The organism is Listeria marthii, from assembly GCF_014227425.1.
In the GTDB taxonomy this organism is placed as follows: domain Bacteria; phylum Bacillota; class Bacilli; order Lactobacillales; family Listeriaceae; genus Listeria; species Listeria marthii.
Genome location: NZ_JAASWB010000002.1, coordinates 287,989 through 345,659, shown reverse-complemented (window position 1 = coordinate 345,659; position 57,671 = coordinate 287,989). Strand labels below are relative to the sequence as shown.

At 39.2% G+C, this 57,671-nt stretch carries 63 protein-coding genes and 4 tRNA genes (2 of these 67 only partly in view); 62 read left to right on the top strand and 5 right to left on the bottom strand.

The window, feature by feature from the left end; all coding sequences use genetic code 11:
* A protein-coding gene (locus tag HCJ55_RS04550) for an amidase family protein (protein WP_185517205.1) crosses the window boundary here: on the bottom strand, positions 1-602 show its 5' portion. 1,273 nt of this gene lie to the left of the window's left edge; only the first 602 of its 1,875 coding nucleotides appear in the window; its start codon is at positions 600-602; its stop codon lies beyond the left edge, outside the window.
* Positions 603-1,147: 545 nt separating this feature from the next.
* Between HCJ55_RS04550 and HCJ55_RS04545 the strand changes: the two genes are divergently transcribed.
* From HCJ55_RS04545 to HCJ55_RS04500, 10 genes are all read left to right on the top strand, one after another.
* A complete protein-coding gene (locus HCJ55_RS04545; RefSeq protein ID WP_008947247.1) occupies positions 1,148-1,294 on the top strand; it encodes an Lmo0850 family protein in 147 nt (48 codons plus the stop codon).
* Between the two features lie 223 nt (positions 1,295-1,517).
* Positions 1,518-2,276, top strand: coding sequence for a hypothetical protein (locus tag HCJ55_RS04540; RefSeq protein WP_185390940.1), 759 nt, complete (start codon positions 1,518-1,520; stop codon positions 2,274-2,276).
* Positions 2,277-2,355: 79 nt separating this feature from the next.
* On the top strand, positions 2,356-2,910 hold the full coding sequence (locus HCJ55_RS04535) for a TetR/AcrR family transcriptional regulator (RefSeq protein ID WP_185502455.1): 555 nt from the start codon (positions 2,356-2,358) through the stop codon (positions 2,908-2,910).
* A 16-nt stretch (positions 2,911-2,926) separates the two neighbouring features.
* Positions 2,927-3,268 carry a DMT family transporter gene (locus HCJ55_RS04530; RefSeq protein WP_008947252.1) on the top strand — a complete coding sequence of 114 codons (342 nt, stop codon included), beginning with the start codon at positions 2,927-2,929 and terminating at the stop codon, positions 3,266-3,268.
* A gap of 2 nt (positions 3,269-3,270) precedes the next feature.
* Positions 3,271-3,591, top strand: coding sequence for a quaternary ammonium compound efflux SMR transporter SugE2 (sugE2, locus tag HCJ55_RS04525; RefSeq protein ID WP_008947253.1), 321 nt, complete (start codon positions 3,271-3,273; stop codon positions 3,589-3,591).
* Between the two features lie 149 nt (positions 3,592-3,740).
* Positions 3,741-4,853, top strand: a complete 1,113-nt coding sequence (locus tag HCJ55_RS04520; RefSeq protein WP_185502456.1) for a D-alanine--D-alanine ligase — start codon at positions 3,741-3,743, stop codon at positions 4,851-4,853.
* A 63-nt stretch (positions 4,854-4,916) separates the two neighbouring features.
* Complete coding sequence (locus tag HCJ55_RS04515) at positions 4,917-6,290, top strand: UDP-N-acetylmuramoyl-tripeptide--D-alanyl-D-alanine ligase (RefSeq protein WP_185502457.1); 1,374 nt, start codon at positions 4,917-4,919, stop codon at positions 6,288-6,290.
* A gap of 67 nt (positions 6,291-6,357) precedes the next feature.
* A complete protein-coding gene (locus HCJ55_RS04510; RefSeq protein WP_185517203.1) occupies positions 6,358-7,071 on the top strand; it encodes an alpha/beta hydrolase in 714 nt (237 codons plus the stop codon).
* A 461-nt stretch (positions 7,072-7,532) separates the two neighbouring features.
* Entirely contained in the window at positions 7,533-9,077 is a 1,545-nt protein-coding gene (cshA, locus tag HCJ55_RS04505) for a degradosome RNA helicase CshA (RefSeq protein WP_185517201.1), read from the top strand.
* Positions 9,078-9,236: 159 nt separating this feature from the next.
* Complete coding sequence (locus HCJ55_RS04500) at positions 9,237-9,725, top strand: QueT transporter family protein (RefSeq protein WP_003721433.1); 489 nt, start codon at positions 9,237-9,239, stop codon at positions 9,723-9,725.
* A gap of 32 nt (positions 9,726-9,757) precedes the next feature.
* On the opposite strand, the gene HCJ55_RS04495 is transcribed toward HCJ55_RS04500, so the two are convergent.
* Positions 9,758-10,315, bottom strand: a complete 558-nt coding sequence (locus tag HCJ55_RS04495) for a TetR/AcrR family transcriptional regulator (RefSeq protein ID WP_185517366.1) — start codon at positions 10,313-10,315, stop codon at positions 9,758-9,760.
* 103 nt (positions 10,316-10,418) lie between these two features.
* On the opposite strand from HCJ55_RS04495, the gene HCJ55_RS04490 reads away from it, so the two are divergent.
* Together HCJ55_RS04490 and HCJ55_RS04485 are read left to right on the top strand one after the other, a co-directional pair.
* Positions 10,419-11,417 (top strand): amidohydrolase family protein, encoded by a 999-nt coding sequence (locus tag HCJ55_RS04490; RefSeq protein WP_185517199.1) that lies wholly within the window; start codon positions 10,419-10,421, stop codon positions 11,415-11,417.
* Between the two features lie 14 nt (positions 11,418-11,431).
* Entirely contained in the window at positions 11,432-11,743 is a 312-nt protein-coding gene (locus HCJ55_RS04485; RefSeq protein ID WP_185517197.1) for a DUF2316 family protein, read from the top strand.
* A gap of 32 nt (positions 11,744-11,775) precedes the next feature.
* On the opposite strand, the gene HCJ55_RS04480 is transcribed toward HCJ55_RS04485, so the two are convergent.
* Positions 11,776-12,129: a winged helix-turn-helix transcriptional regulator gene (locus HCJ55_RS04480; protein ID WP_085643829.1), complete on the bottom strand. Its 354-nt coding sequence runs from the start codon at positions 12,127-12,129 to the stop codon at positions 11,776-11,778.
* Between the two features lie 127 nt (positions 12,130-12,256).
* On the opposite strand from HCJ55_RS04480, the gene HCJ55_RS04475 reads away from it, so the two are divergent.
* The 9 genes from HCJ55_RS04475 (at position 12,257) to HCJ55_RS04435 (ending at position 21,667) form a co-directional block, all read left to right on the top strand.
* Positions 12,257-13,423, top strand: a complete 1,167-nt coding sequence (locus HCJ55_RS04475; protein WP_185517195.1) for an MFS transporter — start codon at positions 12,257-12,259, stop codon at positions 13,421-13,423.
* A 207-nt stretch (positions 13,424-13,630) separates the two neighbouring features.
* Positions 13,631-15,649 carry a BglG family transcription antiterminator gene (locus tag HCJ55_RS04470; RefSeq protein ID WP_185517192.1) on the top strand — a complete coding sequence of 673 codons (2,019 nt, stop codon included), beginning with the start codon at positions 13,631-13,633 and terminating at the stop codon, positions 15,647-15,649.
* A 14-nt stretch (positions 15,650-15,663) separates the two neighbouring features.
* The gene (locus HCJ55_RS04465; RefSeq protein WP_185502465.1) at positions 15,664-15,993 is read left to right on the top strand and encodes a PTS lactose/cellobiose transporter subunit IIA; all 330 of its coding nucleotides are present in this window, start codon (positions 15,664-15,666) and stop codon (positions 15,991-15,993) included.
* Complete coding sequence (locus HCJ55_RS04460; RefSeq protein ID WP_008947265.1) at positions 15,994-16,329, top strand: PTS sugar transporter subunit IIB; 336 nt, start codon at positions 15,994-15,996, stop codon at positions 16,327-16,329. It abuts the gene before it with no gap.
* A 19-nt stretch (positions 16,330-16,348) separates the two neighbouring features.
* Positions 16,349-17,674 carry a PTS sugar transporter subunit IIC gene (locus HCJ55_RS04455; protein ID WP_008947266.1) on the top strand — a complete coding sequence of 442 codons (1,326 nt, stop codon included), beginning with the start codon at positions 16,349-16,351 and terminating at the stop codon, positions 17,672-17,674.
* Between the two features lie 21 nt (positions 17,675-17,695).
* Complete coding sequence (locus tag HCJ55_RS04450) at positions 17,696-18,424, top strand: glucosamine-6-phosphate deaminase (RefSeq protein ID WP_185517190.1); 729 nt, start codon at positions 17,696-17,698, stop codon at positions 18,422-18,424.
* On the top strand, positions 18,424-19,377 hold the full coding sequence (locus HCJ55_RS04445; protein ID WP_185517188.1) for an aldo/keto reductase: 954 nt from the start codon (positions 18,424-18,426) through the stop codon (positions 19,375-19,377). The genes HCJ55_RS04450 and HCJ55_RS04445 overlap by 1 nt, the downstream gene beginning before the upstream one ends.
* A gap of 17 nt (positions 19,378-19,394) precedes the next feature.
* The gene (locus HCJ55_RS04440; protein ID WP_185517186.1) at positions 19,395-20,162 is read left to right on the top strand and encodes a sugar phosphate isomerase/epimerase family protein; all 768 of its coding nucleotides are present in this window, start codon (positions 19,395-19,397) and stop codon (positions 20,160-20,162) included.
* A 116-nt stretch (positions 20,163-20,278) separates the two neighbouring features.
* Positions 20,279-21,667 (top strand): collagen binding domain-containing protein, encoded by a 1,389-nt coding sequence (locus HCJ55_RS04435; protein ID WP_185517184.1) that lies wholly within the window; start codon positions 20,279-20,281, stop codon positions 21,665-21,667.
* Between the two features lie 41 nt (positions 21,668-21,708).
* Here HCJ55_RS04435 and HCJ55_RS04430 read toward each other — a convergent pair whose 3' ends face one another.
* Positions 21,709-22,185: a hypothetical protein gene (locus HCJ55_RS04430; protein ID WP_185517182.1), complete on the bottom strand. Its 477-nt coding sequence runs from the start codon at positions 22,183-22,185 to the stop codon at positions 21,709-21,711.
* 135 nt (positions 22,186-22,320) lie between these two features.
* On the opposite strand from HCJ55_RS04430, the gene HCJ55_RS04425 reads away from it, so the two are divergent.
* The 30 genes from HCJ55_RS04425 (at position 22,321) to HCJ55_RS04280 (ending at position 45,187) form a co-directional block, all read left to right on the top strand.
* Positions 22,321-22,803: a PH domain-containing protein gene (locus HCJ55_RS04425; protein WP_008947272.1), complete on the top strand. Its 483-nt coding sequence runs from the start codon at positions 22,321-22,323 to the stop codon at positions 22,801-22,803.
* Positions 22,796-24,271: a PH domain-containing protein gene (locus tag HCJ55_RS04420; protein ID WP_185517179.1), complete on the top strand. Its 1,476-nt coding sequence runs from the start codon at positions 22,796-22,798 to the stop codon at positions 24,269-24,271. The genes HCJ55_RS04425 and HCJ55_RS04420 overlap by 8 nt, the downstream gene beginning before the upstream one ends.
* A gap of 151 nt (positions 24,272-24,422) precedes the next feature.
* Positions 24,423-25,802: a protoporphyrinogen oxidase gene (hemG, locus tag HCJ55_RS04415; RefSeq protein WP_185517177.1), complete on the top strand. Its 1,380-nt coding sequence runs from the start codon at positions 24,423-24,425 to the stop codon at positions 25,800-25,802.
* A 1-nt stretch (position 25,803) separates the two neighbouring features.
* A complete protein-coding gene (acpS, locus tag HCJ55_RS04410; protein ID WP_008947275.1) occupies positions 25,804-26,160 on the top strand; it encodes a holo-ACP synthase in 357 nt (118 codons plus the stop codon).
* 18 nt (positions 26,161-26,178) lie between these two features.
* Positions 26,179-27,285, top strand: a complete 1,107-nt coding sequence (alr, locus tag HCJ55_RS04405) for an alanine racemase (RefSeq protein WP_185517175.1) — start codon at positions 26,179-26,181, stop codon at positions 27,283-27,285.
* 206 nt (positions 27,286-27,491) lie between these two features.
* Positions 27,492-27,770 (top strand): CopG family ribbon-helix-helix protein, encoded by a 279-nt coding sequence (locus tag HCJ55_RS04400; protein ID WP_003761302.1) that lies wholly within the window; start codon positions 27,492-27,494, stop codon positions 27,768-27,770.
* Positions 27,771-27,773: 3 nt separating this feature from the next.
* Positions 27,774-28,121 carry a type II toxin-antitoxin system PemK/MazF family toxin gene (locus HCJ55_RS04395; RefSeq protein WP_031695189.1) on the top strand — a complete coding sequence of 116 codons (348 nt, stop codon included), beginning with the start codon at positions 27,774-27,776 and terminating at the stop codon, positions 28,119-28,121.
* A gap of 251 nt (positions 28,122-28,372) precedes the next feature.
* Positions 28,373-29,209, top strand: coding sequence for an RsbT co-antagonist protein RsbRA (rsbRA, locus tag HCJ55_RS04390; RefSeq protein ID WP_008947277.1), 837 nt, complete (start codon positions 28,373-28,375; stop codon positions 29,207-29,209).
* A gap of 5 nt (positions 29,210-29,214) precedes the next feature.
* Positions 29,215-29,571: an STAS domain-containing protein gene (gene rsbS / locus HCJ55_RS04385; RefSeq protein WP_003721457.1), complete on the top strand. Its 357-nt coding sequence runs from the start codon at positions 29,215-29,217 to the stop codon at positions 29,569-29,571.
* A 2-nt stretch (positions 29,572-29,573) separates the two neighbouring features.
* A complete protein-coding gene (locus tag HCJ55_RS04380; RefSeq protein ID WP_003738506.1) occupies positions 29,574-29,984 on the top strand; it encodes an anti-sigma regulatory factor in 411 nt (136 codons plus the stop codon).
* Positions 29,985-30,000: 16 nt separating this feature from the next.
* Positions 30,001-31,005, top strand: a complete 1,005-nt coding sequence (locus HCJ55_RS04375; protein WP_008947278.1) for a PP2C family protein-serine/threonine phosphatase — start codon at positions 30,001-30,003, stop codon at positions 31,003-31,005.
* A 148-nt stretch (positions 31,006-31,153) separates the two neighbouring features.
* Positions 31,154-31,498 (top strand): anti sigma b factor antagonist RsbV, encoded by a 345-nt coding sequence (gene rsbV, locus HCJ55_RS04370; protein ID WP_003721460.1) that lies wholly within the window; start codon positions 31,154-31,156, stop codon positions 31,496-31,498.
* Complete coding sequence (gene rsbW, locus HCJ55_RS04365; RefSeq protein ID WP_003721461.1) at positions 31,482-31,955, top strand: anti-sigma B factor RsbW; 474 nt, start codon at positions 31,482-31,484, stop codon at positions 31,953-31,955. The genes rsbV and rsbW overlap by 17 nt, the downstream gene beginning before the upstream one ends.
* Entirely contained in the window at positions 31,933-32,712 is a 780-nt protein-coding gene (sigB, locus tag HCJ55_RS04360; RefSeq protein WP_003721462.1) for an RNA polymerase sigma factor SigB, read from the top strand. Before rsbW ends, sigB begins: the two co-directional genes overlap by 23 nt.
* Positions 32,713-33,312, top strand: a complete 600-nt coding sequence (locus HCJ55_RS04355) for a PP2C family serine/threonine-protein phosphatase (protein WP_185502475.1) — start codon at positions 32,713-32,715, stop codon at positions 33,310-33,312.
* A 205-nt stretch (positions 33,313-33,517) separates the two neighbouring features.
* Positions 33,518-35,143, top strand: coding sequence for a SulP family inorganic anion transporter (locus tag HCJ55_RS04350; RefSeq protein ID WP_185517172.1), 1,626 nt, complete (start codon positions 33,518-33,520; stop codon positions 35,141-35,143).
* A 76-nt stretch (positions 35,144-35,219) separates the two neighbouring features.
* Entirely contained in the window at positions 35,220-37,397 is a 2,178-nt protein-coding gene (locus HCJ55_RS04345) for a Tex family protein (protein WP_185517170.1), read from the top strand.
* Entirely contained in the window at positions 37,397-37,864 is a 468-nt protein-coding gene (locus HCJ55_RS04340; protein WP_185517169.1) for a SprT family protein, read from the top strand. Before HCJ55_RS04345 ends, HCJ55_RS04340 begins: the two co-directional genes overlap by 1 nt.
* A 52-nt stretch (positions 37,865-37,916) precedes the next feature.
* Positions 37,917-37,989 (top strand) — tRNA-Asn (locus HCJ55_RS04335).
* 3 nt (positions 37,990-37,992) lie between these two features.
* Positions 37,993-38,080 (top strand) — tRNA-Ser (locus HCJ55_RS04330).
* 110 nt (positions 38,081-38,190) lie between these two features.
* The gene (locus HCJ55_RS04325; RefSeq protein WP_185502478.1) at positions 38,191-38,583 is read left to right on the top strand and encodes an iron chaperone; all 393 of its coding nucleotides are present in this window, start codon (positions 38,191-38,193) and stop codon (positions 38,581-38,583) included.
* A 141-nt stretch (positions 38,584-38,724) separates the two neighbouring features.
* Positions 38,725-40,011, top strand: coding sequence for a PTS cellobiose transporter subunit IIC (celB, locus tag HCJ55_RS04320; RefSeq protein WP_069892032.1), 1,287 nt, complete (start codon positions 38,725-38,727; stop codon positions 40,009-40,011).
* 80 nt (positions 40,012-40,091) lie between these two features.
* Entirely contained in the window at positions 40,092-40,805 is a 714-nt protein-coding gene (locus HCJ55_RS04315) for a GntR family transcriptional regulator (protein WP_185517168.1), read from the top strand.
* Between the two features lie 196 nt (positions 40,806-41,001).
* Positions 41,002-41,073: transfer RNA gene (locus HCJ55_RS04310), tRNA-Glu, on the top strand.
* 26 nt (positions 41,074-41,099) lie between these two features.
* A tRNA-Asp gene (locus HCJ55_RS04305) sits at positions 41,100-41,172 on the top strand.
* Between the two features lie 127 nt (positions 41,173-41,299).
* On the top strand, positions 41,300-41,680 hold the full coding sequence (locus tag HCJ55_RS04300; protein ID WP_185517166.1) for an OsmC family protein: 381 nt from the start codon (positions 41,300-41,302) through the stop codon (positions 41,678-41,680).
* Between the two features lie 116 nt (positions 41,681-41,796).
* Positions 41,797-42,471, top strand: coding sequence for a YdeI/OmpD-associated family protein (locus HCJ55_RS04295; protein ID WP_185517164.1), 675 nt, complete (start codon positions 41,797-41,799; stop codon positions 42,469-42,471).
* Between the two features lie 131 nt (positions 42,472-42,602).
* Positions 42,603-43,100 carry a tyrosine phosphatase family protein gene (locus HCJ55_RS04290; RefSeq protein WP_185517162.1) on the top strand — a complete coding sequence of 166 codons (498 nt, stop codon included), beginning with the start codon at positions 42,603-42,605 and terminating at the stop codon, positions 43,098-43,100.
* Positions 43,101-43,134: 34 nt separating this feature from the next.
* Entirely contained in the window at positions 43,135-44,484 is a 1,350-nt protein-coding gene (gorA, locus tag HCJ55_RS04285; RefSeq protein WP_008947289.1) for a glutathione-disulfide reductase, read from the top strand.
* Between the two features lie 28 nt (positions 44,485-44,512).
* Positions 44,513-45,187: a histidine phosphatase family protein gene (locus HCJ55_RS04280; protein ID WP_008947290.1), complete on the top strand. Its 675-nt coding sequence runs from the start codon at positions 44,513-44,515 to the stop codon at positions 45,185-45,187.
* Positions 45,188-45,229: 42 nt separating this feature from the next.
* Here HCJ55_RS04280 and HCJ55_RS04275 read toward each other — a convergent pair whose 3' ends face one another.
* Positions 45,230-46,366 (bottom strand): AI-2E family transporter, encoded by a 1,137-nt coding sequence (locus tag HCJ55_RS04275; protein ID WP_185502483.1) that lies wholly within the window; start codon positions 46,364-46,366, stop codon positions 45,230-45,232.
* Between the two features lie 140 nt (positions 46,367-46,506).
* Between HCJ55_RS04275 and HCJ55_RS04270 the strand changes: the two genes are divergently transcribed.
* From HCJ55_RS04270 to HCJ55_RS04220, 11 genes are all read left to right on the top strand, one after another.
* Entirely contained in the window at positions 46,507-46,899 is a 393-nt protein-coding gene (locus HCJ55_RS04270; RefSeq protein ID WP_003721477.1) for a GntR family transcriptional regulator, read from the top strand.
* A gap of 2 nt (positions 46,900-46,901) precedes the next feature.
* Positions 46,902-48,005: a DUF1648 domain-containing protein gene (locus tag HCJ55_RS04265; protein WP_185517160.1), complete on the top strand. Its 1,104-nt coding sequence runs from the start codon at positions 46,902-46,904 to the stop codon at positions 48,003-48,005.
* Positions 48,006-48,078: 73 nt separating this feature from the next.
* Positions 48,079-48,582, top strand: a complete 504-nt coding sequence (locus tag HCJ55_RS04260) for an effector binding domain-containing protein (protein ID WP_185506251.1) — start codon at positions 48,079-48,081, stop codon at positions 48,580-48,582.
* Between the two features lie 115 nt (positions 48,583-48,697).
* Positions 48,698-49,510, top strand: a complete 813-nt coding sequence (locus HCJ55_RS04255) for a formate/nitrite transporter family protein (RefSeq protein WP_003721480.1) — start codon at positions 48,698-48,700, stop codon at positions 49,508-49,510.
* Between the two features lie 202 nt (positions 49,511-49,712).
* Positions 49,713-51,179 carry an NAD-dependent succinate-semialdehyde dehydrogenase gene (locus tag HCJ55_RS04250; protein WP_185517158.1) on the top strand — a complete coding sequence of 489 codons (1,467 nt, stop codon included), beginning with the start codon at positions 49,713-49,715 and terminating at the stop codon, positions 51,177-51,179.
* Between the two features lie 142 nt (positions 51,180-51,321).
* On the top strand, positions 51,322-51,627 hold the full coding sequence (locus tag HCJ55_RS04245) for a PTS sugar transporter subunit IIB (protein ID WP_003732400.1): 306 nt from the start codon (positions 51,322-51,324) through the stop codon (positions 51,625-51,627).
* A 4-nt stretch (positions 51,628-51,631) separates the two neighbouring features.
* Positions 51,632-52,900, top strand: a complete 1,269-nt coding sequence (locus HCJ55_RS04240; protein ID WP_008947296.1) for a PTS sugar transporter subunit IIC — start codon at positions 51,632-51,634, stop codon at positions 52,898-52,900.
* 14 nt (positions 52,901-52,914) lie between these two features.
* On the top strand, positions 52,915-53,265 hold the full coding sequence (locus HCJ55_RS04235) for a PTS sugar transporter subunit IIA (RefSeq protein WP_008947297.1): 351 nt from the start codon (positions 52,915-52,917) through the stop codon (positions 53,263-53,265).
* An 11-nt stretch (positions 53,266-53,276) separates the two neighbouring features.
* Positions 53,277-54,728, top strand: coding sequence for a glycoside hydrolase family 1 protein (locus HCJ55_RS04230; protein WP_185517156.1), 1,452 nt, complete (start codon positions 53,277-53,279; stop codon positions 54,726-54,728).
* Between the two features lie 71 nt (positions 54,729-54,799).
* Positions 54,800-56,698 carry a BglG family transcription antiterminator gene (locus HCJ55_RS04225; protein WP_185517154.1) on the top strand — a complete coding sequence of 633 codons (1,899 nt, stop codon included), beginning with the start codon at positions 54,800-54,802 and terminating at the stop codon, positions 56,696-56,698.
* A gap of 290 nt (positions 56,699-56,988) precedes the next feature.
* Positions 56,989-57,671, top strand: the 5' end (the start) of a protein-coding gene (locus HCJ55_RS04220; protein WP_185502490.1) for a Vga family ABC-F type ribosomal protection protein. 889 nt of this gene lie beyond the right edge of the window; only the first 683 of its 1,572 coding nucleotides appear in the window; its start codon is at positions 56,989-56,991; the stop codon falls past the right edge of the window.

The window sequence follows — 57,671 nt, the reverse complement described above, 5'->3', positions numbered from 1 at the left end:
ATGCGGTTTAAATAAATACCGGCCAACTCTTTGTAGCTAAGTTGTTTTGTCGCAATGAGTTGTTGTAATTTTGGTACATCTGCACCAACAACAAGCGATTCTTTTGCTTCGAGTGTCGCTATGTCTAACGAAGCTAATTGATTATTAATCGGTGTCATTACGCGCTCTTTATCGTAAAATGGGCTAACTTTAGCGGGTGTATCTTCTTGTGGATCCGATTCAGTTGGCGTGGTTTTGGAAGGTTTACTGTTTGGCTTTTTGGGATTGGTTGCCGGCTTTTCTTCTTTTTCCGCGTCATTTGGCTTAATTTTGATAACTGTCCTCTTTTTAAGAGATTTTTGTGAAATTCGGCCTGTTATTCGTTCGACTTGTAGTTGCTTGCCGCCGAAGTTTTTTTCTAAATGTAAATTCTTTTTATTGGAACCAATATTTAAGTCGGTTGCTGGTTTTGTTGGTTCTTTTTGGTCGTATATACTATCTTTTATGGTTGCCGGTTTTTCTTCTGGCTCAGTGGATTGTTGGTGAGTATATAGAAAATAACCACCGCCAATACTCAGCGCCGTGCAAACTGCAATACTTGTTATTATAATTCGTCTTTTCATGCCATTCCTCCGATGTTATATATGTATACAATTATATAATAACTCAGGCAAGAATCCAGTGACGATTCTGTGAAACCTACAAAATATTTTCAAAATTACTTGTTCTAAAAGTTAACAGTGCTATTTAACAGCTTTTTCCCTGCCAAATCGGCATGTTTGAAACGGAGGAAACCGTTTTGTATCAATACTTTAAAAAGGGATATCATGTTTAAGAGTATAAACCTTCATAAAAAAGACACATTTTAAATAAAATTTACTAATTAATCACCCATTTTATAGCTTTTTATTTTATACTAATACATAGGCTAATTACATAAAAACGTTTAAAATAGTGTGAGCAAAATGAAAAATAGCGATGTTTTTCTTTATATTAAAAAGAAAACCACTGGAAAAATTCGGTTTTCAAACGCTTTCTTGAAAAAATGCAAAGATTTTGGTTAAATTTTTGTTTAATAGGGTATTCTTAGTAAAGAGTATATGGTAAAGTAAAGAAAGAGAGAAAAATAAAAAGAATGAAAACAAATTTTGAAGATGGAGTGATGAGATTGGATAATAATCAGAAAGACTTGAATCAAGTAATCCGTCAGCTCAAAGAAAAAGGAATAGTTGTTGAAAAAACAAAATCACGAAAAGATATTTGGAAATCGGTGAGTAGTAAGGCGATGCCGAATATGACACTTCGATTGCAGTAAATCGAAAAGTGGAGTTTTTTATAGGTGAGTTTATCAAGTCTTTTGTAATTAAAATTACTTTAGATGGCGTAATTAGCGTATAAAATCACTTCACTTTTTTTCTTTGTCATAAATTAGTCATTAAGTTTTGATGTTTCTGTTATCCTTTTTACGTAAAAATGTTGTATGATGGAGTGGAAGGCTTTTGTCATAGAAGAAAATAGAAATAGAGTGAGGCATATACATGAAAAAAGAAGCGGTTAATCAACAATCTATTTATGTGCATATCGATCATGTTATTAATAATGTGGCAACAAGCGGCATTTCTTTTTGTGATTTCTTAAATGGCGTAGGGCAGCCGCCGGAAAATATTTTGCTTATTAAGCATAATATTGAAGACGCATCCTACAATGCTCACACAGCGTTTCACTACTTAGAGCCAGGCGATTTAGCGAATATATCCAAAGGGAATTTTAACCCACTTTGTTGGATTGATTTTGAAGACGTAGAGCTTTTAAACCAATTAACACCACAAGAAGTAGCAGAAATGCTGTATCTTGCACATACTGGACGCCATTTGCGTTCGCCATTTTACTATAAATTACAAAACAATTTTGTTTACTTAACGAGGGAAGACGGTCGTTACAATAAAGTATATTACCGAAATCTCAATCATTTTTATATGTTACTTAGTTACGTCATTGCTCGGAAAACGGCAGAGCTTGTGAATGAAAAAGGCATTTTTTCTTTTAGTAAGAAAAAATATGTTGCCGAGCCGCCAGTGGAACTTTTGAAAAAAATGGCAGATCATTTTAAAGATGGAGCTTGTATTGCGCTGGATGATGTGGTTAAATCACGCACGCAAATCGAAGTGCCAATCGGCCATGGCTTAACAGAAGAGATGACAGAACTAGAAATTTCTTCCAAAATTTATTATGAAGAAGAAGTTGCCAAACTAGTTTATGACTTAAAACAAAATGAGTGGAAATATATCGAAAAATAAAAAATCAAACTTTTTCCTTTACGTTTGGTTTTTTATTTGCTAGAATTTAACTAATGAACGTTAGTTAGGAGGTTGCTTTATGACAAAAAAACTAGTAAAAGAAGCCGCATTAACGCTTTTTGCAGAAAAAGGCTATGATGGAACAGCGCTATCGGAAATTGCGAAAGCTGTTGGAATTAAGACGCCATCTTTATATGCCCATTTCCCGTCAAAAGAAGCGCTTTTTTTAGAAGTTTATCGAGACAGCATCCAAATGGAATTAACAGAATTAGGACGTGTGGCGGAGCGGGATGATTTATTGGGTAAAGAGAAACTACAAGCAATTTTCTTTGTAGCGACAGATTTTTCCAGTAATCCTAATGAGAAGAAATTTTTCCAACGCGCGGTATTTTATCCACCTAAGTCACTTTTTCAAGAGTTAAAGGAAGAAACAAAGACATATGAACAAATGACAGATGGTATATTGCGCGAAACGTTAGGGGAAATAGTGTCGGAGAAAGTCCTTGTAAGATGGATGCATGTATTTTATGCCATGCTTGATGGGCTTAGCGTCGAACACGGAATTTATGATGAAACGGAATTTGAATTGCGTAGAGAGTCCGCTTGGGAAGTTCTCGCAAGTTTATTAGATTGAATGGGAGGTAAGAAAAATGGCTTGGTTATATTTAATTATGGCAGGGTTATCAGAAATTGTTTGGGCTTTTGGGTTGAAAGAATCACATGGTTTTACGATGCTCGGGTGGAGCCTTATAACGGTAGCATTTTTAATTGTTAGTTTCGCTTTATTCTCGGTTGCGATGAAGTCCATTCCGATTGGGACAGCATATGCGGTCTTTACCGGGATTGGGGCTGCCGGGACGGCGATTATCGGGATGATTTTTCTTTCGGAAGGTGTTTCGTTTTGGAAGATTGTTTCTCTAGTCGTGTTGCTAGTAGGGATTATTGGTTTGAAATTAGTGGATGGCAATGAGTCTGAAAAGGAGGCTAAATAACGATGGATTGGATATTTTTACTTGTAGCAGGTTTATGCGAAATGGTCTTTGTTGTGATGCTGAAACTTTCAGATGGCTTTAAACGACTTGGATTTGCGATACTCACGATTATCTTTATGTCAGCGAGCTTCTTTTTACTATCGCTTGCGCTTAAAACGATTCCGATTGGTACGGGTTATGCGATTTGGACGGGAATTGGTGCAGTTGGCAGTGTGACGCTTGGAATGATTGTTTTTAAAGAACGAAAAAGTGTTGGTAAATTGCTGTTTATTACGATGATTATTGCCGGCGTGGTTGGCTTGAAATTAACATCAGGCGTTTAATAAGTTAGGCTGGAAAAGTCCTTTTTATAATAAGTTAGCACGTTTCTTATTTAAAAAAGAAGATTTTTTCAGCCTATTTTTTAGTTATGTCTTTTCATCTTGCTAAAACATGGTAAAATAGATAAAGCGAATGATGACGGAGGGGTATTATGAAAACCAAGTTAATCTTATTATACGGTGGAAAATCTGCTGAACACGAAGTTTCCTTACAAACAGCATTTTCAGTTATTAACGCTTTGGATTTAGAAAAATTCGAAGCTGAGCCAATATATATTACAAATGAAGGCGAGTGGATTCAAGGACCACTGCTTACTGGCAAATTAGATTTTGTCGAACAATTACGTTTTACCGCAGCAGATACAGTGAAGCTTGCTACGACTGAAGCAGAAAAATCAGAAGGTGAAGCGATCAGCCCAGCAGTGTTAGAAGCTGATGGACAAGAAACAGTCGTATTCCCACTTTTACATGGTCCAAACGGAGAAGATGGCACAGTTCAAGGATTGTTCGAAGTATTAAACATTCCTTACGTTGGTAATGGCGTTTTAGCATCATCGGCTGCCATGGACAAAATTGTTATGAAGAAAATTTTTGCAGACGCTGGTATTCCACAAGTTCCAGCTGTTGCGGTACGTTTAATCGATTGGAAAAATTATCAAGAAGAAATGGTTGCCGAAATGGAAGAAGTGCTTACATATCCAGTCTTCGTAAAACCAGCGAATCTTGGTTCAAGTGTTGGTATTAGTAAAGCAACGAACAAAAAAGAATTAGCAGAAGCGATGACAGAAGCATTTTTATATGACCGTCGTGTGGTTGTAGAGCAAGGCGTGGTCGCTCGTGAAGTTGAAATGGGTGTACTTGGAAACGATACGCCAGTTTGCTCCGTTCCTGGTGAAATTTTGCCAGAAGGTGCGGTTGCTACTTTTTATGATTATAAAGCGAAATATCAAGACAATAATACAGCGTTAATTATTCCGACTGAAGTAGAGCCAGAAATCTTGGAGCAAATGAAAGAATATGCGGTCCAAGCGTTCTTAGGTCTTGATGCAAGCGGACTAGTACGAGCGGACTTTTTCTTAACGGCTGATAACCAGTTATTCTTAAATGAAGTTAATACCATGCCAGGTTTCACGCCATATAGCATGTATCCACTTCTTTGGCAGGAAACGGGCTTACCATACGGAGCGTTAATTGAACGATTAGTTGATTTGGCAAAAGAACGCCACGCAGCCAAAAATGCACTTAAATATAAATTAGAAGACTAAAATAAACAAGAAAGCAGTTTTCAGATGCGGAAGCTGCTTTTTTATGGAAGAGAGCGATTTAATTTGAAAAAAACAGTAGGCGAAGTAGTAGCAATGTTAGATAGTTCCATCCATGTAGATACATTTCGCGATGTCGTCATTACTGGCATTTGTTTTGATACAAGGCAAATAAAGTCAGGGGATTTATTTGTTCCGTTTGTAGGGAATTTGCGCGATGGACACGAATTCGTAAGTCAAGCACGCGAAATGGGCGCAGTTGCAACCTTTTGGCAAAAAGATGTACCGAATCCACCGACGGATTTTCCGGTCATTTTAGTAGAAGATACGCTGCTTGCATTACAAGAACTAGCGGCGAAATATATTCAACAAGTAAAACCGAAAGTCATTGCGATTACAGGAAGCAATGGTAAAACGACAACAAAAGATATTATGGCAGCGATTGTGGAGACGACGTATAAAGTACATTATACTGGCGGGAATTTTAATAACCATATCGGCTTACCATACACGATTTTAACGATGCCAGAAGATACCGAAGTGGCCGTACTTGAAATGGGTATGAATCACCGTCACGAAATCGAAGTACTTTCTAAAATCGCCAAGCCAGATATCGCGATTATTACGAATATCGGTGAGGCGCATATTGAATACCTAGGTTCACGTGAAGAAATCGCGAAGGCAAAACTAGAAATCACAGCTGGTTTGAATCCGAGTGGGATCCTAATTTATCCACACGAAGAAACTTTATTATTAGGCAATATTGATGGGGATTTCAGACAGCTTACTTTTGGCAAATCGGAAGCAGCTGAAATTTATCCACTAGAAATTCGTGCCGAAGCGGAAGGTACTTCTTTTGTAACGAACTGGGAGCCAGAACTCGAAATTTTTGTGCCAATTATCGGCGAACACAATGTTTTTAATACAATGGCAGCAATGCTTGCGGCGCGTGAAATTGGCATCGAAGGCGAAAAAATTCAATCTGCGCTTAAAAATATGGAACGTTCTAAAAGTCGTTTAGAGTGGATTACAACGAATAGTGGCGCGCGGATTTTAAATGATGCGTATAACTCCAGTCCGACGGCGTTAAAAACCGTTTTAAAAACATTTATGCATATGGATTCGAATGGCAAACAAAAATATTTGGTACTTGCAGATATGCTTGAACTTGGGGATTTATCGACAAAACTACATCAAGAATCTGCTGAAGTGCTAGAAAATGACACGATTGCGAAGATTTTCTTATACGGCGATGCAATGAAAGCATTTGGAGCAGTAGCCGAAGCAAAAATTGGTCAGGGAAAAGTTCAACATTTTGACACAAAAGAATCGCTTGAGATGGCGCTTCTTTCCGAAATTACTGGAAATGAATGGATACTGGTCAAAGGTTCTTACGGAATGGGCTTGAAAGATGTAGTAGAAAATCTTATTATTAAGTGACGAATAAAATTGGACATATAATATTACCGTTAAATAGGTAATAATTTTGGACAGGAGGAAAGGCATAATGGTTGCTTGTTTGTGTATTCATGGTTTTACTGGTTCGCCGTCCGAGGTGAAGCCACTCGCTGACTATTTGCGAGAGCATACAGATTGGGATGTTTTAGCACCCACATTACCTGGCCATGATCACCTGCGCCACTTAAAAAATGTGACGTATAAAGATTGGATCGTTTTTGTAGACAGCATTTTAAGTCAAATGTTGAAAGAAGACGATGAAGTATATATTATTGGTTTTTCTATGGGTGGCTTACTCGCGGGCTGGCTTGCGAGACATTACCCAGAAGTGAAAAAACTGGTACTTCTAAGCACAGCTGTAAATGCAATGGAGTGGCCGCAACTTGTCGAAAATTCCAAGCAAGTCATTACCGAGGCAAAAGAAGTGACCCTCAAAAATAGCCCGATGTTCAAACGCTACCAAAAGAAAGTAACGGAAACACCTTGGACGTCGACGCTGCAGTTTAAAAAAATGGTCGCTTTAGCAAAACCAGTTTTTGAACATATTGAAATTCCAACTTTTATTGCACAAGGCAGTGCCGACCAAGTAGTTCCTGCTGAAAAAAGTGTCAATTTCTTAATGGAAAGTATTCCTGGACCGAAAGAGTTATTTATTTTAGAAGGTTCGAAACACGTGATTTGTCAGGATGAACAAGCAGACAAATTATTTGCAGCTGTTTTAACATTTTTGCAAAAAGATGTGGCTGTATTAAATGGAAATTAATAAAAAGCTGGAAATTGTTTTCGGACAATTTTCAGCTTTTTTTAAAAGATTTAATATTAAAAATGGCTAAAGGGCGCTGATAAACGTACATTTGAAAAGAAATAACTTTTTTTATTCGATAATAGCTCGGAAAGATAGGGTTTTGCCGTTGAAAAGAAATAGTTAGTGTGTTATGATGATAGATGGAAGTTTATTAGGTTTATATTTAGCCTAGTGATTAATGAGGGCTTTTTTATTTGATGCGTTAGAACTGCTATAATGGCAGAGAGTATTTCTGATGCCGTGAATCATTTTGCTTGGTGCGCCCAGGCTTTTCTATTGCAGAAAAATGAAAATGAAAGATAGCAGTTTTCATAAAAACAACTGCAAATGAACAGACAAACAATCGTAATAAGCGTATTGTGATGAATTATAAAAGTAGCTCTCCTACCAAACTTTAAACAGGTAAAGGAGAAATGACATTGACAAAATTTTCGGAGTTCGGACTGGACGAAAAAATTGTAAAATCAGTAAATCGGATGGGGTTTGAAGAAGCAACACCAATCCAAGAAAAGACAATTCCACTAGGACTAGCAGGTAAAGACTTAATCGGGCAAGCACAAACAGGTACTGGTAAAACAGCCGCTTTTGGTCTTCCAATGATCCACAAAATTGACCAAAAGAGTAACAACGTACAAGCTTTAATTATTGCTCCAACACGTGAACTTGCAATCCAAGTTTCTGAAGAGCTTTATAAACTTAGCTATGACAAACATGTACGCGTGCTAGCGGTTTACGGTGGTAGTGATATCAGCCGTCAAATCCGTTCACTTAAGAAAAACCCACAAATCGTAGTTGGTACGCCAGGACGTATTTTGGATCATATTAACCGTCGCACACTGAAACTAGACAATGTGGAAACACTTGTACTAGATGAAGCAGACGAAATGCTAAACATGGGCTTCATTGATGATATCGAAACTATTCTAAAAGAAGTACCAGCAGAACGTCAAACATTACTATTTTCTGCAACGATGCCTGATCCAATTCGCCGTATTGGTGAACGTTTCATGCACAGCCCAGAACTTATTCGCATTAAAGCAAAAGAAATGACTGCACTATTAATCGAACAATTCTTCGTAAAAGTGCACGAAAAAGAAAAATTTGACGTATTATCTCGTTTATTAGACGTTCAAGCACCAGAACTAGCAATCGTTTTCGGTCGTACAAAACGTCGTGTAGACGAACTATCTCGCGCGCTTGATATGCGTGGTTATGTGGCTGAAGGTATCCACGGTGACTTAACGCAAGCAAAACGTATGAGCGTACTACGCAAATTTAAAGAAGGAAAAATTGATGTTCTTGTTGCAACAGACGTAGCAGCACGTGGACTTGATATTTCCGGCGTAACACACGTATATAACTATGACATTCCACAAGATCCAGAAAGCTATGTTCACCGTATCGGTCGTACTGGTCGTGCTGGTAAAGAAGGTATGGCGATTACTTTCGTACAACCTCGTGAAATGGGTTACCTACGTATTGTTGAAGAAACTACGAAAAAACGTATGCAACCACTTCAAGCTCCTACATGGGACGAAGCATTTGCAGGCCAATTACGCGTAGCAACTGAAAAAATTCAAGAAGCAATCACAGAAGAAAACTTAGCTGACTACAAAACGTTTGCTAACGAACTTCTTGAAAAATACGATGCAACTGACATCGCAGCAGCAATGCTTAAAATGTTAGCAAAAGAGCCAGACAAAACTCCTGTCCATATTACTGAAGAGCGTCCATTACCATCCCGTGGTGGCGGTGGCTACAAAGGTAAAAATGGTAAAGGCGGTAAAGGTGGCGGCTATCGCGGCGGAAGCGGCAAAGGCGGAAGCTACCGTGATCGCAACAACAGCGGAAAAGGTCGTCGTAGTGGCGGCGGTTCCGGTGGTGGAAATGGCTCTGGCGGTGGCGGCAATCGTGATCGTCGTAGTGGCGGCAACAAAGGCAACTACTCACAAAAATCTAAATAAGATTATTAGACAAACGGCTACCTGTAAAGGTAGCCGTTTTTTTATGCATAAGAAGTCATTTACAATAACTTCTAAATATGAGAAAATAGCATGTTGGCAAAATTGCCACACGTGGTTCATTCATACCATCCCACGTAAAAAAACTAGGAGGAAATAATAATGAAAATGAAAATTTTGACGGTGAATGCAATTATCGCCGCACTGTATGTAGTGCTTGGGATGATTGTGGCGCCAATTGGGTTTATGGCATTACAATTTAGAATACCAGAAATTTTTAATCACCTAATCGTCTTTAATAAAAAGTACTTTTGGGGCATTATCGTAGGTGTTTTTATTACGAATTTGTTCTTTTCTGGATTAGGTTGGATTGATTTAGTTTTTGGCGTAGCGCAGTCGGCTATTTCCCTTTTACTAATGATTGGAATTTCTAAATACGTTAAAGGAATTATTCCGCGGATGATTATTAATACGATTCTATTCTCCGTAACGATGGCGATTATCGCTTGGGAGCTAGTGATCGTTTTTGACTTACCGTTCTTGATTACTTGGGCAACAACAGCCGCAAGTGAGTTCATTGTGATGGGTGTCGGGATTCCGTTGATGTATTTATTAAATAAACGGTTGAATTTCCGTAAAATGATTGATTAAGCGAGAGAGTCTAGGGAAACTTAGGCTCTTTTTTATTTTTGGGGAAAATGAGCGGCTTCCTGTACTAAATCAATTAATTGGCTGTTCGTATATTCCTTTTTAGCTTGATGCACTTCAGCCGCCAAACTTAAAATCATCCTAGCTAAATAATTGGGAATAAACTTATTATCGGAAAAGGAAACTTCTTTTAATAAAGCAATTCGAAGTATTTCTCCAGAGACGACATCTAAAAAAATATTTTCAGCGCGACTCCAAAAAATCACTTGGAATAAAAGTTGGTTTTCCTGAATGGTAGCAATAATTAACTGCTGGATATTTTGCTTTGTCAAAAAAGTTTGATCGAATTTCAAAGAAAAATACTGCATTGTCCGTAAAAGCTGGACTTCAACGACTTGAATAATTTCTTCGTGATGACGATAAAAAGTGGCACGTGATACTTGCGCTTGTTCACATAAATCTTTTACAGTAATGGATTCGAATGTTTGGCCTTCTTTATAAAATCGCTCAATAACCGTATATAATTTAGTTTGCGTTTTTTGTGCGCGTAAATCGACATTTAATGGCTGATGTACTTTTATATATTTATTAATGAGAGCACCTCCTCTTTATGATACATAATAGTTATTATTGTATCGAAACATAGCTGTATTAGCAACCTGAAAAGGGGTATTGTTTAGTTAAGGAGGAATGGACATGAAAATTATCACGATAGAAGAACATTTTGAATCCGAAGTAATCACGAACGAAATTAACAAGGTGACTGGAAACATAGTAAGCGGACAGGTTAGTCCGGAAATGTTTAATTATATGCAGAAGGAACTTCCGTCAGCAACTGAAATGCAAGAAACAAAAAATCGGTTAGCATTTATGGATCAACATGGCATTGATATGCAAGTTCTTTCTTATGGAAATAGTTCGCCGCAAAACTTAGATCCAAAAATTTCGGTAGCACTGTGTAAACGAGCAAATGATGAACTAGCGAAAGTGATTCAAACAAATCCTAGTCGTTTTGCAGGTTTCGCCGTTTTACCTGTGGACTCACCAGAAGACGCAGCGCTTGAATTAAAAAGAGCGGTAGAAGAATTAGGTTTCAAAGGGGCGCTTGTAAAAGGTCAATTTGAAAATAAATACTTTGATGATAGCTTTTATTATCCGATTTTTGAAATGGCGGAGAAATTAGATGTACCGATTTCATTCCACCCATCGTTTATTCCAGGACAAATTACGGAACAGTATTTTGCCAGTGAAGCTTGGTCTGACGTGGTTACAGGAGTATTTTCTTCCGCTGGTTTTGGTTGGCATATGGACGTTGGTATTCAAGTTGTGCGAATGATTCTTTCCGGTATTTTTGATAAATTGCCGAATTTAAAAATCATTACAGGACATTTAGGCGAAATGGTACCAATGTTTTTAGAAAGAATGGACGACACGCTAGGACACTGGACAACGCTTGAACGGAAAATTTCTGATTACTACCGGACAAATGTGTATGTGACACCAAGCGGCTTATTATACCAAAATGAATGGAAGTTTTTATTAAATGAATTAGATGAAAACCATCTTATTTATGCGCTAGATTATCCTTTTGTAAAACCAGAAAATGCAGGAACTTTCTTAGATACGCTTGATTTAACGGATGAAACAAAAGCAAAAATCGCTCACAAAAACGCAGAAAAATTATTACATTTATAAAAGGTGGAATAAAAATGACTTTATCAAAAGAACAAATCAAGGCAACGAAAAGTGAATTTGCGGCAAATCTAGCGCTGGCGGATCTAACCGTCCCAGAAGTGGCAAAAGAATTAAATACAAGCGAAGTGAAAATTGAACGGATTTTAGGTTTGAAACAACGTTCATTAAATGATGGCTGGATTTTGCGAAATTATTTGCTTGAAAAGGTCGCGGAGACAGGGAAGACGGCTGTTCCGTTTACGGCGCTTGGTGGAGATTATCATGGGTATTGGTTTTTAGATGGGGGACAAATTGATTCTGGAGTGTTAAGTGAGGGAGATCGTTAAAAAACAGCCACCAAAAAGGTGGCTGTTTTTTATTAATCTCGCTTCAACAAAACAATATCCTCATTCTTCGTAAGCAAAAGATCAACATGATTCTCGCCCCATAAGCAAAGTTTATTCAAAATCTCGGACAACGATTCGCCGTATTCACTCAAAGAATACTCGACTTTTGGTGGGATTTGCTCATAAACTCTACGGATAATAACGCCGGATTTTTCCAGCTCGCGCAATTGTTGTGTGAGCATTTTTTGTGTGATGTTGGGGATTAGTCGTTTTAATTCGCCAGTTCGTTTTTTGCCTTCGCGTAAATGGCAAAGGATGACTGGTTTCCATTTGCCGCCGATAACTTCTAGTGTAGCTTCGACGCCGATATTATATACTTTAGTCATCGTAATCCTCCTATAGGCACTTTTTAGTATCTATGTGACTTTTAAGTACCTTCTTGTTATTTTATGCGGTATATAAGATACTGTATAACAGAACGAAACAATTTGCAATTTTTTAGGGGGAAATAACGTGGATATGAAAAAAGTAAATCCTAATTTGACACTTTTGGCGCTGGCGATTAGTGCGTTTGGGATTGGTTCAACGGAATTTATTAGTGTCGGGCTGCTTCCACTGATTTCTTCTAGCATGGGAGTGTCAATTAGTACGGCTGGTTTGACTGTATCGATTTATGCGCTTGGTGTGATGGTGGGGGCGCCGGTTTTAACAACTATGACTGCGAAGATGAATCGTAAAAATTTGTTATTATTAGTCATGCTCGTGTTTCTGATAGGGAATCTTGTCTCGGCATTTGCTGTGAGTTTTGGGATGCTCCTTAGCGGGCGTGTAGTTGCGGCTTTTGCGCACGGGGTATTTATGTCGATTGCTTCTGTCATCGCGGCAGATGTGGTTCATCCGAGCAAACGGGCTAGTGCAATCGCGGTGATGTTTACGGGACTTACGGTGGCGACTGTGACAGGGGTGCCGCTTGGGACGTTTATCGGTCAACTTTTTGGCTGGCGGATGTCGTTCATGTTTATTGTGGCGATTGGTGTGATTGCGATTATTGCTAACTTTTTCCTTGTGCCGAAAAATTTATCGAATGGCAAGAGCATTTCATTTAAATCGATTGGGCAATTGTTAGTTAATAAAAAAATCGTGATGGTATTACTTATGACGGCGTTTGGTTATGGTGGTACTTTTGTGGTTTATACGTATTTATCGCCGCTGTTTAGCAAAATGGGCTATTCTACGAGCATGATTGTTATTTTACTCATTGTGTATGGTGTGATGGTTGCGATTGGGAATACGATTGGTGGGCATTTTGCGAATGAGCGTCCAGCTAAGGCACTTTTTGTGATGTTTAGTTTGCAAGGGGTGACGTTGTTATTGCTTCAATTTACATCGGGGAATGCGATTTTGGGATTAATTACTATTATGTTGATGGGATTTTTTGCCTTTATGAATGTGTCGGGTTTGCAGCTGTATGTTGTGCAATTAGCGGAGCGGTATTTGCCGGAAACGGTGAGCATGGCTTCGGCGCTTAATATTTCGGCTTTCAATGTTGGGATTGCACTGGGCGCATTTATTGGCGGATTGGTGACTGAATATATTGGTTTAGGTTACACGCCGATTGTCGGATTTTTGATGGTTTTCATTGCAATTATTTTAACTTTCTATATGAAAAAAGATAAATAGTTCAAATAATAGGCCTTTTACAGTGACTGTAGGAGGCTTTTTTTGTGCTTTCAGTAGCTCCGACCTATTCCGGCAAGGTTTTTTTCCAGTTATAGTAAAATGGGTAGTTTTTTTGTCTCTACGTGTCTGACAAAAATAGCTATATAGCTTATTGTAAGCCCTATCATGAAAATGATAAATTGAATTTAGAAAGAGGAGTGATACCTGATGAAACTAAATCAGCAGTGTATTCAAATTTTAGATTTTCTTATGGAGCAGGAAGATTTTAAAAATATTGGTTATATTTCTAACTCGCTTGGTTGTTCTGAGCGCAGTGTTCGTTATAGTTTGGAAAAAATCGATATTTTTCTCCATGAGCAAACGTTACCAGCTCTTATCAGACATACGAGGAAAGGGGTGCTACTTCCGGAAAAGAACATTGTAAACCCGGTTGTGAGTAAGTTCAAACAACAAATCACGCCGAAAAAATATCGTTACAGCCAAGAAGAAGTGCAGCAATTTTTACTACTAAAACTGCTTCTAAGTGAAGAAGTGCTCCCGGTTACTTATTTTGAAGAAGTTCTTTTTATTTCAAGATCCTCTGTGTTAAATCATCTGCGTGCCATTGAAGGAGAACTTTTTTTAAATAATTTAGATTTATCGCATCAGCCGAGGCATGGTTTTCTAGTGACTGGCAATTTAATTACGAAAACATCGCTTTTTGCTAGGAGTTTCTTGCGTTTTATTAATATCCGCGAATTTTATCAGTTTTTAGATTCGGAAAATAGCTTATCTAAAAAAGGCGAGTTATTTTTTTATAATCTTTTTGAAATGGAAGTTTTGCAGGAAGTGAATCGTGAGGCGCATTCGGTTGAGGAGAATATGACGCGTGCGATGGATGAGCAATTATATTTAACGTTAATTGCGATTTTATTGAAGCAGCATGAGGCAAAAGTGGATTTTCAGTTTACAGCAGATTTTGTGGCAGTTGATGAGCTCGATAAGGCGCTAGAAACGATTATTGGGTCGCTGAAACAGTATCAATATGGGCGTGAGGATGAAGCGGTTATTGAAGCGTTTGTGACTGGTATTTGCGAAAAAATGGGCGAAATTTATCAAGTCGATTTTGTGCATGGCGATACGGATTTTTATACACAAATCAAGGCGCATATTAAGTTGATGATTCGACGTGTTCGTGCTGGGGTTATTATTGAAAATCCGATTTTTAATGAATTTATGCGTGATAATCGTGAAATTTTTATGCGCGTGAAGGAAAGTTTGGAAGCGTTAAAGTCGCTTCTCCCAATTTCAGTTAGCTCTCAGGAAATTTCATTTTTAGCGATATACTTTGCATCCGAGGTACAGCGCAATAAGCAAACGGTCGAAATGAAACCGAACTTGTTGATTATTTGTCCAGAAGGTGTCGCAGTTTCGAAAATGATCGCCATTCAGTTGAAGCGGATGTTTGAGTTTGAGTCGATTCAGACGATTGGCCTACGGAAGTTTAAGCGCGCCATGATGAACGATTTTGATTTTGTCATTAGTACCGTGGATTTGCCGGATATGCAAGATTCTAAGGTACTCCGAATCCATAGTTATTTGCAAAAAGAAGATATGGAATTACTGCAAAAGCATTTACGGATGAAACTTGTCAAAAGTGATAAGCAGATTATTAATAAGTTTAGTAAGATTTTAGCGATTATTGGTGAAAATACGCAAATCAATAATTTAAGCAAGTTAGAATTCGATTTATTGGAAGCGCTTATATCGGACGAAGGAGAAACACCAAAGCGGCTTATTCCGCCGTTTCAATTTACAGAAGAGGCCATTGTTATGGAAGAAACGTGCCCAACGTGGCGGAAAGCGATTAAGCTTGGAACGAAATGTATGGAGCAATTAGATGTGATTGAGCCAAGTTATCACGAAAAAATCATCCACAATTTAAAAGTATATGGGCCGTATATGGTTGTGGCGCCAGGTGTAGTAATTGCGCACGCGGGGGCAAGTGATGGCGTTTTGATGGATGGGATTGGGGTGACAATCATTGAGGACGGTATTATGTTTTTTGACAGGTACGAGGAGCCGGTTCATGTCATTTTCACACTGGCTTTAAAAACGAAAGAAGCGCATTTAATCGTGGAACAATTAATGAAATTAGCGCTGAATGAAGAAAAAATGCAAAAAATTAAAATGGCTAGCTCAAAACGTGATATTTATCATTACGTTAAGTCAGCTATCTTTGAATGAGAGAGGGATTCATAATGGACATAGAAAAAATATCGTTTTCATTAATTTCACTAGCGGGGGATTCATTTTCTAAATTAATTGAAGCTTTACAGGCCGCAAAAGAGTCAGATTCAGAATTAGTAGCACAACTTTTGAAAGAAGCAGATGACCTCATGATCGAAGCGCACAAAGTACAAACGGAAATGCTGATTCAAGAAACAAGAGGGGAACAAGCTAATTTTTCCGTTTTACTTGTACACGCGCAAGATACATTAATGAACACCATCTTAGCATCAACTTTGATTCGCGAAATGATCGAAATGCATCAAGAGATTAAAACATTAAGAAAAGAGGAGGAAAAGTAAATGGAAATCAATCAATTACATGTACTTTTAGTGTGTAACTTAGGCGCATCTACAGGGGTAATGGTCACAAAAATGAAAGAAATTGCCCAAAATAGTGAAAAATTAACCAACACCGATGTGAAAATCGAAGCGCATCCAGCAGGAGAATTACGCGAGCATATTGAAGATTTCGACGTTATTTTAGTCGGACCTCAAATTAAACACCAATTAAAACATTTAAGCGAAATCGCGGCGGAATATAATAAGCCAATTCAAGTCATCGATACGAAAGATTACGGCACAGTCAATGGTGCGAACATTTTAAAAGACGCGATTATCCTTAAAATGAACAAATAAAAAAGTGGAGGGAAACAACATGTCGAGTAAAAACAAACAATCTTTTATGAATCGTTTTATCGCTTTTATGGAGAAGTATTTTGAGCCTGTCGCAGCTAGAATTGAAAAGCAACGTCATATTTCCTCAATAAAAAATGGGATGATTGCTTTGATCTCGGTATTAATTATTGGGTCATTCTCGCTGATTATTTCCGCAATCGGGAATATGTTTCCGGCGGGTTCTGTTGTAAAAGAATTCTTTGTTCAAAATGCAGCAGCACTTAACTTACCGTTTCAATTTACGTTTGGACTACTATCGATTTATGCTGCAATAACTATTTCCTACAGCCACGCGAAACAAATGAAAGTCCCTGTGTTACATAGTGTCATGGCTGCTGTCATGGTAACGCTAATCCTTAATACGAAAATGGTCGATGGCGTTCTTAATACTGAATTCCTAGATTCTAGGGGACTATTTATCGCTATTTTCGCAGCACTTATTTCTGTAGAACTTATCGGTTTATTTATTAGAAAAAATATTACTATTCGTATTAAAGGTTTACCAGCCGGGATTGCGACGACTTTTGAAGCTATTATTCCGCTTGTGGTATTACTGTTCAGTGCGGTTGGTTTAAGTATTTTAATGCAAAGTGTCACAAGTGGGCAAATTATTCCGGAAGCCTTTACGACGATGCTAGCTCCGGCGATTAATAGTATCGATACGCCATATGCAGTTTTCCTCATTTGTTTCTTGGAAATGCTATTCTGGTTTATCGGTCTAAATGGTTATGCGATTTTGATTGGCTTTGTACTTCCATTTATGACACAATATTTAGGAGCAAACGCGGCGGCTTATGCGGCGGGAGAACCAATTCCTCACGTATTTGCGCCAAACTTCTGGGATTACTTCATGGGCTTCTCTGGGTCTGGTATCACAGGTGCGCTAGTTATCCTCGCGCTATTCAGTAAATCAAGAGAACTAAAAGCGGTCGGAAAAGTATCCGTCGTTCCAGCGATTTTCACGATTTCCGAACCAGTTGTATTCGGTTTGCCAATCTGTTTTAACCCGTATTTATTTATTCCATTCGTACTTGGAACGCCAATTTTAGCGGTAGGGCAATGGTTCGTGTTCCACTTTGGTTGGGTTCGTCCTCCGATTGCGAATGTTGGCGGCACACCGATTCCACTCGCGCAGTATTTGGCGACAATGGACTGGCGAGCAATTATTTTAATTATCGTCGTTCTCGCGGCAGCCGTTTGTATGTACTACCCATTCTTTAAAATGTATGAAAAGAGCTTAATCAAAGAGGAAACAGTTGTATCAGAACGCCAAGCAGCACATGATGCACTGGACTTGGATTTCTAATAGAGAAAGGTTGATTTAAAAATGAAACTAGTTATTAACGAAAATGAGCAAGTCGTGGCTGAAACAGTGAGCCAAAGAATCATTGAATTAGTAAAGGAAAAACCAGCAAGCTTAATTTGTATTGCTGGCGGGGATACGCCTTTACTGACGACAGAAGCGCTCATTAAAGCCAATCAAGCTGGTGAAGTAGATTTCAGTCAAACGCAATTTGTTGGCTTGGATGAATGGATTGGCTTAGGACGCGAAACAAAAGGTAGCTGTATCCAAACGCTGTATGATGCATTTTTTGATCGATTAAAAAATGTCTCTAGTGAACAAATTTGCTTTTTTGATGGCAAGGCGACGAGTTTAACGGATGAATGTGCTCGTGTGGATGCATTTATCGACGAACGTGGCGGTATGGACTTTATCTTGCTTGGGATTGGGCTTAATGGTCATATTGGCTTTAATGAGCCATTTGTACCCGTGGATGTGAATTGTCATGTTGTTGAACTGGATGATGTAACGAAACGCGTCATGAGCAAATATTTCGATACAGATTTGCCGTTAACACACGGAATTTCACTCGGTATGCAACAAATTTTAGCAACAAAAGAGATTTATTTAGTTGCAACAGGCGAGAAAAAAATCGATATCGTGAAACAAGTAGTCGAAAAAGAACCTACTGTAGCGATTCCAGCAACGCTTGTAAAAGAAGCAAATACGACTCTTGTAGTTGATAAAATAGCAGCAAGTGGGGTGAAAGCATAATGGAAAAGATTATCGTACAAGGTCGGAAAAATAGCCAAAAAATCGAGATAGCTTGCTCTAATTTAGTGATGGGTGCTGGAGATTTCTTACGGGCGGATAACATGGATTTTGCTGGTCCGGTGTTGGATCAATATTTCGAAATGGGTGGGAATATTTTTGATACGGCGCGCCATTATCGTCATAGTGAAAAAGCGATTGGTACTTGGATGGAAGCGCGTGGCAACCGTGATAGCGTGATTATCCAAACAAAAGGTGGACATCCGGTACGGGAAGCGAGCGATGTGCCGCGTGTCACTCCAGAAGCTATCCATGAAGATATTTCTGTTAGTTTAGATACATTAAAAACCGATCATGTGGAGCTGTTTGCCTTGCATCGTGATAATCCAGAAGTGGAAGTGGGAGCTATCATGGAAGCGATGCATAAAGAAGTCGAGGATGGCCGTGTTTATGCTATTGGCCTTTCAAACTGGGAGCTGCCGCGGATTATCGAAGCGAATGAATATGCGGTTAGCCATGGTTTGACACCATTAAGCTTTAATAGCCCTAATTTTAGTTTGGCAAAAGTGAATCGACCTCGCTGGGAAAATTGTGTTTCGGCAAATGAAGAAATGATTCGCTGGCACGAAGCAACTGGTTTGCCGCTATTCTCATGGTCATCACAAGCTGGCGGGTTTTTCTCGGGCAGATTTTCCTCGGAAGATACGAGCGATACGGAAATGGTGGAGGTGTATTATAGTGAGGCGAACTGGGAGCGATACAGCCGCGCGAAGCAACTCGCGAAGCAAAAAGACTGCTCGCCAATTCAAATTTCGCTTGCTTACGTTTTAACGCAATCTTTCCCAACAGCCGCAGTCATCGGACCAGAAAATGCTGCTGAACTCCAATCTTCTGTTTCGGCAGCTGGAATCAAGTTAACAGAGTCTGAGGTTGATTGGCTGGATTTGAAGGCATAAGGAAAGGCGGAGAAAAAATGGATATTAGAGAAAAAATAGCAGTCCAACTTTATTCTGTTCGAAAAGAAATGGAGCGCGACTTAGAAGGTACGCTCCGGAAAATTCATGAAATCGGCTTTCGTTATGTACAACTCGATGGCATGCGCGGCAATGACCCTGCAGAGATGCGCCGTTTACTGCAAAAATATGAGTTAAAAGTGATTGGCATGCATATTAAGCACGACCGTTTTATGACCGATTTGGACGGTATCATTGAAGAAGCTTATTACTTTGATTGTAAAACTGTTTTTGATAAATATATCGAAGAAGAGGACCAAACAACAGCGGGCTACACGGCAACAAAAGCTGCATTAATTACTGCGGGAGAAAAGCTTCATGCACTTGGTTTTCGCATCGGCTTACACAATCCGGAATATGATTTCAATGAATGTATTAATGGGCGCAGAGTGATGGATTTTATTACAGATCCAGTTAATGGCATTTGCATTTACGCAGAACCGGATACTTACTGGATAAGAGCAGCTGGACATGATGAAGTCGAATTTATCAAGCGTTACAGTGGTCGCGCGCCAATTGTTCATATGAAAGACTTTGTGAGCGGTTTCGAACTAGAAGATATGGATAATAATTTGGTCGAAATGGGTGAAGGCGAAGTGGATTTCCGCGCTATTATCAAATGGGGCGAAACAAACGGCGTCGAATACTACTGCATCGAGCAAGATAGATCCAAACGCGATATGTTCGAGACGTTAGAAGCTAGTTATCACTACTTATTACATCTATAAAAAAGAAACGTCAGAATTATTCTGGCGTTTTTTTGTGCGCAAAAATCTTTGTACCGTTTTTAACAAGCATGTTATGGGAACTATAAAGATAGATGTTTTAAGGGGGAATGAAACAAATGAAAAAAAGATGGCTGATTTTTGCAATTCTACTTTTAATTGCAAGTGGATTTTTAAGTCCAAAAGCAGAAGCTGCAACAGATTATGGTAGCAGTTTCTTTACAAATGTATCTTTACAAAATCAAAACGGGGTACCAGCAACGAATTTTAAAGAAAATAGTAGGGTGCGAGTGGCATATGATTTTGTGATTACACAGCCAGTTACAAGCGGAGAAACCATGACATTAACCATCCCCAACCAGCTGAAATTGATTAATTTTGGCGGATTTCCTGTAGATGATGCGGCAGGAAACACTATCGCCAACGCAACGATTGATCCAACAACGGGAACTATCACATTAACTTTTACAGATTATGTTAATACACATACAGATTTAAGTGGCAGCCTTTATTACAACGCAACGTTTAACAGTAAAAATATTCAAACAGATCAAGTAAATCCAATTCTATTTCCTGTGAACAATACGACCGAAACGATAAATGTTTTTATTGGCAAAGTGAATACTGGTGGCGGAACAGGCTCACCAACAATCGTTTTTAAACAAGGTCGAATGGATGATAAAGACAACAGTATTTTACATTGGACTGTTACTTTAAATAATGCTTTAACGCCGATTGATAATGCGATTTATACCGACACGCTTGGTTCAGGCCAAAATCTGATTGGCAGTGCAACAATCAAATACCGCGATGCCGATAAAAAAGTCATCAAGACAAATATCCAACCGATTACGCTGGATCCCGACCGTAATTTTGAACTATCTATTGGCACATTAAACAATGAATCTGTCGTCATTACTTACGATACGAAAATTACGACAAAACAAAAAAGCTATACGAATAAAGCGACTCTTTCTGGCGATAATTTAGATCCAGTTTCGAGAAATGCAACGGTTAATGATTACAGCAGTGGCGGACAAGGCTCAGGAACTGCACCACCAGTCAAAGAAGAACCGCCATTCATCCCAGCCGAAAAGCAACCGATTGAAAAAACAGTCGAAACAGACTTTGGCCCACTGGAAGTTGTCAAAGATTCCGAACAAAATGGTAAAATCAAAGTCATTTACAAAGTGAAAAGTGGCGATACATTACCAGGTGTAGCGAAAAAATTCGATGTCACCGTTTCAGAAATAAAAGACTGGAATAATCTTACATCAGACACATTACAAACAGGGCAAAAACTACAATTAACAATTGAAAAAACATTGCTATCAAAAATCACCGTCCCACCAGTGCAAAAAGTGACAAGCACAACGAGAGTAGATGGGGTAGTGAGCGGCGGTGCGACAGGTACGTTGCCGCATACAGGGGACACCAACCCACTCATTCCATTTGTGACAGGGTTAAGCTTGATTGCACTTGGTTTTACATTTGGACGTAGGAATTAAAAAACAGGAAGCGCTTAGTAAAATTAGCGCTTCCTGTTTTTTTATAAAAGATGACCTTTTTTTCGCTGCGTCATCATTTGATTTTTAGAAGAATCATGAAATGTTTTCGAGCCTTTCTTTGGCTTTTCCGGAAGGTTAATCGTGATAGTTTTGCTTTCAGTCTTTCCGTCGGCCGTTGTCGCGGTAATCGTAACTAAATTATTGCCGGGTTGCAAATTATCTAAAGTAAATTGGTGGTTTTCAGTGCTACCAGCAATTGTTTGCGTTTGATTATTGGTTTTGACAGTAATCGTTGCTGCGGTTTCGGTTACGAACATTAATTCCGCGCTATTTTTCGTCGTTTCAATATAAGGATCTTGAATAGAATAAGGGAGAAACATTTCCATTAATTCGCTCGTCGTTGCTGTTGTATAAGTGGTTCCAGTAGCTTCTTTTTGCGCGTGAGCAATTTCTGGAAGCCAGTTTAGCGTGAGCGACAAAAGCGCAATTATTACTAGAATATAACCTTTTTTCTTCATTATTCTCACCTCTTCTTGTTACATTATAAAAAACAAATATGAACAAACTATGAATAAAACATGATACTTTTAAAAAAGATCGCTTCCAATTTAGTAATTATTAACGTAAGATAAAAAGAAAAAAGGAGTAGAGCAATGGAACTTGAAAATTTAGAAAAGAAATTACCGGAGAAAATTAAAACAGTTTGGCGGCAAACAGAGGGAATTGCGGTCCTTGTTTTTCTGCTTTGTTCGGTTGCAGCAGCGATTATTTTGTATTATGCAGAAGTTTCGGTTTGGTGGAGCGCGATTGGCTTTGGTTTGACCGCTATCTATGCTGTATTTATCTACTTATTCATTATTCCGTTTCGTTTTGCACGTTGGAGCTATCAGATTAAACCAGACGAAATGGAAATTCAGCACGGTATCATTTTTAGAAGTCGTGTCTTAATTCCGATGATTCGCATTCAACACGTGGAAACAGAGCAAGGCCCACTACTGAGAAGACAAAAATTAGTTTCCTTATCGATTACAACAGCAGCAAGAACACATAAAATTGAAGCGGTAAACGAGTCCGAGTCGGATGAACTTAGACATCATATCCTTGAACTTGTGAAGGTGGCGAAAGAAGATGTTTGAAGAAAGACGCCTCCATCCAATCGCCCTTATTAAAGAAATAATTACGAACGTAAGGCGCAATATTGTGCCAATCGTCGTTGGTTTATTTTCTGTTTTTCGGGCAGTTAATAGCAATGGTTACTTGCCAAACTGGGCGGTATATTTGATTATTGTCGTCGTTATCTTGCTCATTTTAACCCCGGCCGTTTTAAAATACATTACATATAAATACACACTGGAAGACCAAGGGATTCGCATTAAATACGGTTTGATTTTCCGAAAAAATACATACATACCATACGAACGCATTCAAACCGTCCAAAAAAAGCAGTGGTTTTTCTTCATCCCATTTAATGTCTGCCAAGTTTTAATTGAAACAGCAGGCGGCAAAGGAAAAGCAGAAGCCGATTTAGTCGCAGTTCCTGTAGGCGTGGTCGATGAATTGAAAGACTTACGCGACGGTAAAAAAGCAGCCATTCAAGAAGCCGTGCCAGAAACTGAGGAACCAGCAGTTGAAGTAGTCGAAGCACCAGAAAAAACTGTCATGCTACAAACGAAACAACTGATTTTAATGGCAGTCACATCCGGCGGCGTTTTTGGAACACTCCTCATCGTCCTTGCGTTCATGCAACAATTCCGTGAAGTCATCCCGACCGACTGGATGGAAGCGCAAGCCGAACAAATATGGAAAATGGGCATTATCGTGTTTATCATTTTAATCGTCTTTCTGCTCTTAGTTTTGTGGGGCATTTCGATTGTGACGACATTGTTCAAATATTTCCAGTTCAAATTGATGAAATATCCCAATTCGCTTGTCGTCGAAAAAGGGTTGCTAGAACGCAATCACACGACAATCTCACTTGCGCGTATTCAAGGAATTACCATCATCGAATCCCCATTACGGCAAATGCTCGGCTTAGTTGCTGTCAAAGTTATAACTGCCGGCAACTCAGGAGATGAAAAACAATCCGGCGACATTTTACTTTTACCAATTATGAAAAAAGAATTGGCCCTACAAACCTTAAAAGAAATGCTACCAGATTATTTATTCGAAATGGAAACAATGGAACGCGCACCAAAAATCAGTTTGCGCAGATTTTTACGAATTTACTTAATCTGGACAATCATCCCGGCTGCTCTTGCAAGTATATTATTTTTCCCACTCGGCTTAATTAGCATCATTTTGCCAATTTTAGCGGGAATTAAAGCAATAGCTAGCTACCGCGCGACAGGTGTTTTCACAGATAACCAAACACTTCTCGTCCAGTCGCGGCCAATTTTTTCCAAAATAACGCATATTATCCGTAAAGAACGAATCCAAGGTTTGCGGTTAAGACAGAGTGTTTGGATGGAAAAGGGCGAATCTAGCCACTTAAATGTTTGGCTTAAATCCGGAAGTACGAGCGCCGAGGCCTACGTTCGCTACATACACCAAGATCAAGCCATCGCGATCTACAACTGGTACAGCCCGTCCGAAACAACCAATTAAAAAAGAGAGCATTCCACTCGCGAAAAATCTGCTGAAAGAAGCGCACGATTTTTCGCGGATGGATGTTCTTTTATTTTTTGTTCAATTACGTGGAAATCTGGTAAAATAGATAGAATAAACGAAGCAATTGTTAGAGAGGATTGGTTAAGTAGTGAAACATATAGTCATTATCGGAGGCGGCCTATCGGGGCTTGCAGCAGCGTATGAACTACAAAAAACACATCCGAATTATACATGGGAATTAGTAGAAAAAGACGAAAAATTAGGTGGGAAATTCGAAACGGTGAAGCGTGACGGATTTTTAATTGAAAAAGGGCCGGATTCCTTTTTAGCTAGAAAGCCAGCTGGTGTGGGCTTAGTGAAGGATTTAGGACTCGAAGATAAGCTGATTGCTAACGCGACAGGAAGGTCGTACATTTATCACGAAAAAGCGCTCCACCCAATTCCAGAAGGCTCGGTGATGGGAATTCCAACCGATAAACAGGCCTTGCTAGCAAGCACACTCGTATCAGAAATTGGCAAAGCGAGGGCGTTGCAAGAACCAACCATTGAGCCAAACAATCAGCCAAATGATCAAGCTCTTGGCGATTTTTTTGAAGCACGTTTTGGCAAAGAATTAGTGAAAACAATTATCGAACCGCTATTATCAGGAATTTACGCGGGTGATATTTATAAAATGAGTTTGCGCGCCACTTTTCCAAAGTTTGAACAGGCCGTTAAAAAGTATGGTAATCTCATGGACGGCTTGAAAGAAAGTAGCATGCAGACGACAGGAACAAAGGCGACAATTGGCGCTTTTCGAACATTAGAAGGTGGACTAGATACGTTGCCAAAAGCGATTGCGGACGCGCTACCGCCAGAAAACTTGCATACGGCGAAACAAGCAACGCGCATTACGAAAAAGAATCGCACTTATGAAATTGCTTTTGCTGATGGAGATAAAATGACCGCAGATGGCGTGATAATCGCCGCTACCCATGATGCGTTAATCCATTTATTAGCTGAAACAACCACTGAACCATTTGCGGGACAGCCACTAACGACACTCGCGACCGTTTCGCTAGCATACAACGAAAAAGATGTGCCGATTTTGCCAGATGGAACAGGCTACTTAGTGGCTCGAACCGCGCTGTATAAAACCACGGCTTGCACATGGGTTCAGAAAAAATGGCCGCACATGGTGCCGAAAGATAAAATGTTACTACGCGGTTTCGTTGGAAAAGCTGGGGAAACATGGTTAGAACAAGCAAGCGATGAAGCCATCGTCACAGCTGTTTTGTCAGATTACGCGGAAATAATGGATCTCCACGCCGCACCACTTTTTTATGAAGTGAGTCGAATGAAATCAGCAATGCCGCAATACTTAGTCAACCATCAAGACCGTTTAAAACAATTGAAAAAGAATATCCAGACAGGTTACCCAGGCGTTTATTTTGCCGGAATGAGTTACGAAGGCGTCGGAATCCCAGACTGTATCGCGGGAGCACAATCGGCCGTTACTGAATTAGCAGATTACTTGGAAGAGGTGTAACATGATTAAAGGAATCGGATTAGATATGATTGATTTAGATCGCGTAAAACAAGTGGTAGAGAAGAATCCACGCTTTATCGAGCGTGTTTTAACAGAAAAGGAAATTAAGCAATTTGAAAAATATGAAGGTAGCCGTAAAATTGAATTTTTAGCTGGCCGTTTTGCAGCAAAAGAAGCGTATGCTAAAGCAAATGGAACTGGTTTTGGGAAACATTTAAGCTTTACCGATGTGGAAATTTTGCAAGTAGAGGATGGGCGACCGCACGTTACTTTGCCAGCCAAACCGGGCGAAAATGTTTTTGTAAGTATTACCCACACAGCCAGATCAGCCGCAGCGCAAGTGATTATTGAAATATAGAAAGGAACGTGAACGATCATGGTGACAGGCTGGCATCGTCCAACATGGATTGAAATTGACCGCGCAGCAATTCGCGAAAATATAAAAAACGAACAAAAGCAATTACCAGAAAATGTCGCATTATGGGCAGTTGTAAAAGCCAATGCTTACGGCCACGGTATTATTGAAGTAGCCAAAACTGCGAAAGAAGCAGGCGCTAAAGGTTTTTGTGTTGCTATTTTAGATGAGGCTCTTGCCCTTCGCGAAGCTGGTTTTCAAGACGACTTTATTCTCGTATTAGGTGCAACCAGACAAGAAGACGCCAATCTCGCAGCAAAGAATCGTATTTCGCTTACCGTTTTCAGAGAAGACTGGCTAGACAACTTAGCGTTAGAAGCGCCACTACAGATTCATTTAAAAGTAGATAGCGGCATGGGACGCCTTGGTATTCGTAGCGCGGAAGAAGCACGACACATCGAAGCAACGATAGCTGAAAATAAACAGCTACAACTAGAAGGTATCTACACGCATTTTGCGACAGCCGACCAACTAGAAACTAGTTATTTCGAGCAACAATTAGCTAAATTTACGACGATTTTAACGAGCCTAAAAGAACGCCCGACATTCGTCCACACAGCAAATTCCGCAGCTTCGTTATTACAACCGCAAATGAATTTCGATGCGATTCGCTTTGGTATTTCGATGTACGGGTTAACGCCTTCCAAAGAAATTAAAACTAGTTTGCCATTCGAGCTGAGACCAGCACTGGCACTTTATACTGAAATGGTACTTGTGAAAGAACTTGCACCAGGCGATAGTGTTAGCTACGGCGCAACGTATACAGCAACAGAACGAGAATGGGTCGCAACTTTGCCAATTGGTTACGCAGACGGACTTATTCGGCATTATAGTGGCTTCCACGTTTTAGTAGACGGAGAGCATGCTCCAATCATCGGAAGAGTTTGCATGGACCAAACAATCATCAAACTTCCGCGCGAATTTCAAACTGGTTCAAAAGTAACGATAATTGGTACAGATCATGGAAACACGATAACAGCAGATGATGCAGCGGAATACCTAGATACAATTAATTATGAAGTTACTTGTTTGCTAACTGAAAGAATACCAAGGAAATACATCCATTAGAAGGTAATATTCGTGCTTTTTTGCGGAGAAGCGTTTATAATCTAACATATGAAACTTTATAGCTATATATAGGACTTAAGGGAGTAACGTCAATCAGGACTGTAACATTCTTAACAATAAAAAGCGAAATAACTCTTTTCTTCATGGCGTGATAATGGTACGATATAGTTGTTACTTACAGGTACGAGGCTTTGGGGGTGTGACACGTGTTAGAGAAAGAAAAGCGGATGATAATATCCGTAGAACTGACACAGGAAATGGTACAAGAACTCGACGTAGTTGTAGAAAAAGAAAAAATGGGGCGGAGTGAAGTTATAATGGAAGCAACGCAACAATTTTTACAGGAGAAAAGGGCTCGCGAATTAAGAGACGAGATGGAACGCGGTTATGCAGAAATGGCGACAATTAATTTCGCTATTGCATGCGAGTGTACCCATGTCGAAGCAGAAGCAGAAGACAGGAATATTAGTATTTTAGGAGGTTAATGGCTGATGGTGAAGCGTGGTGACGTATACTACGCGGACCTTTCCCCCGTGGTCGGAAGCGAGCAAGGGGGAATACGGCCTGTTCTCATCATTCAAAATGATATTGGTAATAGATTCAGTCCAACTGTGATCGTGGCAGCAATAACTGCAAAAATTCAAAAAGCGAAGTTGCCAACACACGTGGAAGCTACTCGTAAAGATGGCTTTGAAAGAGACTCTGTCATTCTTTTGGAACAAATTAGAACGATTGACAAACAGCGCCTGACAGATAAAATTACACATTTGGACGAAGAGTTAATGGCCAAGGTAAACAAGGCACTTGAGGTCAGTCTAGGAGTAGTAGAATTTTAATCCATCCTAAAAAAATAACATACAATGATGAATGCAGGGCAAAAGGGTCTGACGTAAAAAATAGTTTAATACATAATGAAATAATTAACTGCTTTTGAGAAACAGTGAGGACATCAGAAACCTACAAACAACGCGTATCAACTTACTCGCTAAATTTGTTTCTAATGTCTTTTTTTCAAAAGCTAGTTAATCAAACCGCAGAGTAAAAGAGAAAATTTGGTTAATAGTGGAGAAAGGTTGGAAAATAACTGATGTATAAAGATTTTGCAAACTTCATCCGTACTAATAAAGCAGACTTACTGAATGACTGGATGAACGAAATGGAGAAACAATCAGATCGGCTAATCAACGACATTGCCAAAGAAGCAATGTACGAAGAAACGAGCAAAGAATTTGTTGATTTAATTGTTTCCAATGTTACTGAAAACGGCTCAAAATTCAATGAAAAACTAGATGATTTTGCAGAAAAAGTGGTCCACTTAGGTTGGCCAATTCATTTTGTCACCACAGGCCTGCGCGTGTTTGGGCTTTTAGTATATACAGCAATGAGAGACGAAGATTTATTCTTAAAGAGAGAAGAAAAACCAGAAGACGATGCCTATTATCGCTTTGAAACATGGCTTTCCTCCATGTATAACAAAGTGGTCACTGCCTACGCGGATACGTGGGAAAAGACAGTTTCTATCCAAAAAAGTGCACTACAGGAATTATCGGCACCACTTTTGCCAATATTTGAAAAAATTTCTGTAATGCCTCTGATTGGAACGATTGACACAGAAAGAGCGAAGTTAATCATAGAAAACTTATTAATAGGTGTTGTAAAAAATCGGTCAGAAGTGGTTTTGATTGATATTACGGGAGTTCCTGTTGTTGATACAATGGTTGCGCACCATATCATTCAAGCGTCCGAAGCAGTTAGACTTGTCGGCTGTCAGGCAATGCTTGTAGGTATTAGACCAGAAATTGCGCAAACTATCGTGAACTTGGGAATTGAATTAGATCAAATTATCACGACCAACACAATGAAAAAAGGCATGGAGCGTGCGCTAGCCTTGACGAACAGAGAGATAGTAGAAAAAGAGGGGTGAATACTGTGGGGATACCAATCTTAAAGTTAGGTGAATGTTTATTAATTTCTATCCAGAGTGAATTAGATGATCATACTGCGGTAGAATTCCAGGAAGACTTACTTGCAAAAATCCATGAAACGTCGGCCAGAGGAGTAGTTATTGACATAACTTCCATCGATTTTATTGATTCGTTTATTGCAAAAATTCTTGGGGACGTAGTAAGTATGTCTAAATTGATGGGTGCAAAAGTGGTTGTAACTGGGATACAGCCAGCAGTTGCGATTACACTAATTGAACTCGGAATTACGTTTAGTGGAGTACTTTCGGCGATGGACCTTGAAAGTGGCCTGGAAAAACTTAAACAGGAATTGGGGGAATGAACATGACATTCCAATCCTGCGTAAAGATAATTAATGAATGGGACATTGTAGCTGCAAGGCAACTAGGTAGAAAAATATCCAAAGAAATTGGCTTTGGAACAGTTGACCAAGCAAGAATTACAACTGCCATCAGTGAATTAGCAAGAAATATTTTCCTCTATGCTGGACGAGGAGAAATCTGTATCGAAAAAGTAAGTGAGTCTGGCAAGCAAGGTATGATTATTGTTGCGAAAGATAAAGGCCCAGGAATTGTAGACATTAGAAAAGTAATGCAAGATGGTTATACAACTTCGGGCGGTCTTGGAGCAGGTCTCCCAGGAGTCAAACGTTTAATGGACAGTTTTGATATTGAATCCAGTATTGAAGGCGATTCTAAAGGAACGGTAATTACAACAACGAAATGGGTTCGGTAAGGAGAGCTAGAAAAAAATGGAAAAAGCTTTTGAGGGAAAATACCGTGATATTCTTATTCAATATTTAGAACATCAAGATGAAGAAATTCTTTATACTTGCGAAAAATTATCCAGAGAAGCTATGGAAGAGCGAGTATCACCAGAAGAAATTGTCCATTTGCATCGCTCGGTTCTTGAACTATACGGAAAACAGTTGCCGGACTTTGTACGATTATCATTTGATGTACTACTAGAAATGATGGTAGGCTACGGCTTAGCTTATATGGAACACCTAAGTTTAAGAACCGAGCAAAAAGAATTACGTAGTGAAATCGCTCAAGCAGAAGATATGCAAAAAACGTTAATGAAAACAGAAGTACCGGAACATGACGAACTTGATTTTGGGGTTATCAGTGTCGCAGCCAGACAAATGAGCGGTGACTACTATAGCTTTACAGAAGAAGGCGACAAGCAAATCGGTATTGCTCTGGCAGATGTTATTGGTAAAGGAATTCCGGCTGCATTTAGTATTTCCATGATTAAATATGCATTAGCTGGGATGACCGGAGACGATAGAAAACCATCTATCGTGCTTGAATCGCTGAACCAAGTAGCAGAAGAAAACATTAACGACAATATGTTTATTACGATGTTTTACGGGCTTTATCACGAAGATACACATTTGTTTGAATATGGTTCAGCTGGACATGAGTTGGGCTTATATTACCAACATAAAGAAAACACTTTTTCTGATTTATATGCCAAAGGTTTACCACTTGGTGTGGATAAAAATGCTGTCTATCGTCAATTTGATAAGAAAATTGAAGTGGGCGATGCCGTATTTATTATGTCGGATGGTGTAACCGAAACAAGAACGGCAAATGGCTTTATTGAACGAGAAGAGTTAACTGAAATCATAGCAGCACATATTTCATTATCAGCTGAAAAAATGGTTCATGCGATTTATGATCAGTTAGTCAAAATGCAAAACTTTGAGTTGCATGATGACTTTACACTTATTTGTATTAAACGAACTAAATAAGAAGAAGTGAAGACGTACCTCATTCTTTAGAGAGCATTTACTGGTGAGTAAACGTATTTAAAGAGTGGAGCGTTTTTATTTTTGAATGTTTTAATTTTATTTGTTAGGGTAAAATCGACAGTATACTTAAATTAGATGGGGTGAAGTGATGAATATTAGTATAGAAATAAAAGAACGTGATACTGACCACATAGACATATTTGTTGCTGGGGAGATCGATGCTTATACAGCGCCAAAGGTAAAAGAAGCACTAGAAGTATATCAAGTAAAAGAGGGTATTGTACTTCGAATCGATTTAACAGAAGTGAGTTACATGGATAGCACTGGATTAGGCGTATTTGTAGGAGCTTTCAAAAGCTTACGTCAGCGCCAAAGTGAACTTGTCTTGTTTGGTTTAAGCGACCGACTTTTCCGATTGTTTGAAATCACAGGATTGTCAGATATCATCGAAATCAAAAATGTAGAGGGTGAAATGAATGGCAACAATGCATGACAAAATTACATTACAACTTCCTGCCAAGCCTGAATATGTAAGTTTAGGTAGACTTTCATTATCAGGAATTGCAAGTCGCGCAGGATTTTCTTATGAAGCAATTGAAGATTTGAAAATAGCTGTAAGTGAAGCCATCACTAATTCCGTAAAGCATGCATTTAAAGGTGAAGAAGATGGCGAGATTACAGTTGAATATCTTATTTATGAAGATAAGCTAGAAGTTCGTGTTTCCGATAACGGCACAAGCTTCGACCTAGAAACCCGTAAACAAGAAATTGGCCCATATGATGTGGGTGAAGATGCGGAGATGATGCGTATCGGTGGGCTAGGTTTATTTTTAATTGAAACATTAATGGATGACGTGAAACTTTATTACGATGAAGGGGTTTCTGTCGTAATGACCAAATATATTAATGAAAAGCAGGTGGAGGAGAATGCCAAAAGTATCTCAACCTGATAAAGAAGCCAAAGAAAAAGTCTATATTTGGATTGCCGCTTATCAAGAAAATGGCGACCAAGATGCCCAGTATAATTTAGTTGTTCATTATAAAAATTTAGTAGAATCCATTGCGCGCAAATATTCCCAAGGTAAATCTTTTCATGAAGATTTAGTTCAAGTTGGGAATATTGGTTTACTTGGAGCTATTAGAAGATATGATGCAACGTTTGGAAAAAGCTTTGAAGCATTTGCTGTGCCAACAATTGTTGGGGAAATTAAACGATTTTTACGTGATAAAACGTGGAGTGTTCATGTACCACGCCGAATCAAAGAATTGGGTCCGAAAATCAAAAATGCTGTAGAAGAGCTGACGAGAGAACTACAAAGCTCACCTCAAATTAGCGATATTGCTGATTTCATCGGAGTCACGGAAGAAGAAGTTTTAGAAGCAATGGAAATGGGAAAAAGCTACCAAGCACTTTCTGTGGATCATTCGATTGAAGCTGATTCGGATGGAAGTACCATTACGTTACTTGATGTTGTTGGTGGTACTGATGATGGATTTGAACGTGTAAATCAACGCATGCTTTTAGAGAAAGTTCTCCCTGTTTTAGATGAGCGAGAACAGAAAATTTTGCAATATACATTCATTGAAAATCGCAGTCAAAAAGAAACAGGTGAACTACTCGATATATCACAAATGCATGTGTCTAGAATCCAACGTCAAGCTATTAAAAAACTTCGAGAGGCGTTGCAGAATGAGGAAGTGGAGTAAATGAACAAGGCGGTTGAATCAAATAATTTATTTGTATTTCAACGTTCTAAAGCATTACAACAATACTGCGGGGATGTTTATTATACCCATGAGGACGAGAGCGGTTTTCTGTATGTTCTTTCGGATGGGCTTGGAAGTGGTCTTGAAGCCAATAGAGCGGCCAAAGCGACCGTTGACGCCATCAAAGAAGATATCCATGCAGACATTACAGAAATGCTTGAAAAAGCGAACCAGGCTGTCTCTGGCTTGCGTGGGGCTGCAATTGCCATTATCAAAGGTGATTACTTAACAAAAACACTTCATTATACCGGCATGGGCAATATTCGTTTTTATATGATTGGTATAGAAGACAAACTTATTTTTCCACTTTCTGGCTCTGGTTTTTTATCAGGTAGAAAACAGAAGTATCGGTTGCAATCGTTTAAATATAAACCGGGCAGTAAGTTTTTGATGCATTCAGATGGTCTTGTTTTATCTCGCGTTCGAAAAAGTCTAGAATCGCCACTTTGTGTAGTGAAAATTGGGCATTTAATCGAGCGTAATATATTAGATATTCCAACAGATGATGTAACATTCATGGTTGGAAAATTTCCAGAATAACCATAACACCTTTTAAACTAGCGATGGTTTGAAAGGTGTTTTTTTCAGATTGGGTGTGAGAACAGGGGCTATTTATGGTATATTAGAATAGAGCGCTAGTTTTTTATACTTAATCATGTGATAAATGTCACTTAGTAAGCGTGAAGCCAAATTGCTTTGCGTTTTTTCGCGCGGATTAAAATACAAATAAGAGAGAAGGAGCAAATTGAAGAAAGTTTTATTGAATAGTGTAAAAGGTTATACGTGGGCGAGATTTAGGAAAGACTTGCTTGCGGGTATTATCGTGGGCATTATTGCCTTGCCACTGGCGATGTCGTTTGCGATTGCATCGGGGGTAAGTCCGGAATATGGGATTTATTCTAGTTTTGTAGCGGGGATTATTGTTTCTATTTTTGGCGGATCGAAATTCCAAATCGCCGGACCAACTGGCGCATTTATTCCGGTACTACTTGGAATCGTATTAACATATGGTTATCAAGATTTACTTGTAGCAGGGATGATGGCAGGGGTTTTACTATGCTTAATGGGTATTTTCAAAATTGGAACGCTGATTAAATTTATTCCGCGACCAGTGACGATTGGTTTTACAGCAGGGATTGCTGTTACGATTTTCATGGGGCAAGTGGGGAATTTCCTAGGATTAACAGGGATGGAGAAACATGAATCATTTGTGGCGAACATGAAAGAAATCTGGCTGCACCTGGATTCATGGAATTTCTATAGTGTGTTAATTTCATGTATTTGTATGCTCGTATTATTTGTTTTTCCGAAAATTTTACCGAGAATTCCGGCGCCGCTTATTGGACTTGTGATTACGACGGCAATTGCGATGTTCTTTTTTCCTGATGCGCTTCCAACGATTGGTTCGGCGTATGGGGATATTCCGAACACTTTTCCACCGTTTGAATTTCCTGATATGACGTTTGCGAATATGAGTAAACTGGTCGGGCCAGCGTTTGTTATCGCAATGCTCGGTGGGATTGAGTCGCTTCTATCAGCTGTTGTAGCAGATGGAATGACGAATACAAAACATAATAGTAACCGTGAGTTGATCGGGCAAGGTATTGCCAATATTGTCACGCCAATGTTCGGTGGGATTCCGGCGACTGGCGCAATTGCAAGAACCGCGACCAATATTAATAATGGCGCGACTAGCCGTGTTTCGGGCGTTATTCATGGGATTTTTGTATTACTGACTTTACTCGTGCTTGCTCCGGTAGCTGTTAATATTCCGATTGCAGCAATGGCGCCGATTTTAATGTTAGTAGCTTGGAATATGAGCGAGCGAAAAACCTTCCAGCACATTATCAAACTAAAATCAGGCGATACGCTAGTGCTTGTAATTACCTTTTTACTAACGGTTTTCGCAAGTTTAACTGTGGCAGTCGAAGTTGGCTTGCTGCTGGCGGTTGTTCTTTTCGCGAAACAAATGGGCAGTTCGATGCAAATCGAAGAAATCGAACCAGAAGGCGCCGAAATTGCTCCTCATTTACACGAGAAAATTAGTATTTTTACAATTCGTGGTCCGCTTTTCTTTGGAGCAGCGCAGATTTTTCAACAAAATATTATTAAAGCAATTCATGTAAAACCGAAATTTCTGATTTTGCGGATGGGGAAAGTACCGATTATCGATGCGACCGCAGAAGGCTATTTTCACCAAATTGAAAAAGAATTTTCGAAGCAAGGCGGTCAAATTTTAATTACCGGGCTAACGGATAAAGCGAAAGAAAGTCTGAAAGGTAGCGGACTTTACGACCGGATAGGTGAAGAGCACTTCTTTTCCCATACCGAAGATGCGATTCATTATGCGGAAAATGCTTTAAATAAGTAAGGCGGGTAGCTTTTGTCAGTTGAAACGTAATTATGTTACACTTAGTAGATAATGAAATAAATGGAGGCTATCAAGTATGGAACAAATGCAAGAAAAAATAATGAAATTAGTCCAAAAATCGCTAACGTATAAACCAGCGCAAATTAATGCCGTTATCAAATTGATGGAAGAAGGCAACACGGTCCCATTTATCGCACGTTACCGTAAAGAAATGACTGGTAGCCTAGATGAAGTTGAAATTCGCGATATTGAAGAAACATTTGAATATGTAACGAAATTAGAAAATCGTAAAGAAGAAATCATTCGCCTAATAGATGAACAAGGAAAATTAACAGACGAACTGAGAGCCGCAATCGTCAAAGCTGAAAAACACCAAGCGCTTGAAGACTTATATCGTCCTTATAAACAAAAGAAACGCACGAAAGCAACAATCGCCAAAGAAAAAGGCTTAGAACCACTGGCTGAATGGCTTATGAGCTTTCCAAGCAACGTCGATCCACTGACAGAAGCTGCAAACTACATTTCAGAAGAAAAAGAAGTGGAATCAGCAGAAGCTGCATTACTAGGCGCGCATGAAATTATTGCCGAACAAATCAGTGATGAGCCTAGTTTCCGTGAATGGATTCGTAACTTTACGCGCAAATTCGGGATGATTGAATCCAGAGCGAAAAACGCCGAAGCAGACGAAAAAGGCGTGTACGAAATGTATTATGAATTTAACGAAATGATTGGCAAAGTAGCTAGTCACCGTATTCTTGCCTTTAACCGCGGCGAAAAAGAAGACATTTTACGCGTCCAAGTCCAAGTGGATACAACAAAAATCTTCCAATACTTATTTGAAAAAGTTATCCAAAATCGCAATTCTGCAACTCGTCCTTATGTAGAAGAAGCTATTTTAGATGCCTATAAACGCTTTATTGGTCCAGCAATTGAACGTGAAATTCGCGGTGAACTAACAGACAAAGGTGAAGAACAAGCAATCCACATTTTCTCCGAGAACTTGCGCAAATTGCTATTACAACCACCTTTAAAAGGGAAAATCATCCTTGGGGTCGATCCGGCTTTTAGAACAGGTTGTAAATTCTCTGTGTTAGATCAAACGGGGAAAGTGCTAGAAATCGGTGTTGTTTATCCACATACAGCTAAAGCACGTCGCCCAGAAGCGAAACAAAAAATTGCAGAAATTTTATCAACATATCAAGTAGAAGTTATCGCGATTGGTAACGGAACGGCATCGCGTGAAACGGAGCAATTTATCGTGGAAGTTATTCGTGAATCGAAATCTAATGCTTATTATTGTATAGTCAATGAAGCTGGTGCGAGTGTGTATTCCGCGAGTGAAACAGCTCGCGAGGAGTTCCCGGATTATCAAGTAGAAGAACGTAGCGCCGTTTCGATTGGACGCCGTTTGCAAGATCCACTGGCGGAACTTGTGAAAATTGATCCAAAATCTGTAGGCGTAGGGCAATACCAACATGACGTCGCGCAAAAACGACTAAATGAAACGCTAACTTTTGTCGTTGAAACAGCCGTTAACCAAGTCGGTGTCAACGTTAATACAGCATCCGCTTCACTTTTACAATATGTTGCTGGTTTGAATAAAACAGTTGCAAATAATATTCGTAAATATCGTGAGGAAAATGGCTCGTTTGCTTCTCGTAAAGAGTTGAAAAAAGTTCCTCGTTTAGGCGCGAAATCCTATGAACAAAGTATCGGTTTCTTACGTATTTTAGAAGGCGAAAACCCGCTTGATAAAACAGCGATTCACCCTGAAAGTTATAAGGCGGCTGAGCAAATTGTAAAAGCAGCTGGTTTTGGCTTAAAAGATATCGGCAGCGAAGATTTAAAAGCGGCATTACAAGCGCTTAGTATCCCAGAAGAAGCAGAGAAATTAAGTATTGGTAAAGAAACAATGCGCGATATCATTGATAACTTAATTGCTCCTGGTCGTGATCTTCGTGACGAACTTCCAGCACCACTTTTAAAACAAGATGTTATTTCGATGGAAGATTTGAAACAAGGCATGGAACTTCAAGGAACGGTTCGTAACGTGGTTGACTTTGGTGCCTTTGTTGATATTGGCGTGAAACAAGACGGTCTTGTGCATATTTCGAAACTAAGTAATTCTTTTGTTAAAAACCCGATGGATGTCGTTTCAGTAGGAGACGTTGTGACCGTTTGGGTGGATGAAGTAGATACGAAGAAAAATCGTATTGCGTTAACGATGCTTAATCCAAATGGAAGTGTTAAATAATGAATCAAGCAGAATTGCAGCGACACATGGAAGAAGTGTCGCTGCAATTTTTCCAAAAAGAATTTCGCCATCAAGCTGTTTTTAACGCGCGTTTACGGACGACTGGCGGGCGTTATTTACTCAGAAGTCACGATATCGAAATGAACCCTAAGTATTTGGAAAACTTTGGCTTAGACTACTTTATTGGCATTATGAAGCACGAACTTTGCCATTATCATCTACATTTAGAGAAAAAGGGTTACCAACATCGCGATAAAGATTTCCGTGACTTATTAAAAAAAGTGAATGCACCACGATTTTGTGCAGCGATTCCGCGTGAAATTACGATGCATGAATATACATGCAAAAGCTGCGGGAAGTCATTTTTAAGGCAGCGTAGATTTAATGTGAACCGTTATCGCTGTGGTAGTTGCGGCGGAAAACTAAAGCAAACAGACTCCAAGAAAATTTATACAGAAAACCCATGAAAAGTCTTGCATTTTCACCGGATTCTGCGTATACTAGTGGAAGTCAGATAATTCCACAGTAGCTCAGTTGGTAGAGCAATCGGCTGTTAACCGATCGGTCGCAGGTTCGAGTCCTGCCTGTGGAGTTTGGGGAAGTACTCAAGTGGCTGAAGAGGTGCCCCTGCTAAGGGTATAGGTCGCTCGCGCGGCGCGAGGGTTCAAATCCCTCCTTCTCCGTAAAAACAAGGTTACCTTAAATTTTTAAGGTAACTTTTTTTATACTCTAAAATAGTTTTTTTATAAGAGAATTGCTATAATAAGAAAAACGTTTCAGAAAGGAAAGGACTATGGATAATAAACTAGAATTTACAACGATTGATGAATATATTACCCAAGCGCCACCAGAAACAAAAGAAGTGTTGCAAAAAATAAGAGAGACTATCCAAGCAGCTGCGCCGGAAGCGACGGAGAAGATCAGCTATCAAATGCCGACTTTTTATTTTGAAGGGAATTTAGTTCACTTTGCTGTTGCGAAAAATCATTACGGTTTTTACCCAGCTTCAAGCGGTATTGCGGCGTTCGAATCCAAGCTCGGGAATTACAAACACTCAAAAGGCGCTGTACAATTTCCAATCAAAGAAGAAGTTCCTTACGATTTAATTAAAGAAATGACGATTTTTCGACTGGCTGAAAATAAACAAAAAGCAGCAGACAAGCTAGCGAAGAAAAAGAAAAAATAAGTGAGAGGCTTTCATCATAATGATGGGAGCTTTTTTGTTTGGTCATTTATTTTAAAAAGACTAGACATTTAAAATTAAATGAGTATAATAATAAATAGAAAACGTTTTCTTTTAGGAAAAAATACGTTTGGGGGAAGAACAGTGAATAAATTTATGGAGTTGCTGGGGGATAAATTAATGCCTCTTGCTGCAAAGTTAGGAGAGAATCGCTATTTAACGACTTTACGAGATGCTTTTATGTTAGCGTTTCCACTGACGATGTTTGGTTCGATTGCCGTTGTTTTGATGAACTTGCCATTTTGGAGTGACGAAACGAAAGCCGTTTTACAGTTGTATTTAGGTAATGCCCAAAATGCGACGATGAGTATTATGACGGTTTTTGTTGTTTTTGGGATTGGTTATTCGTTATCGAAGTATTATAAAGTAGAAGCGATTTACGGGGGTGCAGTGGCGCTCGCTAGTTTCTTGATTTTAACGCCATTTTTCTTTAATAGTGCCAATGGGGAACTAGTAACTGGGGCGCTTTCGCTTGATCGCCTTGGTGCAAAAGGTATGTTTATTGGGATGATTACTGGTTTTATTGCAGGAGAATTATATCGTTTCTTCGTACAACGTGATTGGACGATTAAAATGCCTGATGGGGTTCCGCCAGCTGTTGCCAAATCGTTTGCGGCTTTAATACCAGCTGTTTTGACTTTAAGCATCTTTTTAGTGATTAACATTGTTGTTCAATTCTTCTTCAATACTAACTTACATGATGTGGTGTACACTGTTATCCAAAAACCGCTCGTTGGTTTAGGATCGGGAATTATTCCAACATTGATTGCACTTTTCTTTGTCCAAGTATTGTGGTTCTTCGGTTTACATGGTCAAATTATTGTAAACTCTGTAATGGACCCGATTTGGAATACATTAATGCTTGAAAATCTGGATGCCTATAAAGCTGGGTCTCCGTTACCACATATTATTACCAAACCATTTATGGAAGTATTTACGGTCGGCATGGGTGGATCTGGGATGACACTCGCAGTAGTAATCGCGCTCGCTTTTCTAATGAAGAGTAAACAGAGCAAAGAAATCGGTCGTTTAGCGCTAGGTCCTGGTATTTTTAACGTCAATGAACCGGTACTCTTCGGGATGCCGATTGTGCTAAATGCGACGATTTTAATTCCGTGGATATTGGCGCCACTCATTGTAACAACGCTTAATTACTTTGTGATGGCTGCAGGAATTGTGCCAGCGCCAACTGGTGTATCGGTGCCGTGGACAGTGCCAATTATTATAAATGGAATCTTGGCGACGAACTCATGGCTAGGCGGGGCACTTCAAGTGGTCGATTTCTTCATCGTCCTAATTATTTGGTATCCGTTCTTAAAACTAGTAGATCGCACGAATATTGCGCGAGAATCGGAAGCGGCTATTAAATAAGTTATCTTTTCCTTTTCGATATGCTATAATTTGATTGGAAATGGCTAGACATTTTTAATTCAAGCAAAGGAGCGATCGAATTGGTTAAGTATGAACTGATTGCAGCAGATATCCGTGAAAAAATAAACAACGGTACTTATCCACCAGAATCCATTCTTCCTGATCAGGTGAGCTTATGCAAAACCTATGATTGTAGCAGAATGACAATAAAAAAAGCTTTTGACGTATTGGCGCTTGAAGGACTTGTTTATAGGCAACGTGGTGCGGGAACCTTTGTCATGAAAAATGCCTTAGCTAATAAGCAAGATGCGAGTTTGCGGGATTATGACGGTTTAACAAAAATGATGGGAGATAATCGAATCTCGAGTAAAATTATTGCATTCGATATTTCTTTCCCAGATGAAAAAACACAAGAACAACTTTTAATAAAAGCAGATCAACCAGTGTATAAATTGATTCGGTTACGCTTGTTAGACGGTGAGCCATACGTGCTGGAGCATACAACAATGCCGGCAGATTTAGTTCCCGGCCTAACGAAAGAGATTTTGCACCATTCGATTTATGCTTATTTACAAGATTCACTAGGGCTCGTGCTAAGCGGTGCATTTCGGAAAATTAATGCCGATAAGCCATCTGAATATGACCAAGAATATTTAGCGTGCGGGGAACACGACCCAGTGCTTGAAGTAGAGCAAGTAGTGTATTTAAAAGATGGCAGACCAGTTGAATATTCTCGCTCAAGACATCGCTATGATACGAGAAGTTTTATTATGGTTGACCACAGGGAAAAGTGAAATAAAGCCAGCGTGCCCGTAAAGCATTGCTGACTTTATTTATGCGAGTAAAAATGCATAAAAAACATTCGATAAAAATTTTGTAAATAAAATTAGAAAAAGCCGTTGACAGTCACTCAGATTATGTTATAATAAAAAAGCTGGTGTAAGAGAAATGAATTCAATTGAATATATATTCATTTTTTGTTTTTTATCTGGCCCGTTGGTCAAGCGGTTAAGACACCGCCCTTTCACGGCGGTAACACGGGTTCGAATCCCGTACGGGTCACTTTTTTATACATTTTCTATACATCTGGTTCCGTGGTGTAGGGGTTAACATGCCTGCCTGTCACGCAGGAGATCGCGGGTTCAAATCCCGTCGGGACCGCTCAAAAAGAATTCAAGTTAAACTTGGATTCTTTTTTTCGTACGGGAAATTAGACATGGCTTTTTATTTGAGTTATAATCTTATTATTCATATAAGAATTGTAAGAATTAAATTGGAGGAATTAATCATGGATTTAGTGAAAAATGGGAAAGTATTAGAACTTGTACATCCAAGTGGAAACTGGACATTAATCAAAGAAGAAGGTTTTTCTCCAGTTCAAATAACCGTGGCGGCTGTTGCGGCTTGTAGCGGATACGTATATCAAACATTACTTGAGAAAAAACGAATTGAAATAAATGATTTAAGCATTCACACGGACTATGAGCAAGATCAAGAAAGTGCCGTGCATGTTTTGACGAAAATTAATGTTACTTTTACGGTGGATTTAGTGGATAAAAGTAACCAAGCGAAAGCCGAAAAAGCGGTGCATTTAGTGAAAGATGCCTGCCCGGTTGCGAAAAGTTTAGACCCTTCGATTGAAATTAATGAGATTGTTATTTTTAAATAAATGATGAGTAGACCGAGCCTTGTTGCTTGGTCTGTTTTTTTGCGTTTAGTTTGGCTTGATTACTTAGAGGGAAGGCTATATACTGGAACCAAACAATACAAACGAGGTGCTGGGACATGGAAGAGAAGACAATAGTAGAAAAATTACAACTGACTAAATATAAAGAAGCAGTCATCCTAAATCAACCAGATGGAGCGGATTATTTTCACCGTCTAGCAAATTACGAGGAAAAAATGGCTGATAAACAATACGATTTAATTTTCGATTTTGTTGAGACGCTAGAAGAATTGATTACGTTCGTGCAAAAAGTTATTGCTGAAAATAAACTTGCTGTGGATGGTTATTTATTTTTCGCCTACCCCAAAAAAGGCAATAAAAAGTTCGATACATACGTGCACCGCGATGAATTAATGCCGGCGCTAAAAACCGATGAAGAAGGATATGTGGATGGCAGCACACTCAAATTCACGCGAATGGTCGCACTTGATGAAACGTACACAGTTGTTGGCCTAAAAGAAGCAACAAAGCTAAAAGCAAAGGGAGTCAAAAAGAATAATCCTTCCGCAGATGAATACGCCGACCACGTTCCTCTAGTCGCAGAATTTTTAGCAGACAAAGGCGATTTACAAACCTTCTATAATAATCTAGCAACAGGCTACCAGCGAGTGTGGGCGCGTTATATTTACTCTGCCAAACAGCCAGCCACACAAGAAAAAAGACGCTTAGAAATGGTCGATATTTTGAGTCAAGGTTATAAAACAAAAGATCTTTACCGACAAGGGAAAAAGTAACCAGATAATTTTATTTGGTTATTTTTTATGTTTGAAACTGCTTCTTTATGTAAAAGTCTCTAGGCGTGATAGAATAGAGGGGGAATAAGACGAAGGAAAATCTTGTTGCACTGGAAAAGGGGACATGCAGGATGGCGAATTATATTAACAAAGAAAGGCGCCAAATTAATTTTGATCCATTTGATTTACGGATAATTGCCGTACCAGAAGTAGTAGCGGTGCAGTTTAAGCCGCGCTCAGAGCATACTTTACTTATTCGTATTGCGGATGTCGGCGCAACCTATCAGCCACTCAAACACGAATCACTTTTTGAAGCTATTTTGCCCGTTCATTTTAATGATATTAACGAAGAAGATGATTACTGGGGACTTAGTGACAAGGAGCAAGCGGAGATGAAACTATTTAATGAAGTACATCGCGATTTGATTTATGATTTTGTGGACGCACACCCAGATTTTACGCAGATTGTTGTCCATTGTCACGCGGGAGTCAGCCGAAGTAGCGCGGTTGCTATGGGGATTGCTGAACATCTAGAGGACACGGACACGTATAATAAACTTCAAGTAATTAAACGATATTTACCAAATCCGCGGGTTCTTGCGATTATGCGGGGCGAAGCGTATTTATAAAACGAAAACGAAGAAATGTTAGGAGAGATTTTGAATGGAGAAGCATTATGATTATATTGCGATTGGTGGCGGTAGTGGCGGGATTGCTTCGATTAATCGCGCAGCCATGCACGGAGCAAAATGTGCATTAATTGAGCCGAAATTTTTAGGTGGGACATGTGTAAATGTTGGTTGTGTTCCGAAAAAAGTCATGTGGTACGGCGCGCAAATCAAAGAAGCAATGGATTTATACGCAGATGCCTATGGTTACCAAGTGGATGCAAGCTTTAACTTCCAAAAATTAGTCGAAAACCGAGAAGCATACATTGAACGCATTCGCGGTTCCTACAAAAATGGACTTGATAATAATAACGTAGATTGGATAAAAGGTTATGCCGAATTTGTCGATGAAAAAACATTACGTGTAAACGGCGAACTAGTAACCGCAGATCATATTTTAATTGCAACAGGCGGCGAACCAGCACTTCCTTCTATTCCAGGTGCAGAATTCGGTATCACATCAGATGGCTTTTTTGCATTAAAAGAACTACCTAAAAAAGTGGCGGTTGTTGGCGCGGGCTACATTGCAGTTGAGCTTGCTGGTGTATTACAACAACTTGGCTCAGAAACGCATTTATTCGTCCGGAAACATGCGCCACTAAGGAATTTCGACCCACTTTTAACCGATACATTAACCGAAATTATCGAGCAATCGGATATGACGTTGCATAAACACGCTGTTCCGCAAAAAGTCGAAAAAAATTCAGACGGCAGTTTAACATTAAGCTTAGAAGATGGTCGCACAGAAACGGTCGATACGCTTATTTGGGCAATTGGACGTAAGCCAGTTATCAAAGGACTTCAAATCGAAAAAGCGGGCGTAAAACTCTTAGAAAGCGGACATATCGCCGTAGATAAGTTCCAAAACACTAATGTAGAAGGGATTTATGCAGTTGGTGATGTAACGGGTCATTACGAATTAACCCCGGTCGCAATCGCTGCTGGCCGCCGCTTGTCAGAACGCCTTTTTAACAATAAAACAAATGCTCATTTAAACTATGAAAACATTCCAACCGTCGTATTTAGCCATCCAGCTATCGGAACGGTCGGTTTAACAGAACCAGAAGCAATCGAAAAATATGGCAAAGAAAATATCAAAGTGTACACTTCTAGCTTTACCTCGATGTACACAGCCATCACAGACCACCGCGAACCTTGTCGGATGAAACTGATTTGCGAAGGTAAAACGGAGCGCGTCATCGGCTTGCACGGGATTGGTTACGGCGTGGATGAAATGATTCAAGGATTCGCTGTTGCGATTAATATGGGCGCAACAAAGGCCGATTTCGACAACACAGTCGCTATCCACCCAACAGGATCCGAAGAATTTGTTACAATGAAATAGAAAACAACGATGGAGGAGGAAGTAGGGAATGGGAAAAAAATTATCACTTTATTTTGTAAGACATGGTCAAACGTATTTAAACAAAAATTTACGTATGCAAGGTTGGGCTGATACGCCGCTAACACCTGAAGGCATTGAAGTAGTCAAAGAAAGTGGTCGCGGACTGGCGGAAACGGAATTCGTTGCAGCCTACTCAAGTGACTTACACCGCACAATCGCAACAGCGGGACACTTACTTAAAGAAAATAAACACGCATTTGGTTTAACACTAGAACCACTAAGTGAATTTCGGGAAACTTTCTTCGGTTCCTACGAAGGCGAAAAAGGCGATGTTGCATGGAACGAAATTGCGCATCATATGGGATATGCGAATCAAGAAGAGCTATTCAAAAAAGCTGATGTGCGCGAAACAATGAACGGTACGAAAGCCGCTGATCCAACCGGAGATGCGGAAGATTTCATGACATTTTGGACACGCGTAGAACAAGGTTTCTTACATGTTATTAATCGTCACCGTGAAACTGGCGGAAACGTCCTTATCGTCGCTCACGGAAATACTATTCGTAACATCGTCCACGAACTAGAACCATCAATGGACGAAGCAGTCATCTTGGACAATGCGAGTGTTACCGTATTAGCCTACGAAAACGGCTTATTCAAATTAGAACGTTTAAATGACACTTCTCATTTTAAAAAAGCATAGAAAAAACGAGCTTTAGGAACTAGTTTCCCAAAGCTCGTTTTTTTATTCTTTTGGTATATCCGGGTCAGGAAGATTATTATCAATCGCCAGCTGACCTCGCCGCAATTTAATTAAACGATTAACGTTAACAATAATTGTTTTCACAACCGCGTAAAGTGGAACACCTAGAATCATTCCGAAAATCCCTGCTAAGTTTCCAGCAACAATTAAGATAATGATAATAGTTAGTGGGTGAATCGACAATGATTTACCCATAATATATGGAGAAAGTAAGTTAGAATCGATTTGTTGAACAATCGTTACAACGACAATAACTAGTAAAGCTTGGACTGGAGAAGTGAATAGCGCCACGATAACCGCGGGAGCTGCTCCAAGGAAAGGTCCAAGGTAAGGAATAATATTCGTCGCACCAGCAATGAACCCGAAAAGTAGCGCATAAGGTTGACCAATAATTAAATACCCAATGAAAGTAAATAAACCAACAAACATACAATCAATTGCTTGCGAACTAATGTAAGTAGAGATTGTTTTGTTCATTTCTTTAATAATTTGTTTTGCTTCAGAACGAATACCAGCCGGGAAAAATTTACCAGAGGATTCAACGAACTTATGACCATCTTTAAACATATAAAAGACGATAAACGGCACAGTTACAAGGATCATGACAAAGCCAGAAACGAAGGAGATGATTGCTCCAAAACTAGAAGCAACACCATCTACGACAACCGACATAAGTTTTGGTAAAGAAATATTTAGTTTTGAAAGCTCTTCTTTTATGTCCACCCCTTGGAACGCTGGGTTGTTGGAGAAGCTTTGTAACCATTTCTCAAAATCTTGCCAGTAGCCTGGAATAGCTTTGGCTAATTCAGTGACTTGGTCTGCAAGTGTTGGTCCCAGTTGCATTACCGCTAACACGACAAGTACGATAAAGGCAATGAAAATCAAAATAACACTCAGAAGCCTTGGCACTTTTCTTTTTTCTAAAAATAACACGAGCGGATTAAATAAATAGAATAGAAATCCTGCTACTAAAATTGGCATAAATAGCGTCGAAACGATGATGCCAACTGGTGAAAATATGTACTTCATTTGCAATAGTACGAACAAAATCGCGACTACTGCTAATATTTCGATTGTCCAAAAAAATAATTTACTATCTCGAAAACGCGAAAACTTCAAATTTTTCCCTTCTTTCTAAAACCTTATTGATAATTTTTATAGTACCATTAACTGCTTTAAATAGCCACTGAATTAGTACTATTGACGTGAAAGTATATGTGTTATACAATATATATAACAGTTAGGGAAGAGGTGTTTCTATGCTACTCGCGATTGATCTTCAATCAGACGAGCCGATTTATACACAAATATGTAATCAAATCATCGAAGGTATGGCAAAACGGGAACTTTTACCAGGAGATAAATTACCTTCTGTTCGAAGTCTTGGCGCAGATATTGGTATTAATTTTCATACCGTAAATAAAGCCTATCAAATTTTAAAGCAAGAAGGATTTATTCAAATTCACCGTCAAAAAGGAGTGGTTATTCATCCGGATGGGGTAGCAAAGGCGGATGAGCTATTTTTTACTAAATTACAAACGAAGCTAAAACCACTCATCGCGGAATCGGTTGTGCGCGGTGTCACTGAAGAGAAGTGGCTCGAAGTAAGTAAAGCAATTTTTGACGAAATGCATGGACGGAGAGTGGAGTAGAGATGGAAATCATCATTTATATTTTTGTTAGTATTGCAATCATTTCACTGCAAGCAATCACCCCTTTTGTCATTAGGAAATCAGAATGTTTTGGTGTCAATGTGGGGGAACGTGCGAATCGAAATGCGGAATTAACGCGATTAAAAAAACAATACGTGGGGCAAGTGGTTTTATGGACGGTTTTTGTTGCTATTATTGGTATCGCGCTTATTCAAGGTTTTCATTCCAGCGAAAATATTCAAGCGGGTATCTTTATCGCCTCGATGTTTGGCCAATTAATTGTATCTTTTATTATTTATTACCGTTTCCACCAAACAACTTTGCAGTGGAAGAGAGAAAAAATAGAAGCGGGAGAAATTTCGACCAATTCCATCATTATGGTAGATACTAGCTTTCATCGCAGAAAAATGGTTATCTCCTATACATGGTTTGTTGTGCCGCTATTAATTTTTATTATTACGCTGGCGATTACGGTCGTCTTTTATCCGGTAGCACCAGAGGCTTTTCCGATACATTTTGATATGAACGGCGCGGTGACGGATACAGTTACCAAATCACCACGAGTAGCATTACTTTTACCGATGATGCAACTTGGGATGATTGCTTTATTTATATTTATTAATTTCGTGATTGCGCGAAGTAAACAAACCGTAGAAAACGAAAACCCGACTGATTCGCTAAAACGGAATATGTTATTTAGACAGATTTCTAGTAAAGCGATGTTAATCATGTGCACGATTATGGTACTTGATTTCCTCGTGATGCAAGTAGTTACATTGCTGTCACTACCGGCTGAATGGATGCTGACAGCTACGATTATCACGGTCGTTTTGATTCTATTTGGTACTGTGTTACTTGCTGTTAAAGTAGGGCAGGGCGGTAGCAGACTTAGATTCGCTGATCAGCCCGATGGTGTGAATAAACCAATTCGCGATGATGATGCGTTTTGGAAAGCGGGTGTTATTTATTTTAACCGAAACGATCCAGCTTTATTTGTAGAAAAACGCTTTGGGATTGGTTGGACGATTAATACAGCTCGTCCGGTTGCTTGGTTATCTTTTGTCATTATTATTGCTGTTATCATTTTAATTAGCGTCTTGTTTTAACTTGTTCGGAGTGGGGTATTTACCATATGTTATGCAGGTCTTGGTGAGATGCTTTTTAAAGGAGTAGATAATCATGGCGATTAGGTTAAAGCGACTAGAGGAATGGGAAGGATTTACTGGTATTGCATTCGTCCGCGAAGGTCTTAAAACAGAAGCCTTACACACAGAAATTAGAAGCGCCTTCAAAGAAATGCTCAAACTTGCGCAAGAACTAGCTGATTTTTCCGAACAAAAAACGTTTTATGGTATTTCTGTCCATAATATAGAAGATGGGATAACGCATTATTCGGTCATTCCCGTAGAACAAAAATATCCTAATTTAAAAGAACCGCTAGAGTGGATTGAAGTGCCGGCTCATACGTATTTTGTTGCCGAGCATATCCCAGGTACCGACATAATCGAAAGCTACGAAGAAATTGCCAGAGCGATTCAAGCGAAGAACTACAAGCCATACATTACAGCAAACAATCCCGTCTTTGATCCATTACCATTCAAATTGGAACTGTATACGATAGACGAGAGTGAGAAGGCAAATATCGAAATTAGAATTCCTGTCGTTAAAGAACTTCATACGTAAAAATGCGAGCCTGGGACTTTTGTTCTGGGCTTTTTTATACTAGCAAGCTGTTTTTGAGTGTGCTATAATAAGTACGCTATTTTGTGATTATTTTAACAAGAAGGAAGGGATTCATGTGGGATATTACAGCCCGCAGGAAGTAACAGAGATTACGATTGAGAAAGGGACCCAAAAAGCAAATTCAAGTACGTTAACACTTGTATTGCTAGGCTTTTTAGGTGGAGCTTTCATCTCGCTTGGTTACTTATTATACATACGTGCAGTAGGAACAATGCCTCACGAATGGGGAAGTTTTGCAACGCTAATTGGAGCGAGTTTGTTTCCAGTTGGACTTGTTTGTATCTTGCTAGGTGGAGGAGAACTAATCACTGGCAACATGATGGCCGTAGCGATTGCTTGGTATGACAAAAAAATTTCCTTCCAACAACTTCTTAGAAACTGGGCCATTGTGTCCGTAATGAACTTAGTAGGCGCCTTTTTCGTCGCTTATTTCTTTGGACATTTCGTTGGCTTAACAGAAGGCGATTTCTTACCAAAAACCCTCGCAACAGCTGGTGCAAAAATTAACGATCCTTTCTGGGTTGCTTTTGTTTCCGGTATTGGTTGTAACTGGTTTGTAGGAATTGCTGTTTGGCTTTGTTACGCGGCCAAAGATTTCGCTGGAAAAATTCTCGGCATTTGGTTCCCAGTAATGGCCTTTGTCGCAATTGGATTCCAGCACGTTGTCGCCAACATGTTTATCATTCCAGCCGCGATTTTCGCTGGATACTATTCATGGGCAGATTTTATTTGGAACGTCATCCCAGTATACTTAGGAAACGTCGTCGGCGGAGCAGTGTTCGTCAGCCTATTCTACTTCCTTGCCTATAAGAAAAACGCACCAAAAAAAGTAAAAGAAGAAATTCATCAACCAATTGAAGAAAATTAAGCCAAAAAGCTAGTTGCATTCCGTGTAACTAGCTTTTTTTATAAAAAATTTAAATACTTTCTCAGTCCTATCATGCCGGGATAGAACCACTTTTTTCAGAGGTGGTTTGCTTAAAATTCTGATTAGCTTTTTTTATTTGTGGAAAACACTAATATAAGCAGCACGAAGCATCGGCAGAAAATTTGATGGAGGAGTGGTATTTTTGAGTATTAAAGAAACAGCATTACCAAAAGTTCAAACAAAATTATTTATAAATGGAAAATGGATAGATGGAGATAATAAGGAAACGAAAGATATCGTCAACCCAGCAACTGGCGAAGTGATTGCAAAAATTGCCCAAGCGGGACCGAACGAAACGAACCAAGCGATTAAAGCCGCGAAAGACGCCTTTTCTGACTGGGCAAAAATGGAGCTAGCAGATCGCGTCAAATTATTACACAAAATTGCTGATTTAATGGAAGAAAAAGCAGATACATTAGCAAAAATCATGACGCTTGAACAAGGTAAACCGCTAAAAGAATCAAAAGGAGAAGTCCTAGTTGGCGCTGAAAACTTCCGATTTGCAGCTGGGGAAGCAAGAAGATTATATGGTGAAACAATTCCAGCCCCAAACAATCATGCTTTTATCGTTAAAAAACAACCAATTGGTGTTGTAGCTGCGATTACCCCGTGGAATTTCCCAGGTGGCATGGTGACTCGAAAACTCGCTCCGGCACTGGCAACTGGTAATACAATCGTGCTAAAACCTTCCGGCGATACACCACTTTCGGCCCTCGCAATCTTTGAAATTTTTGAAGAAGCTGGCTTGCCAAAAGGTGTAGCGAATATCGTCATGGGTAGCTCGAAAGAAATCGGCGAAACGTTGACAGATAGCGATGATGTCCGCAAATTAACCTTCACCGGTTCCACTAAAGTCGGTCAAACGCTATTTAAACAATCAGCTGACACCTTGAAAAAACTTTCGCTCGAACTGGGTGGACATGCGCCATTTATCGTATTTGAGGATGCCAATCTAGATGCAGCCGTAAACGATTTAGTCACAGCAAAATTCCGCAACAACGGTCAAGTGTGCGTCTCACCAAACCGGATTTTCGTCGCTAAAGAAATTAAAGAAAAATTCACTAAAGCCCTAGTCGCTAAAGTAGAACAATTAAAAGTCGGCAACGGATTAGACGATGTGAATGTCGGCCCACTTATCCGTGAAGACGCAATCGACAAAATCGATAAACAACTGAAAAATGCCACTGACAAAGGCGCAAAAGTCCTTACTGGCGGCGGTCGTTTAACAGGTTCCGAATATGACAAAGGAAACTTCTACAAACCAACTGTCTTAGATAATGTTACCCAAGAAATGGACATTTTCTATGAAGAAACATTTGGCCCAGTTATCCCGCTCATCACTTTTGAAACAGAAGATGAAGCAATCAAAATGGCAAATGATAGCGAATTTGGCCTTGCATCTTACTTCTATACAAAAGATTTAGCACGCGTAGAAAAAGTTGGCGCAGCCCTAGAATACGGAATGGTTGGCGCAAATGAAATTGCCATTTCTAACCCAGAAACTCCATTCGGCGGCGTCAAACATTCTGGCTTTGGTCGCGAAAATGGTCATTTCGGAATGGAAGAATACATCCAAGTGAAATTCATCAACTTAAAATATCGTGATTAAAATTAACTAATAAGGAACTCCTTCGCGGCAGGCGGAGGGGTTCTTTTTTGCGCACTTTCCTACCAGTAGGAAAAAAGTATATTTGTAAGCGGATTCAGTCATTTATATAATAAAAGTAAGTTAAGGAAAGGGAGGATACAAAATGAAAAACATTTTACTTATTTGTGGGTCAGGGGCTTCAAGTGGATTTATGGCAGCAGCAATTAGAAAAGCAGCAAAAAAACGCGGTGAGCAAGTAACCGTGAAAGCAGCAAGTGAGTCACAAATTGATGAAAGAATAAATGAAATTGATTACTTATTAATCGGGCCACATTTGGCTTATATGTTAGATGATTTAAAACAAAAAGTAGCTGATAAAGATGTGCTAGTATCCATCATTCCGCAAGCAACATACGGCACACTTAACGGCGAAAAAGCACTTGATCTCATTTTAAATATGGAGGGATAAAACGATGAACAACAAAGTGATGGATTTTATGACAAATAAATTTGCTCCAAAAGTAAATAAAGTTGTTAAAAATCCTTGGGTATCAGCAATTCAAGATGCAATTATGTCTGCGCTTCCGCTCGTTTTTGTCGGTTCTTTAGTCACCATCGTTTCATTACTTAAAAATTTATTCCCCGGCATGCCTGATTTTTCGATGATAAGCAATTTTTCGTTTGGAATGTTCGGTTTAGTTGTAGCATTTTTAATCCCATACTATGTTATGGAGAAAAAAGGCAATAGCAGTCAAAAGTTAATTTCCGGCGCAACTGGACTTGTATTATTTTTAATGCTACTATTTCCAACCATTTCAGCAGATGGCGATGCGGTTTTCATTTTATCTAGATTTGGAGCTACAGGGATGTTCTTATCAATCACAACCGGATTATTTGTTGGTTGTGTGATGAACTTTGCTGCGAAGCGTTCGTTTTTCAGTGAAGATACGCCAATTCCAGATTTCGTTGTCGGATGGTTTAACAGTTTATTACCAATTACATTTATTTTAATCGTTGGTTGGTTAATTACCGTTCAATTTAATATTGATTTCTTTGAAGTGATTGTCGCAGTATTTAGCCCACTCGCTTCAATTGTACAATCATATCCAGGATTTGTGCTTTCGGTCTTCATTCCCGCTTTCCTTTATACATTCGGGATTTCTGGATGGGTGATGATGCCGGCGATTTATCCCGTTTACATGGCTGGGCTCGCGGAAAACTCACAAGCCGTAGCAAATGGCGCAAGTGCATCAAATATCGCAACACAAGAAACAGTATACGCCTTAATTTCAATTGGCGGCGTGGGCACGACACTATCACTATCAATTATGATGCTCATTTTAAGCAAATCTCTACAACTCAAAGCAATCGGAAAAGCCGTCATTGTCCCATCGATTTTTAACATCAACGAACCACTATTCTTCGGGGCACCAATTGCTTTCAATCCATACTTAATGATTCCGACGTGGATTAACGCTTTCCTAGTACCAAGCATCGCCTATTTCGTCATGTCGATGAACTTAGTAAGCATTCCCACACAATCGTTCTTGCTATGGTACATGCCTTACCCAGTAACGTCCTACTTAGCAACACAAGACTTCCGCGCTATCATTGCTTGTTTAGCGATTATCGTTATCACATGGCTCGTATACCTGCCATTCTTCAAAGCATACGATAACTCCCTACTTAAACAAGAAAAACTAGATGCAGTGGAAGCAGATAAAGAAATGGTAACAAATTGATTGGAGGAAATAACATGTCAGAGCAAGACTATGTTGAAGAAACAGATAGTTTAAATGAACTATCGATGAATATTTTAATCCATGCAGGAAACGCTAGAAATGATTTAGTGAAAGGGCTGAATCATTTAGAAGAACTAGAATTTAACGAAGCTGCAGAATCCATTGCCGCTGCGAAAAAAGAAATTGTCATTGCGCATAGTCTGCAAACAGATACGTTACAACTAGAAGCAACAGGTAACCAAATCCGTTATTCCACGTTATTTTGCCACGCGCAAGATACACTGATGACAGCCAAAAGTGAAATATTAATCGGTGAGCATATGCTGCGTTTATTCAAGAAAATGACCGAACTAACTAAAAAATAGGAGGTACAAGCATGTTCGAAAATTATCAATTCCCAAAAGACTTCTTATGGGGCGGGGCAATTGCCGCTAACCAAGCAGAAGGAGCATTTAAAGTAGATGGAAAAGGAATCAGTTTAGCAGATTTACACAAATATCATAAAGGAAAAACAAACGATGAAATTAGCGAAGAACAACATAAAGGCGTAAGTTTAGCGGATATTAAAGCAAGCATAGAAGATAAAGTAAACTATTATCCAAAACGCCACGGCATTGATTTTTATCACACCTATCCAGAAGATTTGGCGTTACTTGCTGAAATGGGCTTTAAAACATTCCGGACTTCACTGGACTGGACAAGAATTTTCCCGACTGGTGAAGAAGAAGAACCAAATGAAGCTGGCTTAAAATATTATGATCAATTAATCGACAAAATTATCGAGCTTGGCATGGAGCCGATCATTACGATTTTACATTACGAAACTCCAGTTGAAATCGTTTTAAACCACGGTGGTTGGCATAATCGCAAAGTCATTGATTTATTTGAGAAATATGGCAAAACCGTACTAGACCGCTACAACAAAAAAGTGAAATATTGGATTGTCATTAACCAAATTAATTTAATCCAATTTGAACCATTCAACTCAACAGCGATTCCATATGATGCAGTTGATGATTATTTATCTGCAACATACCAAGCAGTCCACAACCAATTTGTTGCCAGCGCGAAAATATACGAATACGGAAAAGCACTGAACCCTGATTTAATGATCGGCACAATGCTGGCTGATTGTACGGCTTATCCTTTCTCATGTGATCCAGATGATATCGTGCTCGCAATGAAACGCAATCGGATGGAATATTTCTTCGCAGACGTGCAGTTCCAAGGAGAATATCCACAATATGCACTGAACTATTTTGCCGAAAATAATATTAATATTGAAATCACGGACGAAGACAAAGCCATTTTGCAAAAAAATACAATGGACTACCTCGCACTTTCCTATTATTATTCGCAAATGGTAGATTCCAAGAAAAACGACTTAGATCCAGCATCAATTACACCAAACCCTCATCTAAAAGCCAATCCGTGGGGCTGGGCAGTCGATCCAAAAGGGCTATATAACGCGTTGTCACAATACTGGGATAGATATCATAAACCAATTATTATCGCTGAAAATGGTTTCGGCATGTATGACAAATTGGAAGATGGCGAAATCCATGATGATTATCGGATTGATTATTTATCCGCCCATTTAAAAGAAATGAAACGCGCAATGTATGACGGCGTAGAAGTGATTGCATACTGCGCTTGGGGACCGATTGATATCGTCAGCTGTTCTTCTGCGCAAATGGAAAAAAGATACGGTTTCATTTACGTTGATTTAGATAACGAAGGAAACGGTTCAGGCAAAAGAATTAAAAAAGATAGCTTTTCATGGTATAAAAAAGTAATAGAGTCTAATGGGGAAGACTTAGAAGCTTAATGTAATAGAGCGCCAGTTGTAGTAGTTGATAGCTAATACAACTGGCTTTCGGTATATAGGGGGAACAGGAAATGGATACGCAAAAAGAAATACTAGCTTATTTGCATAAACAAGAAAATAAGTGGGTTACCTCCAATGAGTTAGCAGATTTTTGCGGATGTACAACACGCACCATTCGCAATAATATTTACAAAATAAACGAAGCAACACCGAGTTTAATCAAATCCGCCAAACAAGGCTATCAAATTAATCCTAGTATCCATTTGGACGTTCCAACAGAAAGTGATGCCGCAGAACGAAAGTCCAAACTTTTACTAGCATTAATTAAAAACTCTACAAAAGGCGTTGATTTATTCGACCTCGCAGATATTCTATTTATTTCAGAAGTCACTTTAAAAAAAGACATCCAACAATTAAAAAATGAACTGAAAGAAGCAGATGTCCAAATCGTCATCGATAAAAACCAAGTAAAACTAATCGGCAAAGAACGCGCCAAAAGAAAATACATGATTTCCTTACTGTATGAAGAAGGCGGCTACCGCGAGAGCATCAAAAACCACATCCAAGAAATGATTGAATTTGTTTCCATCGACAAACTACAAAGCATTGTAAAAGAAGTCCTAGCAAACGAATCAATTACAACCAATCAATACTCGATGATGAATATTGTTCTGCATTACGCAATCAGTATCGTTCGAATTCAACAAGGAAACACCCTCATCGAAACACAAAAATCACTCATCCGTAAACAGTCCAAAGAATACGAAATCTCGAAAAAAATTGCTGACATTCTTTCCGAAGAATACCAAATTCATTTTTCAGAAGCAGAAACAAAACAATTAGGGCTACTTTATGTCGGCTTACAAAATGAACAATCCGCCAACGCCAATCAAGCCGAATTAGACCAATTTGTCGATAAAAAAATCATTGAAGCACTTAAAATTGTCCTCACGAATGTGGAAGAAACCTACCTGATTGACCTCCAAAATGAGCAGCTTTTTATCAAACTAGCTATTCATATTCAAAGCTTATACTATCGTTCGCGCTACAAGGCCTATACCAGAAATTTAAGTTTGCTTGATATTAAAACGTCTTATCCAGTAACTTTTGATATCGCTGTTTACATTTCCTCTTTGTTACAAGAAAAGCTAGCAATTGACTTTAACGAAGACGAAATTTCCTTTATCGCGCTGCATATTGGTTCTTTTTTAGAAAGCGAAAACCGCGATAATATCCGCCTAGAAATCGGCATTTTGGTCGATGATTATCACGATTTAAAAACCAATATGCTGAAAAAACTACAATCCTTATTCGAAAATGAAGCAACAATAAGAGTGATGGAAAACGAAGCATACGAAGAAGATTTCGATATCATTTTGACAACTAACCGAGACGTCGCCCTCGAAAAAGCAGGCTCGATTTTCATTCATCCACTACTAACAACAAAAGACATCAAAAAAATTACGAGCCGCATTCGTACAAAGAAAAAAATACTCGAAAATAACATACTCGGACAACAAATCGATCACTACATCGTCCGTTCGCTCTATTCCAACCAAATCGACCCCTCAGAACTCACACCCGCAAAAATCAGAGAACAAATGATTTCTAAAATGGAAAAACAAACTTTCGTCACAAGCGATTTTAAAGAAAAAGTGGAAAAAAGAGAACAAATGGCACCAACCAGTTTCCCGTCAGGCATTGCTATCCCTCACTCGATTAAAAATGATGCACTCCGGAGCGGCGTTTCAATAATGACGCTACAAGAACCAATATACTGGAACGATGTGAAAGTGAAAATAATCGCCCTCGTCGCCATTAGCAAAAAAGACGCAACTGAGTTCAACGACTTTTTCGAGAAATTTGTGGAAATCGTTTCCGAACCAATCAATGCCAAACGATTATCCATGGCGGAAAGCTTCAAAGAGTTCATCCAAAAACTAAAAATGATGATCGAAGAAAGTGAATAAATGGTTACAAACGCGGCCGTGTATTTAGTGTACACGGCTTATTTTGGTTGAAGTAACCATCAAATTGCGCTATAATGGAACCATCAAACGAAAAGGAGTGTTATCTTAAGCCGATGAAATTCTAATCCTGTACTATATGAAAAAATGAAGAAAGCTATCCAATTGTTGGGTAGAAACTATTTTTTCGGACGGGATTCGTATGTTCATTTCGCATGATAACTCTAGCTCTAAGCCTTTTTTGGCGTAGCTTCGCGAATTCCTCTCTGAAAATATTCAGGAGGTTATTTTTTATGTCTATAATCGAAATTAATCAATTAAAAATAGAAGTAGGGGACAGAACTTTAGTTGAAATTCCTCATTTACTCGTCCACAAAAAAGCAAGAATCGGTATCATCGGTCAAAACGGCCTTGGAAAAACGACACTCATGGAAGTAATCGCTGGCGAGAGTGAAGCCACATCAGGCAACATAACAACACATGGCAAACTCGCTTATATTAAACAACTGCCTAGCGAAAAAAGCACCAAAAGCGGCGGCGAAAAAACAAGAAAAGCTATCCAACATGCGATGCGTCAAAATCCAAGTGTTCTCCTAGCAGACGAACCAACGAGTAATCTAGATGTCGATAGTGTAAAACATTTAGAACGCCAGTGGAGCGATTTTCACGGTGCGCTACTAATTATCTCGCATGACCGCGCCTTTTTAAACGCACTTTGCACGGAAATATGGGAAATTAAAAATCAAAATATCCACATCTACAAAGGAAATTATCAAGCCTATTTAGAACAAAAAGAGCAACAAGAAAACCAAGCGGAACTTGCCTACAAAGAATTTAAAAACAAAAAGAAACAGCTAGAAGCATCCCAAAACTATCACGAAATCGAAGCGGGACGGATTGTTAAACCAGGAAAACGCCTAAATAATAAAGAAGCCAGCGCCTTTAAAGCCGGAAAAGGCACACAACAAAAGAAACA

Coding starts and splice junctions, on each gene's coding strand:
- HCJ55_RS04540 (WP_185390940.1), top strand. CDS start 1,518: ATGAAAAAAGAAGCGGTTAATCAACAATCTATTTATGTGCATATCGAT.
- HCJ55_RS04535 (WP_185502455.1), top strand. CDS start 2,356: ATGACAAAAAAACTAGTAAAAGAAGCCGCATTAACGCTTTTTGCAGAA.
- HCJ55_RS04530 (WP_008947252.1), top strand. CDS start 2,927: ATGGCTTGGTTATATTTAATTATGGCAGGGTTATCAGAAATTGTTTGG.
- sugE2 (WP_008947253.1), top strand. CDS start 3,271: ATGGATTGGATATTTTTACTTGTAGCAGGTTTATGCGAAATGGTCTTT.
- HCJ55_RS04520 (WP_185502456.1), top strand. CDS start 3,741: ATGAAAACCAAGTTAATCTTATTATACGGTGGAAAATCTGCTGAACAC.
- HCJ55_RS04510 (WP_185517203.1), top strand. CDS start 6,358: ATGGTTGCTTGTTTGTGTATTCATGGTTTTACTGGTTCGCCGTCCGAG.
- HCJ55_RS04500 (WP_003721433.1), top strand. CDS start 9,237: ATGAAAATGAAAATTTTGACGGTGAATGCAATTATCGCCGCACTGTAT.
- HCJ55_RS04490 (WP_185517199.1), top strand. CDS start 10,419: ATGAAAATTATCACGATAGAAGAACATTTTGAATCCGAAGTAATCACG.
- HCJ55_RS04485 (WP_185517197.1), top strand. CDS start 11,432: ATGACTTTATCAAAAGAACAAATCAAGGCAACGAAAAGTGAATTTGCG.
- HCJ55_RS04480 (WP_085643829.1), bottom strand. CDS start 12,129: ATGACTAAAGTATATAATATCGGCGTCGAAGCTACACTAGAAGTTATC.
- HCJ55_RS04470 (WP_185517192.1), top strand. CDS start 13,631: ATGAAACTAAATCAGCAGTGTATTCAAATTTTAGATTTTCTTATGGAG.
- HCJ55_RS04465 (WP_185502465.1), top strand. CDS start 15,664: ATGGACATAGAAAAAATATCGTTTTCATTAATTTCACTAGCGGGGGAT.
- HCJ55_RS04460 (WP_008947265.1), top strand. CDS start 15,994: ATGGAAATCAATCAATTACATGTACTTTTAGTGTGTAACTTAGGCGCA.
- HCJ55_RS04455 (WP_008947266.1), top strand. CDS start 16,349: ATGTCGAGTAAAAACAAACAATCTTTTATGAATCGTTTTATCGCTTTT.
- HCJ55_RS04450 (WP_185517190.1), top strand. CDS start 17,696: ATGAAACTAGTTATTAACGAAAATGAGCAAGTCGTGGCTGAAACAGTG.
- HCJ55_RS04445 (WP_185517188.1), top strand. CDS start 18,424: ATGGAAAAGATTATCGTACAAGGTCGGAAAAATAGCCAAAAAATCGAG.
- HCJ55_RS04440 (WP_185517186.1), top strand. CDS start 19,395: ATGGATATTAGAGAAAAAATAGCAGTCCAACTTTATTCTGTTCGAAAA.
- HCJ55_RS04435 (WP_185517184.1), top strand. CDS start 20,279: ATGAAAAAAAGATGGCTGATTTTTGCAATTCTACTTTTAATTGCAAGT.
- HCJ55_RS04430 (WP_185517182.1), bottom strand. CDS start 22,185: ATGAAGAAAAAAGGTTATATTCTAGTAATAATTGCGCTTTTGTCGCTC.
- HCJ55_RS04425 (WP_008947272.1), top strand. CDS start 22,321: ATGGAACTTGAAAATTTAGAAAAGAAATTACCGGAGAAAATTAAAACA.
- HCJ55_RS04420 (WP_185517179.1), top strand. CDS start 22,796: ATGTTTGAAGAAAGACGCCTCCATCCAATCGCCCTTATTAAAGAAATA.
- acpS (WP_008947275.1), top strand. CDS start 25,804: ATGATTAAAGGAATCGGATTAGATATGATTGATTTAGATCGCGTAAAA.
- alr (WP_185517175.1), top strand. CDS start 26,179: ATGGTGACAGGCTGGCATCGTCCAACATGGATTGAAATTGACCGCGCA.
- rsbRA (WP_008947277.1), top strand. CDS start 28,373: ATGTATAAAGATTTTGCAAACTTCATCCGTACTAATAAAGCAGACTTA.
- HCJ55_RS04380 (WP_003738506.1), top strand. CDS start 29,574: ATGACATTCCAATCCTGCGTAAAGATAATTAATGAATGGGACATTGTA.
- HCJ55_RS04375 (WP_008947278.1), top strand. CDS start 30,001: ATGGAAAAAGCTTTTGAGGGAAAATACCGTGATATTCTTATTCAATAT.
- rsbV (WP_003721460.1), top strand. CDS start 31,154: ATGAATATTAGTATAGAAATAAAAGAACGTGATACTGACCACATAGAC.
- rsbW (WP_003721461.1), top strand. CDS start 31,482: ATGGCAACAATGCATGACAAAATTACATTACAACTTCCTGCCAAGCCT.
- sigB (WP_003721462.1), top strand. CDS start 31,933: ATGCCAAAAGTATCTCAACCTGATAAAGAAGCCAAAGAAAAAGTCTAT.
- HCJ55_RS04355 (WP_185502475.1), top strand. CDS start 32,713: ATGAACAAGGCGGTTGAATCAAATAATTTATTTGTATTTCAACGTTCT.
- HCJ55_RS04345 (WP_185517170.1), top strand. CDS start 35,220: ATGGAACAAATGCAAGAAAAAATAATGAAATTAGTCCAAAAATCGCTA.
- HCJ55_RS04340 (WP_185517169.1), top strand. CDS start 37,397: ATGAATCAAGCAGAATTGCAGCGACACATGGAAGAAGTGTCGCTGCAA.
- HCJ55_RS04325 (WP_185502478.1), top strand. CDS start 38,191: ATGGATAATAAACTAGAATTTACAACGATTGATGAATATATTACCCAA.
- HCJ55_RS04300 (WP_185517166.1), top strand. CDS start 41,300: ATGGATTTAGTGAAAAATGGGAAAGTATTAGAACTTGTACATCCAAGT.
- HCJ55_RS04295 (WP_185517164.1), top strand. CDS start 41,797: ATGGAAGAGAAGACAATAGTAGAAAAATTACAACTGACTAAATATAAA.
- HCJ55_RS04290 (WP_185517162.1), top strand. CDS start 42,603: ATGGCGAATTATATTAACAAAGAAAGGCGCCAAATTAATTTTGATCCA.
- gorA (WP_008947289.1), top strand. CDS start 43,135: ATGGAGAAGCATTATGATTATATTGCGATTGGTGGCGGTAGTGGCGGG.
- HCJ55_RS04280 (WP_008947290.1), top strand. CDS start 44,513: ATGGGAAAAAAATTATCACTTTATTTTGTAAGACATGGTCAAACGTAT.
- HCJ55_RS04270 (WP_003721477.1), top strand. CDS start 46,507: ATGCTACTCGCGATTGATCTTCAATCAGACGAGCCGATTTATACACAA.
- HCJ55_RS04265 (WP_185517160.1), top strand. CDS start 46,902: ATGGAAATCATCATTTATATTTTTGTTAGTATTGCAATCATTTCACTG.
- HCJ55_RS04260 (WP_185506251.1), top strand. CDS start 48,079: ATGGCGATTAGGTTAAAGCGACTAGAGGAATGGGAAGGATTTACTGGT.
- HCJ55_RS04245 (WP_003732400.1), top strand. CDS start 51,322: ATGAAAAACATTTTACTTATTTGTGGGTCAGGGGCTTCAAGTGGATTT.
- HCJ55_RS04240 (WP_008947296.1), top strand. CDS start 51,632: ATGAACAACAAAGTGATGGATTTTATGACAAATAAATTTGCTCCAAAA.
- HCJ55_RS04235 (WP_008947297.1), top strand. CDS start 52,915: ATGTCAGAGCAAGACTATGTTGAAGAAACAGATAGTTTAAATGAACTA.
- HCJ55_RS04230 (WP_185517156.1), top strand. CDS start 53,277: ATGTTCGAAAATTATCAATTCCCAAAAGACTTCTTATGGGGCGGGGCA.
- HCJ55_RS04225 (WP_185517154.1), top strand. CDS start 54,800: ATGGATACGCAAAAAGAAATACTAGCTTATTTGCATAAACAAGAAAAT.